Origin of the sequence: Botrimarina sp., assembly GCF_040219535.1 — a bacterium.
In the GTDB taxonomy this organism is placed as follows: domain Bacteria; phylum Planctomycetota; class Planctomycetia; order Pirellulales; family Lacipirellulaceae; genus Botrimarina.
In genome coordinates, this window is record NZ_JAVJSH010000029.1 from 1 (window position 1) to 56,267 (window position 56,267).

The 56,267-nt window shown below is 67.8% G+C and carries 53 protein-coding genes, 3 tRNA genes and 1 other RNA gene (1 of these 57 running past the window's edge); 34 read left to right on the forward strand and 23 right to left on the reverse strand.

Annotation, left to right across the window (positions count from 1 at the left end):
- From RIC11_RS16170 to RIC11_RS16190, 5 genes are all read left to right on the forward strand, one after another.
- On the forward strand, window positions 1-205 hold a 205-nt coding region (locus RIC11_RS16170), incomplete at its 5' end, for a PEP-CTERM sorting domain-containing protein (RefSeq protein WP_350213147.1).
- Between the two features lie 103 nt (window positions 206-308).
- Window positions 309-1,409 (forward strand): DUF1559 family PulG-like putative transporter, encoded by a 1,101-nt coding sequence (locus tag RIC11_RS16175; RefSeq protein WP_350213149.1) that lies wholly within the window; start codon window positions 309-311, stop codon window positions 1,407-1,409.
- A gap of 64 nt (window positions 1,410-1,473) precedes the next feature.
- Entirely contained in the window at window positions 1,474-1,932 is a 459-nt protein-coding gene (locus tag RIC11_RS16180; RefSeq protein ID WP_350213151.1) for a hypothetical protein, read from the forward strand.
- On the forward strand, window positions 1,929-3,899 hold the full coding sequence (locus RIC11_RS16185; protein WP_350213153.1) for a hypothetical protein: 1,971 nt from the start codon (window positions 1,929-1,931) through the stop codon (window positions 3,897-3,899). The genes RIC11_RS16180 and RIC11_RS16185 overlap by 4 nt, the downstream gene beginning before the upstream one ends.
- 408 nt (window positions 3,900-4,307) lie before the next feature.
- A complete protein-coding gene (locus tag RIC11_RS16190; protein ID WP_350213155.1) occupies window positions 4,308-5,108 on the forward strand; it encodes a transglutaminase domain-containing protein in 801 nt (266 codons plus the stop codon).
- A 75-nt stretch (window positions 5,109-5,183) separates the two neighbouring features.
- Here RIC11_RS16190 and RIC11_RS16195 read toward each other — a convergent pair whose 3' ends face one another.
- Window positions 5,184-5,669, reverse strand: coding sequence for a CBS domain-containing protein (locus RIC11_RS16195; RefSeq protein WP_350213157.1), 486 nt, complete (start codon window positions 5,667-5,669; stop codon window positions 5,184-5,186).
- A 2-nt stretch (window positions 5,670-5,671) separates the two neighbouring features.
- Entirely contained in the window at window positions 5,672-6,139 is a 468-nt protein-coding gene (locus RIC11_RS16200) for a CBS domain-containing protein (protein WP_350213159.1), read from the reverse strand.
- 629 nt (window positions 6,140-6,768) lie between these two features.
- Between RIC11_RS16200 and RIC11_RS16205 the strand changes: the two genes are divergently transcribed.
- The 3 genes from RIC11_RS16205 to RIC11_RS16215 all read left to right on the forward strand — a co-directional run bounded on the left by RIC11_RS16205 (window position 6,769) and on the right by RIC11_RS16215 (window position 8,347).
- Entirely contained in the window at window positions 6,769-7,296 is a 528-nt protein-coding gene (locus tag RIC11_RS16205) for a type 1 glutamine amidotransferase domain-containing protein (protein ID WP_350213160.1), read from the forward strand.
- A 43-nt stretch (window positions 7,297-7,339) separates the two neighbouring features.
- On the forward strand, window positions 7,340-7,894 hold the full coding sequence (locus RIC11_RS16210; protein WP_350213162.1) for a DUF309 domain-containing protein: 555 nt from the start codon (window positions 7,340-7,342) through the stop codon (window positions 7,892-7,894).
- A 264-nt stretch (window positions 7,895-8,158) separates the two neighbouring features.
- Window positions 8,159-8,347, forward strand: coding sequence for a Lacal_2735 family protein (locus RIC11_RS16215; RefSeq protein ID WP_350213164.1), 189 nt, complete (start codon window positions 8,159-8,161; stop codon window positions 8,345-8,347).
- A gap of 369 nt (window positions 8,348-8,716) precedes the next feature.
- Here the strand turns inward: RIC11_RS16215 and RIC11_RS16220 are convergent.
- From RIC11_RS16220 to trpB, 3 genes are all read right to left on the reverse strand, one after another.
- A tRNA-Gly gene (locus RIC11_RS16220) sits at window positions 8,717-8,788 on the reverse strand.
- Between the two features lie 56 nt (window positions 8,789-8,844).
- Window positions 8,845-9,063, reverse strand: a complete 219-nt coding sequence (locus RIC11_RS16225; protein WP_350213166.1) for a hypothetical protein — start codon at window positions 9,061-9,063, stop codon at window positions 8,845-8,847.
- Entirely contained in the window at window positions 9,063-10,295 is a 1,233-nt protein-coding gene (gene trpB / locus RIC11_RS16230) for a tryptophan synthase subunit beta (RefSeq protein ID WP_350213168.1), read from the reverse strand. Before trpB ends, RIC11_RS16225 begins: the two co-directional genes overlap by 1 nt.
- 252 nt (window positions 10,296-10,547) lie before the next feature.
- On the opposite strand from trpB, the gene RIC11_RS16235 reads away from it, so the two are divergent.
- From RIC11_RS16235 to RIC11_RS16245, 3 genes are all read left to right on the forward strand, one after another.
- Entirely contained in the window at window positions 10,548-11,357 is an 810-nt protein-coding gene (locus RIC11_RS16235) for a hypothetical protein (RefSeq protein ID WP_350213170.1), read from the forward strand.
- A gap of 93 nt (window positions 11,358-11,450) precedes the next feature.
- A complete protein-coding gene (locus RIC11_RS16240) occupies window positions 11,451-12,284 on the forward strand; it encodes an Fpg/Nei family DNA glycosylase (RefSeq protein ID WP_350213172.1) in 834 nt (277 codons plus the stop codon).
- Between the two features lie 241 nt (window positions 12,285-12,525).
- Entirely contained in the window at window positions 12,526-13,560 is a 1,035-nt protein-coding gene (locus RIC11_RS16245; RefSeq protein WP_350213174.1) for a DUF3500 domain-containing protein, read from the forward strand.
- A gap of 30 nt (window positions 13,561-13,590) precedes the next feature.
- Here RIC11_RS16245 and RIC11_RS16250 read toward each other — a convergent pair whose 3' ends face one another.
- The gene (locus tag RIC11_RS16250) at window positions 13,591-14,244 is read right to left on the reverse strand and encodes an NAD(P)H-hydrate epimerase (RefSeq protein WP_350213176.1); all 654 of its coding nucleotides are present in this window, start codon (window positions 14,242-14,244) and stop codon (window positions 13,591-13,593) included.
- 312 nt (window positions 14,245-14,556) lie between these two features.
- Here RIC11_RS16250 and RIC11_RS16255 point away from each other — a divergent pair, with 312 nt between their 5' ends.
- From RIC11_RS16255 to RIC11_RS16265, 3 genes are all read left to right on the forward strand, one after another.
- The gene (locus RIC11_RS16255) at window positions 14,557-15,834 is read left to right on the forward strand and encodes a Gfo/Idh/MocA family protein (RefSeq protein WP_350213178.1); all 1,278 of its coding nucleotides are present in this window, start codon (window positions 14,557-14,559) and stop codon (window positions 15,832-15,834) included.
- A 302-nt stretch (window positions 15,835-16,136) separates the two neighbouring features.
- Entirely contained in the window at window positions 16,137-17,810 is a 1,674-nt protein-coding gene (locus RIC11_RS16260) for a metallophosphoesterase family protein (protein WP_350213180.1), read from the forward strand.
- A 29-nt stretch (window positions 17,811-17,839) separates the two neighbouring features.
- The gene (locus RIC11_RS16265; protein WP_350213182.1) at window positions 17,840-19,366 is read left to right on the forward strand and encodes a sulfatase family protein; all 1,527 of its coding nucleotides are present in this window, start codon (window positions 17,840-17,842) and stop codon (window positions 19,364-19,366) included.
- Here RIC11_RS16265 and RIC11_RS16270 read toward each other — a convergent pair.
- From RIC11_RS16270 to RIC11_RS16290, 5 genes are all read right to left on the reverse strand, one after another.
- Window positions 19,363-20,445 (reverse strand): PIN/TRAM domain-containing protein, encoded by a 1,083-nt coding sequence (locus RIC11_RS16270; RefSeq protein ID WP_350213184.1) that lies wholly within the window; start codon window positions 20,443-20,445, stop codon window positions 19,363-19,365. The genes RIC11_RS16265 and RIC11_RS16270 overlap by 4 nt on opposite strands.
- Window positions 20,446-20,643: 198 nt before the next feature.
- Complete coding sequence (gene dgt, locus RIC11_RS16275) at window positions 20,644-21,801, reverse strand: dGTP triphosphohydrolase (RefSeq protein ID WP_350213186.1); 1,158 nt, start codon at window positions 21,799-21,801, stop codon at window positions 20,644-20,646.
- A gap of 109 nt (window positions 21,802-21,910) precedes the next feature.
- Window positions 21,911-22,477: an HIT family protein gene (locus tag RIC11_RS16280; protein WP_350213188.1), complete on the reverse strand. Its 567-nt coding sequence runs from the start codon at window positions 22,475-22,477 to the stop codon at window positions 21,911-21,913.
- Entirely contained in the window at window positions 22,474-23,034 is a 561-nt protein-coding gene (locus RIC11_RS16285) for a hypothetical protein (RefSeq protein ID WP_350213190.1), read from the reverse strand. Before RIC11_RS16285 ends, RIC11_RS16280 begins: the two co-directional genes overlap by 4 nt.
- A gap of 61 nt (window positions 23,035-23,095) precedes the next feature.
- On the reverse strand, window positions 23,096-23,518 hold the full coding sequence (locus RIC11_RS16290) for a GYF domain-containing protein (RefSeq protein ID WP_350213192.1): 423 nt from the start codon (window positions 23,516-23,518) through the stop codon (window positions 23,096-23,098).
- A 473-nt stretch (window positions 23,519-23,991) separates the two neighbouring features.
- On the opposite strand from RIC11_RS16290, the gene RIC11_RS16295 reads away from it, so the two are divergent.
- Both RIC11_RS16295 and RIC11_RS16300 read left to right on the forward strand, forming a co-directional pair.
- Window positions 23,992-24,639 carry an ATP-dependent Clp protease proteolytic subunit gene (locus RIC11_RS16295; RefSeq protein WP_350213194.1) on the forward strand — a complete coding sequence of 216 codons (648 nt, stop codon included), beginning with the start codon at window positions 23,992-23,994 and terminating at the stop codon, window positions 24,637-24,639.
- A gap of 34 nt (window positions 24,640-24,673) precedes the next feature.
- A complete protein-coding gene (locus RIC11_RS16300) occupies window positions 24,674-25,927 on the forward strand; it encodes a hypothetical protein (RefSeq protein ID WP_350213195.1) in 1,254 nt (417 codons plus the stop codon).
- On the opposite strand, the gene RIC11_RS16305 is transcribed toward RIC11_RS16300, so the two are convergent.
- The gene (locus RIC11_RS16305) at window positions 25,917-26,579 is read right to left on the reverse strand and encodes a hypothetical protein (protein WP_350213197.1); all 663 of its coding nucleotides are present in this window, start codon (window positions 26,577-26,579) and stop codon (window positions 25,917-25,919) included. The genes RIC11_RS16300 and RIC11_RS16305 overlap by 11 nt on opposite strands.
- Before the next feature lie 514 nt (window positions 26,580-27,093).
- On the opposite strand from RIC11_RS16305, the gene RIC11_RS16310 reads away from it, so the two are divergent.
- Window positions 27,094-27,912: an inositol monophosphatase family protein gene (locus RIC11_RS16310; protein ID WP_350213199.1), complete on the forward strand. Its 819-nt coding sequence runs from the start codon at window positions 27,094-27,096 to the stop codon at window positions 27,910-27,912.
- On the opposite strand, the gene RIC11_RS16315 is transcribed toward RIC11_RS16310, so the two are convergent.
- The gene (locus RIC11_RS16315) at window positions 27,904-28,479 is read right to left on the reverse strand and encodes a helix-turn-helix domain-containing protein (RefSeq protein WP_350213201.1); all 576 of its coding nucleotides are present in this window, start codon (window positions 28,477-28,479) and stop codon (window positions 27,904-27,906) included. The two genes, RIC11_RS16310 and RIC11_RS16315, sit on opposite strands and share 9 nt — an antisense overlap.
- A 673-nt stretch (window positions 28,480-29,152) precedes the next feature.
- Window positions 29,153-29,491, reverse strand: coding sequence for a hypothetical protein (locus RIC11_RS16320; RefSeq protein WP_350213203.1), 339 nt, complete (start codon window positions 29,489-29,491; stop codon window positions 29,153-29,155).
- 528 nt (window positions 29,492-30,019) lie between these two features.
- Here RIC11_RS16320 and RIC11_RS16325 point away from each other — a divergent pair.
- The 6 genes from RIC11_RS16325 to RIC11_RS16350 all read left to right on the forward strand — a co-directional run bounded on the left by RIC11_RS16325 (window position 30,020) and on the right by RIC11_RS16350 (window position 35,850).
- Window positions 30,020-30,304, forward strand: coding sequence for a hypothetical protein (locus tag RIC11_RS16325; protein WP_350213204.1), 285 nt, complete (start codon window positions 30,020-30,022; stop codon window positions 30,302-30,304).
- A gap of 173 nt (window positions 30,305-30,477) precedes the next feature.
- Window positions 30,478-31,164, forward strand: a complete 687-nt coding sequence (locus tag RIC11_RS16330) for an ABC transporter ATP-binding protein (RefSeq protein WP_350213206.1) — start codon at window positions 30,478-30,480, stop codon at window positions 31,162-31,164.
- A gap of 65 nt (window positions 31,165-31,229) precedes the next feature.
- Window positions 31,230-32,630, forward strand: coding sequence for an ABC transporter permease (locus RIC11_RS16335; RefSeq protein ID WP_350213208.1), 1,401 nt, complete (start codon window positions 31,230-31,232; stop codon window positions 32,628-32,630).
- 139 nt (window positions 32,631-32,769) lie between these two features.
- The gene (locus RIC11_RS16340) at window positions 32,770-34,506 is read left to right on the forward strand and encodes a hypothetical protein (RefSeq protein ID WP_350213210.1); all 1,737 of its coding nucleotides are present in this window, start codon (window positions 32,770-32,772) and stop codon (window positions 34,504-34,506) included.
- Window positions 34,507-34,552: 46 nt separating this feature from the next.
- Complete coding sequence (locus RIC11_RS16345; RefSeq protein WP_350213212.1) at window positions 34,553-35,281, forward strand: hypothetical protein; 729 nt, start codon at window positions 34,553-34,555, stop codon at window positions 35,279-35,281.
- A complete protein-coding gene (locus tag RIC11_RS16350) occupies window positions 35,278-35,850 on the forward strand; it encodes a DUF3299 domain-containing protein (protein WP_350213214.1) in 573 nt (190 codons plus the stop codon). The genes RIC11_RS16345 and RIC11_RS16350 overlap by 4 nt, the downstream gene beginning before the upstream one ends.
- Here the strand turns inward: RIC11_RS16350 and RIC11_RS16355 are convergent.
- Complete coding sequence (locus RIC11_RS16355; protein WP_350213216.1) at window positions 35,844-37,589, reverse strand: hypothetical protein; 1,746 nt, start codon at window positions 37,587-37,589, stop codon at window positions 35,844-35,846. The two genes, RIC11_RS16350 and RIC11_RS16355, sit on opposite strands and share 7 nt — an antisense overlap.
- A 209-nt stretch (window positions 37,590-37,798) precedes the next feature.
- Between RIC11_RS16355 and RIC11_RS16360 the strand changes: the two genes are divergently transcribed.
- From RIC11_RS16360 to RIC11_RS16380, 5 genes are all read left to right on the forward strand, one after another.
- Complete coding sequence (locus RIC11_RS16360) at window positions 37,799-38,281, forward strand: SRPBCC family protein (protein ID WP_350213218.1); 483 nt, start codon at window positions 37,799-37,801, stop codon at window positions 38,279-38,281.
- Window positions 38,278-39,540: a BaiN/RdsA family NAD(P)/FAD-dependent oxidoreductase gene (locus RIC11_RS16365; protein WP_350213590.1), complete on the forward strand. Its 1,263-nt coding sequence runs from the start codon at window positions 38,278-38,280 to the stop codon at window positions 39,538-39,540. The genes RIC11_RS16360 and RIC11_RS16365 overlap by 4 nt, the downstream gene beginning before the upstream one ends.
- Before the next feature lie 33 nt (window positions 39,541-39,573).
- Window positions 39,574-40,758, forward strand: a complete 1,185-nt coding sequence (locus tag RIC11_RS16370; protein WP_350213220.1) for a cysteine desulfurase family protein — start codon at window positions 39,574-39,576, stop codon at window positions 40,756-40,758.
- 98 nt (window positions 40,759-40,856) lie between these two features.
- Window positions 40,857-41,564, forward strand: a complete 708-nt coding sequence (locus RIC11_RS16375; RefSeq protein ID WP_350213222.1) for a 3-keto-disaccharide hydrolase — start codon at window positions 40,857-40,859, stop codon at window positions 41,562-41,564.
- The gene (locus tag RIC11_RS16380; RefSeq protein WP_350213224.1) at window positions 41,561-42,046 is read left to right on the forward strand and encodes a methylated-DNA--[protein]-cysteine S-methyltransferase; all 486 of its coding nucleotides are present in this window, start codon (window positions 41,561-41,563) and stop codon (window positions 42,044-42,046) included. Before RIC11_RS16375 ends, RIC11_RS16380 begins: the two co-directional genes overlap by 4 nt.
- Window positions 42,047-42,057: 11 nt before the next feature.
- Here RIC11_RS16380 and RIC11_RS16385 read toward each other — a convergent pair whose 3' ends face one another.
- Complete coding sequence (locus RIC11_RS16385) at window positions 42,058-42,768, reverse strand: 16S rRNA (uracil(1498)-N(3))-methyltransferase (RefSeq protein ID WP_350213226.1); 711 nt, start codon at window positions 42,766-42,768, stop codon at window positions 42,058-42,060.
- An 83-nt stretch (window positions 42,769-42,851) separates the two neighbouring features.
- Between RIC11_RS16385 and RIC11_RS16390 the strand changes: the two genes are divergently transcribed.
- From RIC11_RS16390 to RIC11_RS16415, 6 genes are all read left to right on the forward strand, one after another.
- Complete coding sequence (locus tag RIC11_RS16390) at window positions 42,852-43,757, forward strand: ExeA family protein (RefSeq protein ID WP_350213228.1); 906 nt, start codon at window positions 42,852-42,854, stop codon at window positions 43,755-43,757.
- A gap of 210 nt (window positions 43,758-43,967) precedes the next feature.
- Window positions 43,968-44,064, forward strand: an RNA gene (gene ffs, locus RIC11_RS16395) — signal recognition particle sRNA small type.
- A gap of 98 nt (window positions 44,065-44,162) precedes the next feature.
- The gene (dnaX, locus tag RIC11_RS16400) at window positions 44,163-45,797 is read left to right on the forward strand and encodes a DNA polymerase III subunit gamma/tau (RefSeq protein ID WP_350213230.1); all 1,635 of its coding nucleotides are present in this window, start codon (window positions 44,163-44,165) and stop codon (window positions 45,795-45,797) included.
- Window positions 45,798-45,878: 81 nt separating this feature from the next.
- Entirely contained in the window at window positions 45,879-46,244 is a 366-nt protein-coding gene (locus tag RIC11_RS16405; RefSeq protein ID WP_350213232.1) for a YbaB/EbfC family nucleoid-associated protein, read from the forward strand.
- A 214-nt stretch (window positions 46,245-46,458) separates the two neighbouring features.
- Window positions 46,459-47,970: an RNA polymerase factor sigma-54 gene (gene rpoN / locus RIC11_RS16410; protein WP_350213234.1), complete on the forward strand. Its 1,512-nt coding sequence runs from the start codon at window positions 46,459-46,461 to the stop codon at window positions 47,968-47,970.
- Between the two features lie 167 nt (window positions 47,971-48,137).
- Window positions 48,138-48,211: transfer RNA gene (locus RIC11_RS16415), tRNA-Pro, on the forward strand.
- A 224-nt stretch (window positions 48,212-48,435) separates the two neighbouring features.
- On the opposite strand, the gene RIC11_RS16420 is transcribed toward RIC11_RS16415, so the two are convergent.
- The 7 genes from RIC11_RS16420 to glpK all read right to left on the reverse strand — a co-directional run.
- Window positions 48,436-48,509: transfer RNA gene (locus RIC11_RS16420), tRNA-Arg, on the reverse strand.
- A gap of 106 nt (window positions 48,510-48,615) precedes the next feature.
- The gene (locus RIC11_RS16425; protein WP_350213236.1) at window positions 48,616-50,106 is read right to left on the reverse strand and encodes a transglutaminase-like domain-containing protein; all 1,491 of its coding nucleotides are present in this window, start codon (window positions 50,104-50,106) and stop codon (window positions 48,616-48,618) included.
- A gap of 249 nt (window positions 50,107-50,355) precedes the next feature.
- A complete protein-coding gene (locus tag RIC11_RS16430) occupies window positions 50,356-51,150 on the reverse strand; it encodes a hypothetical protein (protein WP_350213238.1) in 795 nt (264 codons plus the stop codon).
- Window positions 51,151-51,224: 74 nt separating this feature from the next.
- Window positions 51,225-52,316, reverse strand: a complete 1,092-nt coding sequence (locus RIC11_RS16435; protein WP_350213240.1) for a PEP-CTERM sorting domain-containing protein — start codon at window positions 52,314-52,316, stop codon at window positions 51,225-51,227.
- Between the two features lie 391 nt (window positions 52,317-52,707).
- On the reverse strand, window positions 52,708-54,069 hold the full coding sequence (locus RIC11_RS16440; RefSeq protein ID WP_350213242.1) for a hypothetical protein: 1,362 nt from the start codon (window positions 54,067-54,069) through the stop codon (window positions 52,708-52,710).
- 83 nt (window positions 54,070-54,152) lie between these two features.
- Window positions 54,153-55,751: a glycerol-3-phosphate dehydrogenase/oxidase gene (locus RIC11_RS16445; protein ID WP_350213244.1), complete on the reverse strand. Its 1,599-nt coding sequence runs from the start codon at window positions 55,749-55,751 to the stop codon at window positions 54,153-54,155.
- Window positions 55,751-56,267, reverse strand: partial view of a glycerol kinase GlpK gene (gene glpK, locus RIC11_RS16450; protein ID WP_350213246.1) — the end only. It continues 986 nt past the right edge of the window; only the last 517 of its 1,503 coding nucleotides appear in the window; its start codon lies beyond the right edge, outside the window; the stop codon is at window positions 55,751-55,753. The genes RIC11_RS16445 and glpK overlap by 1 nt, the downstream gene beginning before the upstream one ends.

Below are 56,267 nucleotides of genomic sequence, written 5' to 3' on the forward strand. Positions count from 1 at the left end.
CGGCGACGGCACGGTCGACGCGGCCGATTACACGGTGTGGCGCGACGGCCTCGGCACGACGTTCACCCAGGCCGATTACGACGTGTGGGCCGACAACTACGGCGCCTCGGCGTCGGGCGCCGCGTCGGTCCCAGAACCGGCAGCGCTCGGACTCGTGCTCTTGGCGTGCGGGTTGGTCGCCGGCCGACCGGCCCGGCGCCAATAACCGCCCCAGCGCCTAAAGAGCCGCTGGCGAACATGTAACGAGCGAGGAGCTTGTCACACGCTGCGAGTCGGCGGCCTTACCTTGTCTAAGGAGTTGTCACGTAATGCGACACCAGCCCCGCGGTTTCACGCTCGTCGAGCTGCTGGTCGTGATCGCGATCATCGGCATCCTTGTCGCGCTGCTGCTGCCGGCCGTCCAAGCGGCCCGCGAAGCGGCCCGCCGCGCGCAGTGCACGAGCAACCTGAAGAACGTGGCGCTCGCGGCGCTCAACCTCGAGTCGGCCCGCCGGCACCTGCCGCGAGGGAGGAACGGTTGCGATGGCGACCGGGAGTGCCGGCAGCGGCTCGCTCGCAACGGCCAAACGGAACGAAGCCCCGCGAGCGGGATGCTCTTGATCCTCCCCTACCTGGAGGAACAACCCCTCTTCGACCAGTTCACAGAGATGGTCGAGTGGAAGACCGACCCGTACCCCAACGATCAGGGATTCAACTTCGACGCGTGGATCGCGCAGCCCGGCCGCGAGAACTTGATGGAGCAGATCCCCGGGGTCTACCGGTGCTCGTCCGACTCTTCTCCGATCGTCGTTCCCGTTGACACGCCCGCCGCAAGCGCCAGTGCTGGCACCGGCGGTCAAGCCTGGTCACTCGCTAGCTACGCCCTCGTGGGCGGGAGTATCGGGGTGAGCCAGTTCAATCCGATGAAGTACCACAACGATGGCCTGTTCTACTACGGCGACGGCATCGAGATCCGCCGCGTATCCGACGGCATGTCAAAGACGCTCATGGTCGGCGAGAAACGAGGCCAGTACAGCGGCGCCGACGTCGATTTCTTGATTGCTAACGGACTCGAAAACCAGTTGAACCGGAATAACCACTGGCAAGTCGGGCTCGGCGGGCGCTGGGCGCTGGTGAACGCGGAAAGGACCGTCAATCACAACCTGTTAGCCGGGTTCAGCCCTCAGCTCGCCTCGGGGATCATCGATTTCATCAACAGCGAGCACCCCGGCGGAGCGATGGCCGCGTTCGGTGACGGCCGCGTCGAGTTGCTCAGCGAGAACATCGACCTCCAAGTTCATTGGGCGCTCGGCACGCGGCAAGGTCCGCAGGGGTGCCCGGGCGATCCGATTCCAGGTCCTAGCTACATCTACGGCCAATCGCCGGGTTGCGGGCTCGCTACCGACGAGAACCACGATTACCAAAACTAGGACCGGTACACACGACGTCTGGATTGCGGCGGCATTCGTTTGGAGGTCAACCTCGGTGTTGCGCTTGCGAATCTTGCTACTCTTAGTGGTCGTTGCTCCGCTCTTGGCGGGCTGTAGCGATGGCCGCCCGAAGCGCTACAAGGTGTCGGGCAAGGTGGTCATCGATGGCCAGCCGATGAAGGCGGGTCTCGTGCAAGTCCTGCCCGAAGGCAACCGGCCCGCCGCGGGCGCGGTCGCGGAGGATGGCACGTTTACGCTGGGATCCTACGAACTCAACGACGGCGTGGTGCCCGGCACCCACAAGGTGGCTGTCAACGGCGCCGAGCCGATGGGGCCCACGAAGACCAAGTGGTACGCCCCGCCGCAGTACCGATTCGCGAACTCCTCCGGCCTGACGATGACGGTCGAAGAGGACCGCGACGACGTGGTGATCGAGATCGACACCGGCGGCCCGAAGCCCTTCCAGCCGTTTATCGAGATCAAGGGCCGGGGCGGCGACGCCAGCAGCGACACGATCTTTTGAACGCCCTCGGCGAGCGACGCTTTGCCCGGCGGCGCCTTGGTCGGGCGTTCGCGGCGATCGCTGTTGCCGCCACGCTAGCCTGCGATCTGGCGGACGCCGCGTCGGCGAACGGCGATCGGCCGTCCCGGCTGTGGGTCACCGACGACGCGTGGCAAGCCAGGCGCCAAGCGGTCCTCGACTCGCCGCTCGCGGAGATGGTCGCCGACGCGCGGCGCGTGGTCGCCCAGACAGCCGACCTCCGCCCCGAGCCCACGCTCGCCCGCCTGCCCGAGAGCCGCGACGACACACTCTATCGGTTGCAGGCGCTCGTGGTGTGCGCGGCATTCGATCAGGACGAGCGCGCCGCTCGCGAGGCGCTCGCGTGGGTCGAGGGGCTCGCCGACGACCGGCGGGGTTCCGACCTGGGTCGGTCTCGATCGGCGCACCACGCGGCAATCGCTTACGCGTTCTGCGCCGAGCACTGGTCGGGCGAAGAGCGGCGGCGGTGCGGGGCGAAGCTTTATGGGTTGGCCGAGTCGCTGGCGCGGATCGGCCGCGGCAACCCCGACAACCCGTTCAACAACTGGTGGGGCGTCACGCATTCGGCGCGCGGGCTGGCGATGCTCGCGGCGGGGCAAACCCACCCGGACGCGTTGGCCGAGGCCCGGCTCGAAGCCGAGCGCGTGGCCTCCTACCTGACCAACTACGGCGACCAAGGGCACTACTACGAAGGCACCGGCTACGGGCTTTACAGCTTCTCGTTCTGGGGGCCGCTGCTGCTCGCGTGGGAGGAATCGCTCGGGGTCGACCTGGCCCGCCACTCGCCCGGCGCGCGACGCATCGGCGCCTGCCTGCACGTGCTGACAGCCCCTCCCTCGGACGACGGCGCCGCGCCCGCGCGGCGGGTCTTCTGGAACGACGACGGCGACGGCTTCCCCAGCCCGGCCATCGCTTGCCTGCTGCCGGCCGTGGCGCCCGAGCCACAGCGGCCGTGGCTGTTGGCGGCGAACCAGCGGGTCCTCGGCCCCTCCAATGCCTGGGGCGTCGAACGCGGCGGGCACGGCCACGCGATGTGGCCCCTGCTCTACGCCCCCGTTGAACCGCTCGATAACTCGTACGGCGAAGGGGCGCCGCTCACGCTGTACGACGCCCGCACGGGATTGGCCGTGTTCCGCAACCGGTGGCGCGACGCCGACGACACGATCGTCGCCGCCTACGCGAAGTCCTATCACGGCGGCGGACACAACCATTCCGACGCCGGCAGCCTGCGCGTGCTCGGCCTCGGCGAGAGCTGGCTGCACGCGGGCGGCCAAGCGAAGCCCGACGCGTGCTACCAGAACGTGCCGCTGCGCAACGGGGTGCAGACGCCGGCCGAGGGGCCGAGAGACCGGACCGGCAAGGTGAGCTATTACACCGCCGGCCCGCGTGGGGGGAGCGTCTCGATCGACCTGGGCGACGTGTACGGCGTGCCGCGATGCCGGCGCCACGTGTCCGTGCGGTTCGACCCGACGCCCGGCGCCGCCGCGGTCGTGGCCGTGTGGGACGAGATCATCGACCCGGACGACGCGGCCGAGTGGGCGTGGCCGCTCTGCTACGCGGACGACCTCTCGTTCAGCCACAATCCCGAGGAGGGGTTCTCGCTGCGATCTCCCGATGGCGACAAGCTCACGGCCCACATCGGCGCTCCGACGCGGCATGCGATCCACGACCTCGTGGGCCAGACATCGGAGCGAACTTTCTCAGAGGGGTCCAGGCAGACTTACCCGGCCCGCCGCTACGTTCGGGTCGACGCCGAGCGCGCCGGCGAGCGTTTTTTCGTCGTGATGCTGATCGGCGAGGACCGGCCCGCCGTGCGCTTCGAGGGCGAGGCCGACGACACGCGGGCCTTCATCGGCGAGCGGTGGGTCGTCCGCTTAGACCGCTCGAAATGGTATCAGGGACCGCTGCGCGTGCTCGCCGCGCCCGAACAAGCGGCCAGCTACCGCTAGGAGGTGACCGCCGCCGAGCCGGCGCCGACGAGCCGAGCGGAGGTCGTTTCGGAGAGATCGCCCCGCGCAGATTCGACGTCGCGGGCGAAGCCGGCGTTCTTTTTGAGCCAGCGGTGGGGCGTTCGCCCGCCCACGCCTTCGGTACGCGCCGCCTTTCTGACCGAGGCGCCCGACGCCGACGCGAGGGTCGCCGCGTCGCGCCCTATCGCGTTGCCGGAGCCCGCCATTGCAAGCCTAACCGGGAGAGTGGCTTGCAGAGGTGGGCGTTATACCGCTTACTTGGTTCTCCGGTTGCTTGGCCAGCCGCGGTACTTCAGCGGACGGACCGAGACCGGCGACCCGGCGTCCTGGCGAATTTCGGCTTCGGCCCGAGGGCGCGGCTGCCCAACCTGCTTCGAGCGATTCCTCATGTGGCTCCGGGCCTCTTGCACACTCGACTTCAGCATCCCGGTTGCGACGCCGTTTCTACTGATGCTGCGGCCCCGCAGCGGCGCGCAGCAGTGGGTTGCCCGTGAGCAGTACGTGCTCATTCCCAGCGTCCCGGCGGTCGAGTTTACCGACTTATTCGGCAACCTCTGCCAACGGCTAGTGGCGCCCGCCGGCCCGTTCTCGGTGCACACTTCCGCCGACATCGACGCCGCCGAGTCCGCCGACACCGCGCCGGGCGCCTGGTTCGTTGCTGTTGAGAACCTCCCCGAGGTCGTCCTCCCGTTTCTGCTCCCCAGCCGCTACTGCGAGTCGGACCGCTTCGCCCGGCTGGCGGCGTCGATCACGGCCGGGTACGCGCCCGGTTATGACCAGTGCGTCGCGATCGTCGCCTACGTCCGGCGGACCCTCGTTTACTCGCCGGGCAGCGGGCAGCAGATCATTAGCGCTGCTGAGGCGAACCAGCGGAGCGAGGCGGTCTGCCGCGATATGGCCCATTTGGGAATCGCGTTGTGCCGCGCGTTGTCGATCCCCGCTCGGTTAGTTGTTGGCTACCTCGAAGGCCTGCAGCCGATGGACTTTCACGCTTGGTTCGAGGCGTTCGTGGCGGGGCGGTGGTACACGTTCGACCCGACCCAACGCGACCTGCTGGGGGGCCGGGTCGCGATCGCTTACGGCCGCGACGCGGCCGACGTAGCGATCTACACGCAGTTTGGCGACCCCGTCGAGCCGCCAATCATGCGGGTTAGCGTCTCGCGACTCGACGGGGCGCCCTCGTGGTGACTCCGGCGGCGGAGGTCGCGCCGGATTGACCGCTCCCGCTGTGCTTCGAGACGCCAAGCCGCATGTGGTCGCCCGTCAGGTCGTCTCGTAGACGCTCTGTAAGAAGCCGGTCACGCGGTGGGGGCTGACGACGCCGACCACGCTGCCGTCGAGCGTCAGCACCGGCACGTGGCGGTGGCCGCTCACCGCGATCACAGCGAGCGCCGCGCCGGTCGAATCGGTCTCGTAGACGAACACCGGATCGGGCGTCATCACGGTGCTGATCGGCTGGTCCTTCACGCTGTCGTACTCGAGCGCCACCCGGTCGAGCACGTCGCGATCGGTAAACACGCCGAGGAGCTTGTCGCCGTCGGCCACGAGCAGGCAAGCCACGTGCAGCCTCGAAAGCAGCTCCACCGCGGCGGAGATCGGCGTGTCGGGCGAAACGCTCGCGAACGGCTGCGCCTGGATCGCGGTCACGGGCTCCTCGGACAACGCCTGCTCCAACGCGTCGGCGTAGGTCTCGCTGTAATCGCTCAGCGGGTCCTCGAAGTCGGGCTTCTTGTCTTCGGGCTGACCCATGCTCAGGCGCCTTCTCTTTGGCTCGGGGGAGGGCTGCCGACGCGTTGCACCATCACCTGCTGCGGGAAGTGGTCCGCGATGAACTCCATCAGGCCCTTCTGCCCCGTGAGGCCCACGACCTTGCCATCGTCGTCGACCACGCACACGAACCGAGTGTTCGAACGCTGCATCGCCTCGAGCACCCGCGCCACGGGGTCGGTCGGCCGCACGCAGTGGCACTGCTCCGCCATCCGGGCGCGCAGCTTGTCCCGCAGGCCGGAAGGGTCGCTGGCCACCAGGCGGCTGAGCATGTTCTCGGTGAACAGGCCGACCGGGCGCCGTTCATCGTCCACGACGATCACGCAACCGAGCTTCCGATCTCGCATCCGAGAGACGGCTTCGCTGATCGCTTCGTCGGGCAGGCACAGCACCGGGTCGCGCAGCGCAAGCCGCGACACAGGCTCGTTGGACAGGCTGTCTTTGAGTCGCATCGGCGACGCCTTGGGGATTGCCTGGCAGGCGGCGGTATCTCTCCGGATAGCTGCCTTCTATTGGACGCCGGCAGCCCGAAGCTCGCAAGATGCAGGCACTTGTCGGCAGCCGCTCAGGTTACGGCGTCCGTCGAGTTGCGGGCTTTTGTGGCCACCTCGCGCGATGTGCGGTTGTCCCGACCACGGGGGGGACGCCTCCCCGGCGATGGCGTGCTAGCAGGGCCAGGCGATGCGTTACGCACGTCGGTCCAAACCGATCGAGGTCGCAGACTTATGCGCGCTGAGCAGTGTCGGTCCTCGGCATTTGAGCCAGCGCGGCGGCCGCCGGGACCCCCCACGGTAGGGAGGCTCGGCGGTCAACGCGTCGGACACGTCGGCGGGTAACCGCTACGGTTTGTTCGTGGTGTTGGTAGGCCATCATCATCTGTGCCGGCGTGACGCTCGAGCGAGACCGACCAGCGCCGAGGTAGTCCGGGCCGACGGGGTCGGCTTGTGGGCGTCGTGCCGTTTACTCAAGCTGGGGCGTCGTCGGTTCGATGGCGACCGGCGTAAGATTGCCGCGTGCCGCTTCTGGCCACGGCCGAGAAAGCGTGAGGGTCCCGCCATTTTTTTGAAAACGGGGGAAGCCAATGAGCACACCGCTCCACGGCAAGAGAGTCCTGGTGCTCGCCGGCGACATCTACGAGGACCTCGAACTCTGGTATCCGAAGCTCCGCCTCATCGAAGCGGGCGCGGAGGTCGTCGTGGCCGGTCCGGAAGCCGGCGCTACCTATCAGGGCAAGAACGGCTACCCGTGCGTTTCCGATGCGGCGATCGCCGACGTTGCGGCCGCGGCATTCGACGGCCTTGTCGTGCCGGGCGGTTTCATGCCAGACAAGCTGCGGCGGGACACTCGCGTTCTGCAGCTCGTCCGCGACTTCAACGCCGCCGGGAAGTTAATCGCGGCGGTGTGTCACGGCGGTTGGATCCCGATTTCGGCGGGTGTCTATGACGGGGTCCGCGTTACCGGCTCACCCGGCATTAAGGACGACTTGGTGAACGCTGGCGCTCGATGGGAGGACGCGCCGGTGGTTGTCGATCGTCACTTCGTTTCCAGCCGCAAGCCCGACGACTTGCCCGACTTCTGTCGCGGGATCCTCGAAGTGCTCTCGGCCTGACGGCGGAGAGCGGCGGTGCCGGCTGTAGGCTCAGGGGTTCGAAATGGACGAGGCCTTCCGTCCGGGTCAAGCGGTAGAAGCTCGGCCGCGGCTCACCGAAGCGTGTTTCCCGAGTTATTCCTACGTGCCCGGCTTGCGCGCGCACCCGGTGACCGACGCAGCCGCACACACCGTCGGCGCCGTCCCAGGCGTCCCGCCTCCGTTGTGTCCGAAGCGTTGGTCGGAGAACAGAACGTATCTCTACGCGATCGACCTCTTTAACCACGGGTACTACTGGGAGGCGCACGAGGCCTGGGAATCGCTGTGGCACGCCGCCGGACGGCGAGGCCGAACGGCCGATTGGCTGAAAGGGCTGATCAAGCTCACCGCCACGGCGGTCAAGCTTCGGGAGGGGAACGCGGTCGGGGTCCGCCGTCACGCGCGTCGGGCGAGTGAGCTCCTGAGAAGCGTGTGCCCCAACGGCGGCCGATTCGCCGGGCTCGAATCCGCGCCCATCGTGGATTTCCTGGAGCGGCTGTCCGTGACCTCCGCGCCGCTTGTCGCCGATCCAGACAAGTTGCTGCCAGTGGTTCTGATGCCGGCGCTAGAGACGGGCTAACGAGCGACCTAGGGAGCCCCGTAATCACAGCACGACGCGCTAGCCCTGATGGGTAAGCCACCGCAACCGTTGGTTCCGCTGCCCGAACGCTGCCTATCGACTCCTGGTGTCCTGGCGTGGATTGGCCGCCGCAGTGGGCGGCGCTCTCACGTGTGCCGCGGCGGCAAGGGTAGTCCACTCGACGTCACGCACGATTTGCGGTGGTCAGACCGAGGGAGGCCGCTACCGTACAACAGATCGTGTCAGCTCCCGGAGTAGAAGCTCGTGTTCGGATTCTTTGGTAACAAGAAGGCGAAACTGGAACACCGGTACAACCGGCTGATGGAAGAAGCCTACAGGTTGTCCCACACCGACCGAAAAGCCAGCGACCAAAAGCACGCGGAAGCAGCCCAGGTGATGGAGCAAATCGAAGCGCTGGAGCGAGACAAAACGCAGGGAAAGTCGCCCGCCTGAATCGTATTCGTAACGGTCCAAGACCCGCCACGGGCGTGCCGTGTAGCAGGCGGTTCGGGCGATTGTGGACGCCAGCCTCGAAAGCGCGGGGAAGATTGTCGCCCTGGCCCGCTATTGTTGAGCAATGCGATTGCCCAGGCCCGGGTAATGATCGAATCCGGCGATCGTCACGATGGCCTGCCACTAGCCCGGTAATTTTGGGGTGCCCGGTGCTTGCGGCACTTCGGCAGCGACTTGGTAAGCGACGGCACCTTGGCGGCTTCTGCAGGCCGCAAAATGGTACGTACCGTTTTGGCTCCCGAAGAAACGCCGCACTGCCGTCCGCCGGCAGGTAACGCAAGTCGCGATTCGGCAAGGATTTCCGTCGAAAGCGGGCGAAGGGGATCGAACCCTCGACATCCAGCTTGGGAAGCTAGCGCTCTACCACTGAGCTACGCCCGCATCGCTTCAAGATTAGCTCCCGCGTGGCTCGGAAAGCAAGCGGCACGCCGGGGGAATTAGGCGGCTCGGCGGGCGGCTAGCAGGCGATACCCGATCACGGTCGCGACGGCCACGAGGATGGCCAGCAGTGGCCACTCGGGCGCGGCGAGGCGCGTTAGTGTCGCGGCGACCATGGCCGTCACCGCGGCCCGCGCGGCCGGCAGTCTCCAGATCGCTACGCCTGTTAGCGTGACGACGACGATTAGCAGAACGAGCAGTTCCCCCGCGCTGACCATCAGCCGTAGCTCACGCCTTTCAGGCGCGCGATCTCCATGGCGTCTTTGTCGCCGCGGCCGCTGAGGCAGACGACGATCGCCTGGTCCTTCGGACGTTCAGCGGCGAGTTCCATCGCCATCGCGACCGCGTGGGCCGTCTCGAGGGCGGGCATGATGCCCTCGCTCGACGCGCACGCGTCGAAGGCTTCCATGGCGGTGGTGTCGCGGCAGCTGGTGTAGCGGACGCGGCCGGCGTCTTTCCAATAGCTGTGCTCGGGGCCGACGCCGGGGTAGTCGAGGCCGGCGGACATGCTGTGCACGTCGCAGGTTTGGCCGTCGTCGTCCTGCATGACGTAGCTGAAGCTCCCGTGCAGCACGCCCGGCTGGCCGTAGGTGAGCGGGCTCGCGTGGTCGCCCGGCTTGTCGGAGCGTCCGCCCGCTTCGACACCGATCAGCTCGACCTCGGCGTGTTCGACGAACGGGTAGAACATGCCAGCCGCGTTGGAGCCGCCCCCCACGCAGGCGACGACCGCATCGGGCAGTCGGCCCATCCGGTCTCGGCACTGCACAATCGTTTCCGAGCCTATGACCGACTGGTAGTCACGCACGATCCGCGGGAACGGGTGCGGGCCGACGACCGAGCCGAGGATGTAGTGGGTCGTGTCGACCGAGGCCATCCAGTCGCGCATCGCCTCGTTGATCGCGTCGCGGAGGGTGCGCGAGCCGCTGGTGACCGGACGCACCTCGGCGCCGAGCAGCTTCATCGCGAACACGTTGGGCGACTGCCGGCGGATATCCTCCTCGCCCATGTAGACGACGCACGGCAAGCCGAAGTGCGCGCACGCGGTGGCCGTGGCCACGCCGTGCTGGCCGGCGCCCGTTTCGGCGATGACACGCGTCTTGCCCATGCGTTGGGTCAATAGGCACTGGCCGAGCGTGTTGTTGATCTTGTGCGCGCCGGTGTGGTTGGTGTCCTCGCGCTTGAACCAGATCTGCGCGCCGCCGCACCGCTCGCTGAGCCGGCGGGCGTGGTACAGCGGGGAGGGCCGGCCGACGAAGTCGCGCCAGAGCTCGGCCAGCTCGTTCTGGAACGCCTGGTCGGTGCGGGACTTCTCGTACTCGACGGCGAGCTCCTCGAGCGCGCGGACGAGGGTCTCGGGCACGTAGCGGCCGCCGAACTGCCCGAACCGGCCCGCGGCGTCGGGCAGGGCGGGGCTGGCAGCGGGGGTCGGCTCTTGGGCGGTGGTGCTCATCCGGACGATTGTCCTCTGGCGGGGCGGTTAGGATCAAGCGTGCAGGGGGCTAACCGCGGGGGCGCCGGGGGCGCCACGAGGATTCACCGTGGAGGACGCGGAGGGGGGATGGACCCGAGTGAACCAGACCGGCCCGTGTCTTTGCCAGCTCAGGTGTCGCGCATCGCGTCGGCGGTTTGGGCCAAGGCTTACCCTCGACGCGCCGTGTGGGCGCCAGCGGTGGGCTTAGCGGTTTACCTCGCTCTCCCTTACTTGGCGACGCGCGTCGCTGAAGCTTCGGCGCTGGGGTTCGGTCGACTGTCAATCTCGCAGTTCTTGTGGGGCGTTCAAACGACGGCCTTTGTCCTTGCTGGGCTTGGGGTCGCGCTGTGCACCGGCAGGGCCTACAAACGCTGGGCGGTGGGCGCGGCGATCGTAATGGCCTTCATGGCGGCGCAAATCTTCGCCACAAGAGCCAACGCGGCGTACTGGCTCGCTGGTGTTGCCGGGGTGCTCTGGCTCTGGGCGAGTTGGCTGGTCGTGGGCTTTGTGTTGAGGAGCTTTGGCTACGGACTCTTCGCTCGCCAGCCATCGCGACTGGATCGCCTACGGTCCCACGCGGCCGATCTCTTGCTGCTGACGGCCGCGATTGCCGGGGCGCTCGGAGCGAGCAATGCGCTCTACGTATCGCTCGAGTCTGATCCGGCGGCGCAGGTGATCGAAGTTGATCCGACCTCCGAACTCTTCATTTTGGTACTTCTTGCGACGCTAGAAACCGTGCCGCTCTTGCCAGTTCTTCTGGCAGCCTTCCGCCGCGGCGAGCCTAGCCCAAAACTGCTTGTGGTCTCGGCGTTTCTGTCGTTCGTTCTCCTCTGCATCGCTGACGCCGCGCGCCTTTTGCTCGTTGGGGCACTCTATAATAGCGCCCAACTTCGCACCCTCGTGTGGTCGCACGCGCCGATTGCGAACGCCGCCTATCACCTGGGGCAGGTCCTCGGGCTAATAGGCATGGCTTCGTCGCTTAGCTGGGCCGGCTATCGTGTTCGAAGAGCATCTGACGGACCACCCGCTCGGGCTCACTGAACGGCGGTTTCGTTGACTGAACGTTGAGTCGCGGACCGCAGAGGCCGCAGCCCCCTCTGCGTCCTCCGCGCCTCCGCGGTTACCCTCACTCCCATGCCCGAGCTCCCCGAAGTCGAGACGATGCGCCGCGGCGTGGCCGGTGCGGCCGGCGCGCAAGTGATCGACGTCGCCAAGCTGCCTTGCCCTCGGAAGCCGATTGGCCTGGCGCCGCGGATCGACGGACTCCGGCGCCGCGCGGTGGGGCGCGACGTGGCGGCCGTCGAGCGGGTCGGCAAGCGGGTCTCGCTCCGGCTTTGTTCGGGCGACCGGCTCGTCTTCGAGCCGAGGATGACCGGCCTGGTCGGCGCCGGCGACTCGCCCGACCCGCTGTACCTGCGTGTGCAGATCGAGTTGGTGGGCGCGTTGCCGCGGGTTTGGTTCTGGGACCGGCGCGGGTTGGGAAAGGTTCGGCTCTATTCGGCCGACGAATACGCCGACGCGTTCTCCGATGAGAAATTCGGGCCCGACGGGCTGGTCGTGTCGGCCCAAGAGCTCCGCGCGCGGCTCGGCGCGAGCCGCCGAGCGATCAAGGTCGCGCTGCTCGACCAGCGGGCCGTCGCCGGGATCGGCAATATCTACGCTGCGGAGATCCTCCACACGGCCGGTGTGCACCCGGCCGCGCGGTGCGACCGGCTCTCACGCAAGCAGTGGGAGCGGATCGCCGACGGCGCGCGATCGGTTCTGGAAGAGGCGATCCGCTACGAGGGCTCGTCGCTAGGCGACGGCACCTACCGCAACAAGCTCAACCAGGACGGCGGCTACCAGCTCCACCACCGCGTGTACGGCCGCGCCGGCCAGCCGTGCCCGCGTTGCGACGTGGCCGTGGAGCGGATCGTGCAGGCGCAGCGATCGACCTTCTACTGCCCGGGATGCCAGCGGCGGCGCTGAGAAGCCTGCCGCAGAAGAGAACCGCCACGTCGCCACGGGCGCCACGGCCGCCAAGACCTTGGCTCGCGCCGCGGGATGCCTCTGTGGCCCGTGCCTTGAGGGCCCAATGCTAGCGCGGTCCTGATTGAAGCGAAACCTCGCGGCCGGCGGCGGACCGGAGATCTCCCCGACCGCCCCGCGCGGCGCGGTTTTGGTATAAAACCGGCGTCGTCCTCTTCTCGCCGTTCTAGGGAGCCCCGCTATGTCGCTGTCGGCCAATCGTCGTAAGTTTCTTGCCGCTTCGGCGGCCGGCGCGGGGCTCGCGCTGCTGCCCGGCAGCGGGAAGGTTTGGGCGACGCCCGCCGCTGGTTCATCGGCCTCGCGGCCCGAATCGCTCGTGAAGCTGCTCTACGAGTCGCTCACGCCGGGTCAGCGCGAGAAGATCTGCTTCGCGTGGGACCACACCGACGACCGCACGGGGGGCGCGCCGCTGCGGCGGCACGTGTCGGCGAACTGGGACATCACCGACGAGTATGTCGTGGATGACTTTTACTCGGGCGAGCAGAAGGAGTTGATCCGGGCGATCTACGAAGGCACGTACAACCCCGAATGGGTCGAGCGGGTCGACCGCCAGCTCGACGACGACGCGGGGGGCTACGGCGAGCAGAACTCGATCGCGATCTTCGGCGAACCCGGGACGGGCAAGTTCGAGTTTGTCATGACCGGCCGCCACATGACGGTCCGATGCGACGGCAACACCACGCCGCACTTCGCTTTTGGCGGGCCGATCTTCTACGGCCACGCGGCCGAGGCGTTCGACGAGGAGGCCCACCACCCGGGCAACGTTTATTGGCCGCAGGCGGTCGCCGCCAACGAGCTCTATCAGATGCTCGACGGCGAGCAGCAGCAAGCGGCCCTCGTGCGAGACGGCATGCCGGGCGAGCGGCGGATCAACTTCGGCGCGCTCCAACACAAGCAAGGCATACCGGTCGCGCAGCTCTCGGCCGACCAGCAAGAGCACCTCCGCGGCGTGCTCTCGAAGCTCGTCGAACCGTACCGCCAAACCGATCGCGACGAGGCCTTCGAGTGCTTGGTGGGCCAGCAAGCCGACGGCAAGACCGGGCTCGCCGCGTGCCACCTGGCGTACTACCAGGAGGGCGACATCGGCGGCGATGGCGTGTGGGACAACTGGCGTGTCGAGGGGCCTTCGTTCGTGTGGCACTACCGCGGAGCGCCGCACGTGCACGTGTGGGTCAACGTGGCGGACGACCCGGCGGCCCAGATCACGACCGGCTGAGTCACCGACACGCATCGCGCAGCGGGTGCGTCACGCCGAGTCGCGAGGCACGCCGATGTCGACCACGTGGACTTCGCCAACGAACGGCCGGGCCGACTCCGCGGAGAATCCCTTTTTCTCGGCGACCATCGTAACCGTGTGGTCGGCGCGGAAGGTCGGCGCGAAGGGCTTGCCGGTGTCGCAGTCGAGGCCGCTCGGCAGATCGATCGCCAAGCGCCGCGCGGGTTGATCGTTCGCCCAGTCGATCAGGGTGTCGTAAGGTGGCCGGGGATCACCGCTTGCGCCAGTCCCGAGCAGTGCGTCGACGATCCATACCGCGCCGTCGGCCATCGCGTCGAGTTCTTCGAGGAACAGGAGGTCGTGCACGCCGGTGAGGTCGAGCAGTGTCGCGCCGCAGGGGGTCAGCGCGTGGAACATGGCCTCCGGGTCACCGCTGAGGTCGCCGGGCGATGCGGCCAGGGCGACTTTTACCCGGTGGCCCCTCACGCGGAGGTGACGCGCCACCGCGAAGCCATCTCCGCCGTTGTTGCCTTTGCCGGCCAGCACCACGACCGGCCCCCCCACGCCCAGGCGTTCGAGCACGTCGACGCATCCGCGCCCGGCGTTCTCCATCAGGAGCAGGCTGGGCAGTCCGAACCGCTGAACGGCCTTGCCGTCGAACTCGCGTAGCTGGTCACGGGTCATGGGCGATGAGAGCGTCGCGTTCGATGAGGGGAGCGGATCGAGCCCCGACGCGGGGCCGGCGTCGGGCCTGGCTGCGCCCAAAGGCGGCGGGTAAGGATATCTAAACCGAGGCCGGCTACTGGGTCGAGCGCAACCGCTTTGCGTGTTATTCTGCCTACTTAGGCACTCTTCTACAAAAGGGACGCGCTCGTCTGGCTGCTGGAATGTTTGTCCAGAACCGACCGATTCCAACAACGCGGCGGGCTCAACCGGACCGACGCCCGGGGCGACCCGATTTATCTCTTATCTCCGCAACGCACCGCAGGACCCGACATGTCGAGTAATCGCCGAAACCTGTTGCAGCCGCGTCGTGAGTTTTTGAAACAAGCGGCGGCCGCTGGCGTGGTCGCCGGGGCCGGCCTGTCGAGGGCTTGGTCCGCTAGCCCCAACGAGCGGATCGGCGTGGCTTGTGTCGGCTTGGGGGGGATGGGTTCCGGTCACCTGCGTTGGCTCTCTGCGCAGCCATGGGCGAGGGTCGCGGGGCTGGCGGATGTCGATGCGGGTCACTTGGAGGGGGGGCGGCTTATCGCTCCCGATGCTGCGGCCGAGAAGGACTTCCGCGAGATCGTCGGCCGCGACGATGTCGACGTGGTGTTCGTCGCCACGCCCGATCACTGGCACGCTCTCGCAACCGTCGCAGCGGCGGAGCACGGGAAGCACATCTACTGCGAGAAGCCGCTGGCCAACTCGGTCGGCGAAGGGCGCGCCATCGTTGATGCGGTGAACAAGGCGGGCGTCGTCTTGCAGACCGGTTCCCACGAGCGGTCGAACCCGGGGGCGTCGGTTGCGAAGCGTCTGTACGAGGAGGGTCGGCTGGGCGAGGTGCGCGAAGTCGAGATCCACCTGCCTAATTCGGACGACCACTTGCAGCAGGTGGAGAACTTCACCAGCCCGCCCCCCGACACGGACCCGCCGTCGGAACTCGATTGGGACTTCTGGCTCGGACACACGCCCAAGGCCGCGTACAACGAGAAGCGGTGCCACTTTTGGTGGCGCTTCCACAGCAACTACGGCGGCGGCGAGATCACCGACCGCGGCGCCCACGTGATCGATCTGGCGCACATGATCCTCGGGCTGGACGATTCGGGACCGATCCGCGTTTCCGCCAGCGGCAGCCCCCCCAAGGGAGACTTCTTTGACGCGTTCATCACATTCGACTTCGAAATGGAGTACCCGGGCGGTCTGCGGATGGTCGGCGGGAACACCGGCCCGCGTGGGCTGAAGCTGAAGGGGACCGACGGCGAGCTCTTCATCGCGGTGCACGGCTGCGAGCTGACGGCGACCCCCCAGTCGATCCTCGACGGCGTCGAGTTGCCGCAAGTCGACGCCTACGACGTCCACCGCAACGATTTCTTCCAGGCCGTTCGCACCGGAGGCCGGCCGGTGGCTCACGCCGAGGCGGGGCACCGCACCGCCACGGCCTGCCACCTCAACAACGTCGCGATGCGCGTGGGCCGCGCCTTCGACTGGGACCCGTCGACCGAGAGGTCGGGCGACCCCGAGGTGAACGATCGGTTGATGCCCACCATGCGCGAGCCCTGGACGCTGTAGGCCGACGCGCCGGGGTTTCTGGCAGTGCTGCGCCTACGCCCTCCCACAAAATGGGTCCTTCCGGTCTCTCCGTGGGCAACCTCGGACAAGTGGGGATTCGGACCTCAACGCGGACAACAACAACGGGTGGGGCGGCCCCCTGTTGTCGAGTCCGAGCCGAGGGAATTACACCCACGGAAAACCTGGATGGACGACATGATGGCGATCGAGTGCTGCGGCGGACGCGGCCGTGTCGGATGGCGGCCGTTTTCATCGAGTCGTTTGAATCTGCAATAAACAGATCGTTCGAGGAGCCAAGGTCGATGCCCATAGCGGCTGGTTGGTTTGCTGCGAGGGCAGCGGCCCTTTGTTGCGTCGGCGCGGCGTGCTTCGGGCAAGACGATCGCGGCGAGCCGTCGGTCGTCGCGCCGTTCACGCGGCTCGACACGATTTGCGTTAACGACTGGTGGAACCGGCCCAGGTCGGAAATCATCGACGTGCGCCCGCCCCGCGACGAGGTTGTCGCGTTCGGCCTCTACACCGTCTCCGAGGGGACGCTCAAGCTCAGCGCCCAGCTCTTTCCGCTCTACCCGAACGAAACCCGCACCGTGCGGCTCGAGGTCGACCACGGCCGGGGGTGGGAAGAGATCGGCACGGCAGAGGTGAACGATCTGGGTTGGTCGGCCCTTTTCCGCATCGATGGGTGGGACGACTCACAGAGCGTGCCCTACCGGATCCGGCACGGCGAGTCGGCGATGTTCGAGGGCGTTGTCCGAAAGAACCCGAAAGCTTCGGACACGTTCAGCGTCGCTGTGCTGTCGTGCAACTCGCGGAAGGACCGGGGCCGCCGGCCCGAGTACGTGCGCAACCTCCGCGCGCACAACCCCGACCTGCTCTTCTTCGCCGGCGACCAGTCCTACGACCACCGCGAGCACACGGCCGCTTGGCTGTCGTTCGGCCTCCAGTTCCGCGACGTGCTACGGGACCGGCCGTGCGTGACGATCCCCGACGACCACGACATCGGCCAGCCGAACCTGTGGGGCGAGGGGGGCAAGCTGTCGCGCCGCGGCGACGGGGCCGATGGGGGCTACATGTTTCACCCCGAGTACGTGAGGATGGTCGAGCGCTGTCAGACCGCGCACCTGCCGGACCCGGTGGATCCCGAGCCGATAAGCCGCGGCCTCGGCGTCTATTTCACGCGGCTGCTATGGGGCGGAGTTGACTTCGCCATCGTGGAAGACCGGAAGTTCAAGTCGGGGCCAGCGGGCAAGCTCCCGGAATACGGGCCCCGGCCCGACCACGTCGCCACGCCCGACTACGACCCTCGGGCGCTCGACGCGCCGGGGCTCACGCTTCTGGGTGAGCGGCAGCTCGAGTTCCTGCGTGGATGGGCCCAGGACCATCGGAGCGGCGGTCCGAAGGTCTTGCTCTCGCAGACCGTCTTTTGCGGCGGTCCTCACCTGCACGGTTCGAACGACAACCGCCTGTACGCCGACATGGACTCCAATGGCTGGCCCCAGACCGGTCGCGACAAAGCGGTGGGCCTGTTGGTCGACGCGGGCGCGGTGCACCTGGCCGGCGACCAGCACATCGCGATGCTCCTAGAGTACGGCTTGCCCGACCGCGGGGGCGCGGCCTGGGCGATGGCCTCGCCGGCGATCGTCAACACGATCTACGGCCGCTGGTGGGCGCCGCTGGAGGAGTCGCGCCGGGGCCAGCCCATCGAGGGCGCCGAGTTAGCAGAAACTGGGTCGTTCGTCGACGGCTTTGGCAACCCGATCACGATGCACGCGTACGCCAACCCCGAGTCGCAGGACCGCGGGGCGGGGTACGGGCTGGTCCGGTTCAACAAGGCGGATGGCGCCGCGACCTTCGAGTGTTGGCCGCGAACCGCCGACGTCACCTCGCCCGACGCGGAGCAGTTCGCCGGATGGCCCAAGACCGTGCCCCTCGACGAGACGGCCTCGAAGACTCGGCCCGGCTCGACCCCGCACTGAAGCACGCCCCTATCGCAGGAGTCCAGTCCGTGTTCCGCCTCACCATCGCGTATGTCACTGCCGCCGCCACAGCATGCGCTTGTTTGGCGGCCGATCGTCCGAACATCGTGCTGATTTACGCGGACGACGTCGGCTACGGCGACGTGTCGTGCTACGGCCAGCAGACGCTCCCCACGCCGAACATCGACCGCCTGGCGGCCGAAGGCCTGCGCTTCACCGACGCGCATGCGTCGGCGGCAACTTGCACGCCGTCGCGGTATGCGATGCTGACCGGCCAGTACGCGTTCCGCCGACAAGACACCGGCATCCGCTCGGGCGCGTCGAACCTGATCATCGACCCGGCGACGGCCACGCTGCCGGGCCGGCTCCGCTCGGTCGGCTACGACACCGCCGTCGTGGGCAAGTGGCACTTGGGGCTGGGCGACGGGCCGATCGATTGGAACGGCTCGATCCACCCCGGACCCGAGGCGGTCGGCTTCGGCTACCACTTCCTGATCCCCGCCACGGGCGACCGGACCCCTTGCGTGTATGTCGAGCAAGGGCGCGTCGTGGGCCTGGACCCGGACGACCCGATCCAGGTTAGCTACGACCACCCGGTAGGCGACGACCCTACCGGTCGGGAGCGGCCGGATTTGCTGAAGCAGCAAACCACCCACGGGCACGACCAGACGGTCGTCAATGGGATATCCAGGATCGGCTACATGTCGGGGGGCCACAGCGCGCGGTGGGTCGACGAGGACATGGCCGACGTGATCACGTCCAAGGCGATCGAGTTCATCGAGCGCCGCCGCGATGCCCCGTTTTTCCTGTTCTTTTCGACGCACGACGTCCACGTGCCACGCGTGCCGCACGCGCGATTCGTCGGCGCCACGGGCCTCGGCCCGCGCGGCGACGCGATGGCGCAGCTCGACTGGTGTGTCGGCGAGGTGTTGCGCCGGCTCGACGAGCTCGGCTTGGCGGACAGCACGCTGGTCGTGTTCACGTCGGACAACGGTCCGGTCCTCGACGACGGCTACGCCGACCGAGCCAACGAGCAGCTTGGCCGGCACACGCCGGCCGGGCCCTTCCGCGGCGGCAAGTATTCCAAGTTCGAGGGGGGGACGCGCGTGCCGCTGTTGGTCCGGTGGCCGGGCCACGCGCCGGCCGGCGAGGTCTCGCCGGCGCTGTTCGGGCAAGTCGACCTCGCCGCGACGCTGGCGACGCTCGTCGGCGCGGACATCCCGGAGGGCGCGTTCACCGACAGCCGCAACGAGCTCGATGCGTTCCTCGGGGAGGACCGATCGGGCCGACCCTTCCTGGTGCACGAGGCGAACGGCCTCGCCCTACGCAAGGGCGACTGGAAGTACGTCTCGCCCGGTCCAACCCGCGAGCGGCTGGGTCCCTGGACGACGGCGAACATCGGCGACCGGGGCGCGCTCTTCCACTTGGGCGAGGACCCGTCGGAGGCGACCGATCTCTCGCAGCGCTATCCGGAGGTGGCCGCAGAACTCCGCCAGCTGTTGGCGGCGATCGTCGATGCCCCGGGACCCGAAACGAGCAGAGCTTCGCAGCGTTAGGTCGAGTCCGCCAGCTCGGCGTCGGCCGCGGCGTCTTTGCTGACCGCGGCCTCCGGCATCGAACGCTCGAAACGGGCGAAAACCATCCGCCCGGCGTTGGTCTGCAGCACGCTCGTGACCGTCGCGCCGACCTGCTCGCCCAGGTGCCCGCGACCGTTCTCGATGACGACCATGGTGCCGTCGTCCAAGTACCCGACGCCCTGGTGCGACTCCTCGCCGGGCTTGCTCACGCGTACGGTGACTTCCTCGCCCGGCAAGAACACCGGCTTGAGGGCGTTCGCTAGCTCGTTCAGGTTCAGCACGCCGACATCCTGGACCTTCGCGACCTTGTTCAACGCGAAGTCGTTGGTGACCACTTTGCCCTCGAGGTGCTTCGCGAGGAGCACCAGCTTCTGGTCAACCGGTTGGTTTCGGAACTCCGGCAACTCCCGGTCGAACACAACCAGGTCGATGTTCTTGTCGCTGCGGAGGCGGTTCAGGACGTCGAGGCCGCGGCGGCCGCGCATGCGGCGTTCGCGGTCGCTGTGGTCGGCGATGTGCTGCAGCTCGGCGATAACGAACTGCGGCATGACGAGTTGGTTCTCGATGACGCCTGTCTCGAGCACGTCGGCTATCCGGCCGTCGATGATCGCGCTCGTGTCAAGGACCAAGGGCTTCAGCCCCTTCGCCTTGCGCTGGAACTCGACGTACGGGATGATGAAGCGGAAGTCGTCCCGCGTCTGGAGCAGCACGCTCACGCAAGAATAACAAACGATCGACGCGAGTGCCAGCTGGAGGATCTCGACGAACTCCCTGAGCTCCTCGGAGGTCGGCAGGATCGGCGCGAGGGCCAGCTGGAACACATAGGTCAAGAAGAGCCCGATCAGCAGGCCGAAGTAAACGGCCGTGATCACGTCCAGCCGCTTGTTGCGGATCTGCGTGTCGGCGTAGATCACCGCGCCGGCGCACCCCATCACTCCGAAGAAGCTCATCCAACCCAGCAGCGGCGACTCGCTCAGCGGGATGTCCGAGGACGCGAGTTGGTAGCCGATACGCGACGCGATCATCAGGAAGACGAGCCTGAGGATCAGTAGCGGCATGGGGGATCGGGCGGCGCGGCGCCGCGGTGGAAGGAGGGCTCTTCGGCCGGCTGGCGGCCCGGCCGCTTCGGGCGGGCATGCAGGTAGTTTAACGGCCCGCGCTCGCCGGAACAGCGCAAGCAGACGCCGGGCCGACGCGGCGAGGGGCCGCTCGCCGCTCTATTTGTCCCAGCCCGCACGAGCCGCACCGCCCCGGGGTCACCCGGGCGGGCGACGCAGCACGGCGCGATCGGTCAGGCTCGCCAGGCAGTCGGCCACGGCCCGCTCGGGCGACTCCTCGTCGGCGATCTTGCGAAACAAGGGGGGAAGGGAGTCGGGGCGGGCCAGCCAGTAGTCGAACCACTCCGCCAAGGCGGCCGAGGCTTGGCGGCGGTGCGCGAGCACCTGAGGATGGCGGTACACGCGGGCGAAGAGCAGCGCCTCGAGCTCCTCGACCTGCTCGCTGACCTGCGGCGACAGACGCGCGATCGGGCCGGCGGCCCTCACGGCGGCGGTCGAGTCGAGCCCGCGGTCATGGACCTCGCGCGAGACCATCTCGTAAAGGTCGCTCACCTGCCGGTCGATCAGGTCGTGGACGGTCGCGCGGCGGAGGTCCGCCTCGTCCAGAGCCGCGTAGCGCCGCTGCATCCTGGCGACCGACTCGCGCCAAAAGCTCGCCTCCTCGAGATCGGCCAACGACAGCAGGCCGAGCTCGAGCGCGTCGTCCGCGTCGTGCGAGTCGTAGGCGATCGAGTCCGCCGCGTCGACGACCTGAGTCTCGAGGAGCGGCGAGGCAGGCCGCACGCGCGGGGGTTCGCCTTTCGCCGCGCCGGCGCGGGGCTTCAGGGCTCGGGCCGCTTGGCCTTCCAGAACCTCGGCCGAGAGGTTCAACCCCGGCCGGTCGGGGTACCTCCGCTCGAGCCGTGTGAAAATCCGCACCGCTTGATGGTTGTGGTTGAACCCGCCGGCGCCGGCCAGCCGTTGATCCAGCACCTCCTCACCAGCGTGCCCGAATGGAGGGTGGCCGACGTCGTGCGCCAGCGCGAGCGCCTCGACGAGGTCTTCGTTCAAACGCAGTGCTCTCGCTAGCGTGCGGGCGATCGACGCGACCTCGAGCGTGTGAGTTAGCCGGGAGCGGTAGTAGTCCCCCCATGAGCCGAAAGTTCGAGCCGTGTCGAGCGTGTCGAAGTCGCGCGAGAAGACCTGCGTCTTGTGGCTCAGCCGGCGGAAGGCCGAAGAATGCGTGATCCGGTCGCGGTCGCGTTGGTACGGCGAGCGGTAGGCGTGGTCCGGCTCGGGGGTTGCTCGACCGGCCGAATCGACCGCGTGCATCGCGTACGGCGCCAGCAGGACGCCTTCGCGCTCGACGTGATTCATCAATCGATCGACCAAGTTCCTCACCACACGCTCGCGTCCGCCTGCGTCCGCTCACGCGTCCGAACGCGTTATGAAATCCCCGACGACCGCGGACCGATCAGAGCACGGGTCAGTGTTCCGCGATCGCATTGCGGAGCAGTTCCCAAGCGGCTTCGAGCGATTGTGGGATGACTCGCACGCCCGCGAGCGTCGGCATGAAGTTGTGGTCGCCGGGCCAACGGGGCACGCAGTGCCAATGAAGGTGGCCCGGCACGCCGGCGCCGGCGATCGACCCGAGGTTCAAGCCGACGTTAAACCCACGCGCGCCGATCTGCTCGCGTAGCGCTGAGGTCAGGCGGCTCAGTCCACGCATCGCCGCCAGGTGCTCCTCATCGGACAGGTCGGCCAGTTCCGCGACGTGTCGCAGGGGGCTCACAAGCAAATGGCAGTTGCTGTACGGGTAGCGGTTGAGCAGCGTCACGACGTGGCCGTCGCGCTCGAGCACCAGCGACCGCCGATCGGCCTCGGCCTCTGCCGGTTCGCCCGCCGCCCGGCAAAGGAAGCATCCGCGCTCCGCGCCGGGGCGCCACGCTCTTGGCTCGGGCGGGGGCTCGGGCTGCTCGGCCCCCTTGATGTAGCCCAGCCGCCACGGCGCCCACAGGCGCTCGGTCGCGGCGGGGTCGGCTCGATCGGTCACGGTTTCTTCTCGAGCGAGGAGATCATCTGCTTGAAGCCGTGGGCGGCGGGGCCGACCACCTGTTCCGGACCAACCATCTTGAAGAAGTAGTTGCCGGCGCCGCCCGTTTCGACGATTGCGCCAAGCATCCGCCAGCCCTCGCGGGGCGTCTTCGGCCCGAAGGGTCCGCCCGCGCTCTGCAGGTACACTCCGGAGATGTCGACAACGGTCGCTTTCATCCCGTCGACTTCTAGCTGCTCGGTGTCTGCTTGGGAGCGATCGGCGCCCCCTTCGGTCCCTTGGAACTGCCCGATCCAGCGGGCGATGTTTTGCTCGACGCTGCCGCCAGCGGTCATCACGGTCAGGCGGGCTGCTTCGGCGTCGGCGCCCTGCGGGGCGGGGATCGAGAACTCTTTCTCAATCATCTGCATCTTGGGCTCGACCACCTGCCACGCACCTGGCGCCGCGGCGACAAACCTCCCGCCGGCGAGCTCGACCCGTTGCTTGGCGGCGTCGTCAGCGGCGGCGTGCTGCTGGGCGTGCGCGGTGGCTGCTGCCGCCGCGACGAGAAGGAGCATCCCGCAGACGGGGCGGAGATTTGAAAGTCGGCTCATGAGGGAACGGCTCTCGAGTTGATGGCTAGGGAGCGACGACCGGTGCGCCGGCGGGCGGGCCGGACCGCGCCAGCCAGACCAGCATAGCGGCAAGACCGACGCAAGCGACTGCTAGGATGACGACGGTCCACCGCCGACGCCGTGCCTGAAGCTCGCGACGCTTTGCGTATCCGCCGAGCCGCTGGTCCAGCCTGGGGGGCGGCGCCCCGGCAGACTCCGGCTCGGACACCGCACCCGCCGAGGCCGCCTGCCCGCGCTGCGGCGGCGGGTCGCCCGCCTCGAAGCCGACCGGCAGCGGCGCAGGCAGCTCCGCGATGGCCTCCTGCGCGGTTCGCCATTGCTCCCAACCGGTTCTCCAGACGAGCGCGTCGGGCGGCACCCGGCCGGCGACAATCCACTGGGCGAAAATGACCGGCACGGTCGGCCCATGCTGCTCGCCGCCGGGCATGGCCAGCCGCCATTCGACGGCCTCTGGGTCGTCGAGGGGCGGGAAGAGTTCGGGAGGAAGCGGCGGCGTCGGGCCGGAAAGGGACGGCTGCGCCGCCGGGACGGCTGCCTCGATCCCGCACGCGGGGCAAACTACTCTTGAGCCAGCCAAACGGCGGGCGACGCGCAGCGGGTGTCCATTCGGACAGAGGCACTGAATAGGCATGGACACCCTCCGCGATCGACAAGGGTTCGACTCGCCCGAAGGCGGTCTGTGAGCCAGGCGACAGCGTCGCTGGCGCCGGTTACGCAGGATCTGACGCCCTGGGAGGGATTGGTCTCGCCTTTCTTGTTCCGCAAAAACTAGAGTGTTCCGCACTTCTTCCCTAGACTGCAAGCTACCGCAATTCGAGCCGGCTACCCGCAACCCGGGCGGCCCGACCACCCATTCGGGCTGGTCGCCGCATTCCTCCCAGCGTCAGCGACCCCACGCCGATGAGAACCGTTCCCTACGACGAAGGCCCGGACGACGAGGGCCCAGAAGGAGACGCCCCGCTCGAGATCGCTATGGTCGGGGACCTGACCGATAGCGAGGGCGACCTGACCGATCGGCTGCTCGGCGTGGCGCCGGGCGAAGAGTGCACGATCTATTTCGATTCGCCTGGCGGCAGCCCGTACTGCGCGATGTCGCTGATGTCGCTGATCAAACTCCGGCGCCTGCGGGCGACCGGGATCGTGACCGGCGAATGCTCTTCCGCGACGCTGTGGCCGTTTGCCGCTTGCGAGCGGAGGATCGTCACGCCCTACAGCGTCCTTCTGTTCCACCCGATGCGGTGGCAGAGCGAAGAGAACGTGGGCCTCGCGGAGGCGGCCGAGTGGGCGCGACACTTCGGCGATCTCGAGAAGCAGATGGACGAGCTGCTCGCCCAGATGTTCGGTGTCGACCCGAAGCTGATGGACGAGTGGATCAACCCCGGCAAGTACGTGAGCGGCCGCGAGATCGCAGCCGCCGGCATCGCTGAGCTGGTTGAGTTCAATGACCTAGCGAAGCTCTGCCCCACCACCGACCGGACGGGCGGGGGCGAGGGGGCGTCGGGGGCGCGGCAGAAGAGCCGGCGACCCGCCGCGCGCCGCAACAACTGAGCCGATCGGCTCGGGGAGCAGGAGGCTCCGACAAATGGCCCTTCGCCAGCTTGCGACCGCGCACTGCTGTGTCTGGGTCGTCGCTCTAGCAATAGGTTGCGGCGACTCGAAGCTTGAAGTGCAGTTCGCGAAGCTGCAGCACCCGAGCGGGGCTCGCGCGTCGGCGAATCCTCGGCTGGTCGAGCTCCTCGACAGTATCGGCGAGCAGGGGGGGCTTCCGGCGCAGCTCGATTCGCCTCTCGGCTCCGAATGGCAGAATGTCGCCGCGGGTCTCGCCGACGCCTACTCCGCCAAGACCCACGCGGCCTTAGCGCCCGTGCTCCAGCGGGTGCTGGCGCCGGAGTCCAATGCGGCTGAGCGGCGGCAGTTGCTCCACCGCCACGCCGCATTGCTGGACGAGACGCGCCGCGTGGTCGATCGGCCCGACTGCCAGTGGGATGTCGGCCACCGGTGGGGCTTCTTCGCCCGCATGAGATACTTGGACGACGCCCGATTGGCGAGCCGGTTGCTGTTGGCGGCAGCGCTCGCGGCGACGGCGCCGGACGAAGCGCCGGCTGCGCTGGAGCACGTTCAGCGTTCGCTCCGATTGGCGGACAGCCTGTCGACAGTCGGGCGTATCGAAGCTCGCGTGCTCGCCGCCTCGATCCGGGAGGAGACGCTCTCCGCGTTCCGGCGCTTGGCTCTAGAAGGGCTCTGGGATGGGGGAGCGGCGGAGGTGGTCTACGGCCGGCTCCGCGACAGTTTGGCCGACTGGCCATCCGACACGCGGATGCTCATCGGCGAACGAGCCACGGTCGTGCACGCTTACGAGGCGATCCGCATCGGTTGGCTCGACCGGCTCGTGTCGCCCGAGGAACGCGATCGGCTCGAGAAGGAGAACCAACTCGTCGAGCTGAATTCGGCGAGCGACGAAAGGATCGACGCCGACGAAGTCGTTTACCTGGAAGTGCTGAGCGGCCTGATCGATGCGGCCGACACGCCGTATCACGCGCGTACGGACGCGGTTTCCGAAGCTTTCCGGGTGGCGGACCAGGCGGAGCCGCTCTTCGCCCAGCGCTTGTTCTTGACCGACCTCGAAGAAGCGACGCGGATCGCTGCCGCAGACCGCGCACGGTGCGAAGTCTGGACGATCGCTCTGTCTGCCGCGGCGGGCTTGCGGACGCCACCGTTCCGGGTGTGCCCGCTCAACGGCGAGCCTTACCAGATCGAGATCAAACAGGGCTACGTCAGAGTGTCGGCCGGCGCCGGTGGGCCAGGGGATCTCACGTTGCCGAAGTTCACGCTGTAAGCGGCGGCGGTGTCGCGTCGAACGCGGCGAGGGCGGCCGCGAGGCGGTGGTCATTGGCCTTGTCGGTCGCGACGAACGCGGCCACGCGGCAGCGCCGTATCACGCCTTTTTCTAGGAACGGTGGCGACAGCCCCACGATGCAAGCGTCGCCAACCACGCGCACCGTCGCGTCGACCGCGTCGGAAGGGTGCGGGGCAATCGCGACGGTCTTGTCGCTGTCACGCACGATAACCCATAACCCGCCTGCGAGGCACTCCGGCACATCCTCGGCCGGACTCGAGAGCACGAGCTCGGGGCGGGCGTCGAGCAGGTCGGTCTGCAGCGAGAGTGTGAGGGTGATGCGATGCCAACCCGAGTCGAGGTATCCCGACCACTGGAGTGTGGTTCTGAAGGGATAGTCGGTGGAGGCCGGGTAAACGGCTACCAAGTCCTCCTCGCGCGCGAACACCTCAATGGATGGGGAGAAGCTTCCCATCGGCGGCGACGCGCCCAAAACCCCAGCGGCGACCAGGTCACCGCCACGAGTCACCAGTCGTAAGCCGGCTTCGGGACGTGACGGATCGATGCGAGCGGACAGAGAGCCGAGCGCGAGCTCCGCGTAGCCTGGGGCCGTCGTCCACCGCGCTGGAAGGGGGGCTGTCGGGTCCTGCATTCCTTCGTTGTGCTGGCTAGCGGATCGACGCCCCGGCGGCAGGTCCCGCGGGTCGTCGTGGCCCCTCGATCCGGTTCGAGCCGGCGCCGGAGGCGCAATGGTCGGGCGAGCGGGGACCGGCTGGCGGCCGGGGAGTGTCCCCTCCGAACGCCGCTTTGCGGCGTGGAGAGCAAATAAAAAACCCCGCCGCACACCCGAGGGTGCAACGACGGGGCCGGAACAGAGAAGAGGCCTTCGCTTCGGGACCGGGATAAAAGGGATTAGGCAATCGCCTCCCGCAGATGAGCGGGAAACTCCATTGGCTCGGCCTCTCCGAACCACCCGGGATAATAACAGAATGCCCGGCCGTGTCCACACTTTTGCGGCCCTCGGGGAGAAAATCTCGCAGCTTGGCTTTCCGTGCGGGATTACGGCGGTTCAGAGGGTTGACTATCCGGCAATTCCCCTACAGTTTCCGCTCAGCCGCTCCCCCCGCTCCGCCAAGCGGGCCTGCTCCCCTGCTTGAGTTTCGCCCATGGCCTCAGAAGCCCTCGAAGATTGGACGCCAGACAGCCTGAGAGAGATCGCCGTGGAGGCGGCCCGCCTCGGAGGGCAGACGTTGCTAGCTTGGCGAGAGCGCTTCACCGCGAAAGAGAAGGGGCCCGCCGACCTGGTCACCGACGCCGATTTCGCGTCGCAAGAAGCCGTACGCAAGTTGCTAGCCGATCGGAGGCCGGACGATCACTTCGTCGGGGAAGAGAAGATCGGCGTCGACCAGACCCGGCCGGGTCCTGGTGAAATCGGTTGGATCGTCGACCCGCTCGACGGCACGGTGAACTACGTCCACGGCTTCCCGGCGTTCGCCACAAGCGTCGGGGCTGTCATCGACGGGCAGCCAGTGGCCGGCGCCATTTACGACCCTCTCCGGGAGGAAATCTTCTCGGCGAGCCGCGGCGGCGGCGCTTGGGTCAACGACACGCCACTGCAGGTCAGCGGCGCCGCGTCGCTCGGAAAGTCGTTAGTCGCGGTCAGCCTGCCGCCGCAGGTGACCGGCGATTCGCCGGACATCGCCGCGTTCGTCGACGTGCTCGAACGGGCCCGCGCGGTGCGCCGGACCGGGTCCGCCGCTCTCAACCTGGCCTATGTGGCCGCCGGCCGCCTCGACGCCCATTGGGCGCATGTCATCTACCCGTGGGACGCGGCGGCGGGGGTGTTGATCGCTGCCGAAGCGGGGGCCACGGTGAGCAATTGTGCGGGGGGGCCCTTCGATGTCTGGAGAGCGGACTACCTGGTCGCCTCGACGGCCGAACTGCACCGTGAGCTGTTGGAGATGATGAGCAGCCGTTCAACGTAGCCCGTCGCGGGCGAACGTGCGCGGCAGCGTGTTCTCGACAACGCGGCCCATCTCGTCTTGGGTGCGTCGCTGCCCCACCGAATGCCAAGCTCCCACGTCCGCCATCTCGGGCGCGACGTCGACCACCTGTTGCTCGAGCATTTGCGCCATCCGAGTAGCCGCCGGCGAAGCGTTGAGCTCGACTAGGGCCTTGATCGTTTTCATTAGCCGGAGCCACTTGGCTCTCTTCATCACCGGCTCCGAGAGCGGCGCGTTGTCATCGACGAGCAGGTTGCTGAGGGGAACCTCGAGCGCCCGCTCCCACCGCGCCAGGTCGCTCAGCTTGAGATCGCTGTCGGGGCGCTCCTCGGCGCGCACCTGCTGCATCGGCACGCCCATCCTTCGGGCGGCGCTGCGTACGGACACGCCCTGCTGCCGGCGGACCTCGGCGATGCGGTGCCGTCGGTTCGGCAGCGACTCGGTTGGCGTCGCCGTGCCGCGTCGCAATGCGGACGCCTTCTCGTTCGAGTCCGCCGAGCGGCCCACGCTGAAGACGGCGCCAGAAACGTAATTCTCTGCCAAGCTCATGGTTGGCCTCCTCTCTCGTTCCGCGAGATAGAAAAGATTCTGCGAAGCCATGCGGCGTCGCGGCGAGTGGCGTGCTACCCGGGGCTCACCGACCAGCACACCACCCTCTTGCGTCGAATAGTAGGAGCGGCGGCACACGCCTACAAGGAACGTAAACGCCTGTGCGGAAACGGTTTATGGCAAGCAAAGGGTGGGCGATGCAGAATGAGACGATTCCGGCCCAATGGACCCCCACTGCCACGCGAAGTGTGCGTTTTCGCGGCGCCCGACCGTTGCGAAACGCGGCGGCGGAAGATTTTTCGATATTTTTTTGCGCAGACGATCCATCCGTTTCCTTGACGCATCCGCCGGCGAATCGCCGCGGCGGGTCTCGGGCACAAACCCGGAGGGTGGATCAATAAGGTGGCCGTTGCTGACTTGACGGCTCACTCTCCACGGCTCGGGACCGGAGAGTGGCCCACGACGACTCCTTCGCGGGCGTCCGAAAGAAGAGTCGAAAAAGCGACTGCCGAGACGCGTTGTGGCGGTCGGCGACTCATCAATCGCCTCTCGCCGTTGCGAGTGACGCAGCGGCGTCGTAGCGTTCTGCGCAAAGTAGAAATAGAAAAGCCGCGGCCTGAATTGGCCGCGGCTCAGATCCGACTCGGTCGGCTCTCCTTGCTGTTCGCTATGTCTACTCGAGCTTTCCGAGGGCGCGCAACAAGTCTTGGGCTTTGTCCACTCCGCCGACTTTGTCCGCAAAGTCACGCGCTTCGATCAACGAAGAGATGCTAACCGTGTCGGCGCCGCTACGCGGCTTCGGGCCGGGCTTGCCTTTGCTCTTCTTCCGCTTCTTGCCACCCTTCTTGCCGCGCAGAGCGGCTTTCACATTGCTCACAAGAGCCGGGGCCACGTCGATCCCCTTCTTCTTGAGCTCCTTAACTACCTCTGTGGGCCCCGCGTCGGGTTTATCGGCGAGGTACTCCCGGATGGCAGCGCTCTTGTTCGGCCCGCTGGCGCGTTTCTTAGCCACTGTTCATTTCTCCTTGGGTCACGTGTTGCCGACAGGTTTAACTCGGCAGGGTTGCTTGCAGTAGCCCTACTTGACACAAACTCGTCGCGATCTGCCACCCCTGCCTAGGCGAACTGCCTTTACAACGGGCGTTGACTTCGCGCGCACTCCAGGCGAGAGGATTGTTCAGGTCGTACGGCCCTCTCATGGCGGCCGCGGCCGTGAGTTGTGACGGCCACCCGCACCCGGTTGCGTGCGTGGGAGCGCGCCGTCGCGGTCGCTGTAACGCCGAGTAAATCGGCTCCAAGTACAGCATCGGAAGCAAATTGATTGCTGCGGCTTCGAGAGCCCCTACTGCGCGTCGCCGTTCTTGCGTCAGCCGCCCACGTTGCGGAGTAGTAGGCCGTCCCGGAAATCGCACGCGACGGGCCTCTACTTGGTGAAACGGCACGCGGAGCTTACCATCAGCAGCCGAACGCAACCGCCGGTTGTGAAGGGGGCGTCGGTATTCGAAAGGCCGCGCCCGAGGCCCGTCGGGGATGAGCACCTATGGCTTGGCTTTTCGAGCGAACCGTTGAGGCGGCGGCATGGGCGGCGCTTGTGGCGGGATGGGTGTCGCTGGGCTTTGCCGTCTACTGGTTCTACTGCTTTGTGGCTACTCTTGGCGCCGAGCCGAGCTTGGCGATCGGCGGGGGTGAAATTGGCGGCCCGGACTACGGGTTGCTGCGGGACGCGGGCGAAGCGGCCGGGGCGTTCGTCGGCTTTTCGCTCGCCCTCGGTGGCTTGGCTTGCGTCGATCGCATGTTGTTCGACGCGGACGAGCCGCAAAGCTAGTGCGGGTCAGCCTTTGCACTCCAGTTCACGCCTAAGGCCCGCCTGCCGCGTCGACGCTTCGAACAAGCCGCCGAGCCGCGTCGTATTGAATGGATTCGGCGGCCCGGAGTCGGACCCACCCCCGAGGCGTTGATCCAAACGCCTGAGCTTCACCGCGTACCTGCCCCGTAGACATGCTGTTGCTGGAAGACGTCCGCAAGAGTTATCCCCAGCCGGGCGCCACGCCGCTGGCGATCCTGGACGTGCCTCGACTGGAAGTGATGGCCGGAGAGCAGGTCGTGATCCGGGGCCGGAGTGGGTGCGGCAAGACCACCTTGCTGAACGCGATCGGTGGTCTCACCGCGGTCGATTCGGGCTCGGTCCAGGTCCGAGGGCGGGACCTCACAAAGCTGGCCGAGGCAGCCCGTGATCGGTTCCGCGCCAGACACATTGGCTACGTGTTCCAGACCTTCAATCTGTTGGCGGGTTTCACCGCGCTGGAGAACGTGCTCCTAGGGATGACCTTCACCGGCCAATCTGCCGATCCGGAGCGGGCTCGGTCGCTGTTGGACCGGGTGGGGCTGTCCCACCGTGAGCACCACCGCCCGATGGCGATGTCGGTCGGCGAGCAACAGCGCACCGCGGTGGCCCGAGCGCTCGCGAACAAGCCGGTGTTGCTGTTGGCCGACGAGCCGACGGCGAATGTCGATCCGGCTCACCAGCAACAAATAATCGATCTGCTCCGCGGCGCCTGCCGCGACGAGGGGGTCGCGATGTTGCTGGTGACGCACTCCAACGAGGTCGCCGCGCAATTCGATCGCGTCGAGCAACTCGAAGAGATCAACCGCGTCGTGGCGGGCGCGCCGACGGCCGCGGTTTAGCCGCCGGACTGTTGGAAGAAGCGGTGCTAGAAACCCCAGCGCGAACCTCAACCTCTTAACCACTGATGTCTCTCTGGCGGATCGCCTGGAAGAACATGCGGCAGCGGGGCGTCGCGTCGACGCTCACCGCCCTCTCGATGGCGCTCGGCGTGGCGGCGATGATCGGGGTGATCGTCATCCACTCCGTCGCAGTGCGACAGTTCTCCAGCGACGCCCAGGGCTACCACCTGATCGTCGGCGGCAAGGGGGGCGACACACAGCTCGTGCTGAGCACGGTGTTCCACCTCGGCCAGGCCCGATACACGATCCCGTACAGCTTCTACCGCGAGTTCACCGACGGCCGGCACGCGTCGCTGGTCCAGACGGCGGTTCCCTACTGCCTGGGTGACAGCTTCGACACGTCGCGGGGCGAGGAAGACTCCGGCGGCGACCTCTTCCGTGTCGTAGCGACCACACCAGACCTGTTCGACACCCTCAGCTACGGCGCCGACTCCGAGGGCAACCCGCTGTCGTACGGGTTCCGCGAAGGCCGCAACTTTAAGGCGGATCGCCCTTTCGAGGCGGTTCTCGGCTCGGTGGTCGCGGCGAAGTCCGGGGTGCGGGTCGGCGACACGATCAACCCCACCCACGGCATCGGAGGCACGGGCGACCGTCACGACGATTTCAAAGTGGTCGGCGTCCTCGAGCCGACGGGCACCGCCAACGACCGCGCCGTGTTCGTGAACATCGAAGGCTTCTACCTGCTCGACGGCCACGCCCTTTCGCCGGAAAGCGACGGCGCCAAGTCAACCGAACCCGCGAACCGAGGCCCGGTGGGCCAGCCGCAGATAGCCGACCCCCGCGGCGTGCTCCCGCCGCCGGTGTTGTACGACAACGAAGGGAATGAGATACAGCCGCTCCCCGAAGCGCAGCGCGAGGTCTCGTCGATCCTCGTGCTCTGCAACAGCGTGATCGGCCCTCAGGTCCTCGCGACGACGATCAACAAGGACCCCGACCGGTCCTTCCAGGCCGTGGCGCCGGCGCGCATCGTGGAAGGGCTGATGCAAAACACGGTCAAGCCGATCCAGGTGGTCTTGTTGGTCCTCACCGTACTGATCGTCATCGTCGCCTCGATCAGCATCCTCGTGAGCATCTACAACTCGATGAGCGAGCGCTCCCACGACATCGCCGTGATGCGCGCGCTCGGCGCGAGCCGGACGGCCGTGATGCTCGTCGTGTTGGGCGAGTCGGTGCTGCTGTCGCTGGCCGGCGGCGTGGCGGGCATCGCTCTGGGACACGCCTTGGTCGCGGCCGCGGCGCCGTACGTCGAGGACCAGACCGGCATCCGGCTGGCGTTCTGGGAGTTCGATCCCTGGGAGCTGGCGGTGATCCCGTCGCTCGTGGTGTTGGCGGCGCTGGCCGGCCTCCTGCCGGCGATCTCCGCGTACCGCACCGACGTCGCCAAGTCGCTCTCGGGCGCGAGGTGAGACTCGGGCCCCGGCCGGTGGCGAAGCGGCACGGCGCCCGCCGGCTTTGCCAGCAGATCGGCCGTTGCCAGCCTCCGCCGGGCAGCGACAATAGGGCGAGACCCTTCCGCTCCAACATCTCTCGACTCCAAGCCGAGCTATGCCCTACCGGACGATGACGCTGGCCGCCTTGCTGGCCGCCGCCGGCGCGGGACGAGCTAACGCCTGCCCGTTCTGCGCCGCCGAGAGCCGCACGCTCAGCGAAGAGATCGCCGACAGCTCGGTGGTCTTGCTCGGAAAGCTGGCCGCCGCGGCCGAAGCGGGAGACCGCCTGCGTGACTCCGGCGTGCCGGCGGGTCTGGTCGACCCCGAAACCGGGAGCGCCACTTTCGACGTCGTGAAGGTGCTCGTAGGGAAGCCGTTCATGGAGGGAGTCGAGCAGATCCAAGCGATTTACTTCGGCGAGCCGGACCTAGAGCGGAAGTACTTTATCAGCGGGGTGGGCTCTCCTCCGGATTGGGCGGTCCCGCTGCCGCTGTCGGACGTCGCCGCCGAGTACGTCCCGAAGCTGCTCGAGCTGCCCCCCGCCGGGGCCGAGCGACTCGCCTTCTTTCAGCAGTACCTGCAGCACGAGGACGCGCTGCTCGCCCAGGACGCCTACGACGAGTTCGCCCGCGCGCCGTACCAAGACGTCGTCGATCTCGGGCCCCAGATGGATCGCCGTCAGCTGATGGCGTGGGTCGAAGACCCGCTCACCAGCCCGAGCCGTCGCCGCCTCTTTCTGACGATGCTCGGCGTCTGCGGGGAACCAAAGGACCTCGAGCAATTGCGTGAGATGCTCGCGTCTGACAGCCGGCGATTGGCATCGCTGGCGGAAGGGGGCGCGGCCGCGGCGATCTCTGTGAACCCCTGGATGCCAGTCGCCTTTCAGCCGGAGGCGATCCGGATCGCGGAGCGACAGCGGAAGCTCGGGCTCGACGCCCTGATCGCCTGCTACTTGACACTCGCCGGCAAGCACGGCGACCCGGTCGAGGCGCTCGACCTGGTCGACCGGCGGTTCCTCGCCGACCCTAAGGCGGACTACTCGAACGTGTACGCCGCCCTGCAGGCCTTGCGGTTTCTTGCCGAAGAGCAGACCGAACTCGTGCCCCTCCCGCGGATCCTGCAGTCGGCTCGCTTGCTGCTGAGCAATCCCCAATTCGCCGACCAGGTGATCCCCGACTTGGCGCGTTGGGAGGACTGGACGCTCGTCGATCGACTCGAGCAGATGTACCGCGAGTCCTTCGAAGACCGCGAGGACGCCCCGGTCAAGTACGTGAGAGAGCCGATCATCACCTACCTCGACGTGGCGGCGGGGCAGTCGGGCGAGGTCGGTGAGTCCGCCGAGGCCGCGCTTGCGAAGATCGAGGAACTCGACCCCAAGACAGTCGAACGCGCCCGCAGCCTTCAGGCGTTTGGCATGCTTGGGGCAGCGCGAGCGCGGCAGGTCGACGCGGCGGAGGAATTCGTTGCGGCGCAGAAGTCGCGAGCTGAGAGCCCGGGCGGCGGCGAGCGGACAACTGTGGCGTCGGCCGGCCCCGACGAGATGCCGCCAAACCCGATCGAGACGCCGCTCCCCCGCGCTGCCGGAGGGGACCGCCGCGACGTCAATCCCCAGGTGAGCCAAGCCGAAGCATCAGACCCGAGGGCCGTCGCTGCCGAGCCGGAAGCGGGCCCGGCGGCGCCCGCGAGCGGAACGCCCGAGAGCGACCCATCGAGAGCTGCAGCGAAAACACCGGCGGGGCCACCCGCTGTGGCGGGACGCCCGAGCCAAACGGTGCTCGTTGGCGTACCCTTGCTGGGGGCGGCCGCGTTGGTCGGCCTGTTCTGGTTGATACTCCGCGGCGGCGTCGCGTGACGCCCGTTCCGATCCTGCCCTGTAACGCATCGCGAAGCGCAAAGCCATGTCGATCTCCGCCCTGAAACCCGCCGAGGCCACCCCGCCCGCCGAGGTCGACGACTCGCTGGAGTATCGTTCGGTCCACTCGTTCGCGGTCGTCGGGCTGCTGGTCGGTGTGATATCCGCCGTGGCTCTCTTCACAGCGGGCCGGAGCCTGGAAGCGACGCTGTTGATGGCGCCGATCCCGATCGCGGGCCTGATCGTTTCGGTGCTCGCGCTGCGGTCCATCGCCGCCGCCCCGGAGACCTACACGGGCCGCCCTCTGGCGATGGTGGGCGCGGCGTTGTCGGCTTTCTTCCTCGTCTCGAGCGTGGGCTATTCGAGTTATGTCTACGCGACCGAGGTGCCCGACGGGTACGAGCGGCTCAGCTTTGTCGAGATGAAGCCGAGCGAACGCGACCAAGCCGCGGGCCGCTTAGCGCCGGCAGAAGTCGACGAGCTGATCGACGACGGCGACCCGGTCTTCATCAAGGGTTACATCCGGCCCGACTCCTCGTCCGTGAAGAAGAACATGCGGAGCTTCCTGCTCGTTCGCGACAGCAACGAGTGCTGCTTCGGCGACCTCTCGAAGGTCAAGTACTTCGACCAGATCCAGGTTGACCTCGTCGGCAAGACGACCGACTTCCACGGCGGGCTCTTCCGGGTCGGCGGCAAGCTTAGCCGGGGCCCCGGTGAGCCAACGCTCGGCACGCCGATCACCTACCACCTGAAAGCGGACTACGTCGAGCCGTGAACGGCGGCGCTCGCTACTGTCGACCGCTGCTCGCCGGGTTCGCCGCTGCGCTCGTGGCGGCGCTCGGATGCGACGATCGCCCGTCGCCGCCGGTGGCCAGCGTCGAGCCCGGCGCCGGCGGTCGCGTCAAAACGTCGGCCGATGCGGAGCCAGCGCCGGCGAAGCCCCCCGCCAGCGAACCGCGGGACGCTGCGGAACTGCTCGACAAGAACTTTGACGACATCAAGTTCGAGATGGAACTCGGCGCCCCTTTTGATCGGAGCTTGTTGACCGACGCGGTGCGCGATCTCGACGGGCGTCGGATCCGGATCCGAGGCTACATCCTTCCTACCGCGACCAAGAGCGGCATCAAGCAATTCGTCCTCGTGCGAGACAACCAAGAGTGCTGCTTCGGCCCCGGCGCGGCGTTGTTCGACTGCATCCTTGTGACAATGGCCCCGGGCGAGACCGCTCGGTTCTCCGTTCGGCCCGTGGCCGTGGAGGGCCGCTTCACAATCGACGAGTTCCTCGGCCCCGGCGGCTACCCGCTGGCGATCTATCGCATGGACGGTGAACGCGTCGACTACTGACACGCCATGCCTCGGCGTGGCCTGCGGGTCACGGCGGCAGCGGAGAACGCAACCAGGCCCGCCAACGCGGTCGGCTCGGGCACGGCCTGCGACGCAGACGCGGTCGCGCCGTAGTTGGCCGACCAGACGTCGTAGTCCGACTGGTCGAACACCGTGCCGAGCCCGTCGCGCCAGACCGTGTAATCGGCGGCGTTGACGACCCCGTCGCTGTTGTAGTCGCCCGGCAGGCCGCTCGTGTCGATGCTCACTTCGAGCAACAGCGAAGTGCCGGTGTTGACGAGGCCGAGCTCGCGGCCGCCGTCGAGCGTCGGCAGCAGCGGGGGGATGAACGACCCGGTGATCGCGCCGGCCTCCAAGAGGGTGAAGGTCTCGCCGAGATCGGGCGAGAAATCTTCCGGCAGGTCGAGCTGCAGTTCTCCCGCTAGGGCGGCCGTGCCGCTCACACTCAGCGGCGCCCCGCCGAGGTCCTCGTCGGTGAAGGCAAGCGACAAGGTGCTCGCCGCGGCGAAGGTCGCGTCGCCGAGGAAGAGGACGTTGCCGCCGGCCAGTACGTCGATCGAGCCGCCGTTGTCGGTGAAGTCGTCGTGGAAAGTGAGCACCGCGTCCCGCGCGACGATCACCGAGCCGGTCGCTTGGTTGGCGACCTCGCCGTGGATCGAGCTGGCGCCCTCGGTGGCGGCGATCACGCCGGCGTTGGAGGCCCCCTCGACGAAGCGCACCGTGCCAGACCGGACCTCGATCCGCCCGGGCTCCAGCGCGGCGGTCCCCGCCGAGTTTGTGAACGTCTCGAGCGTTTCTAGTTCGCTGCCGAGTACGCGGATGCTCCCTTGGTTCGAGACGGCGTCGTCGAACGTCAGGCGGCGACCCGCTTCGTTGGCGTCGACGCGGCCCGTGCTGGCGATCGCTACGGTCCCTGAGCCCACGCCCCGCACCAGACCGTACCCTTCGATCACGCCGGCGACGCCAATGCCGTTGACGAGCAGCACGCCGTCGGCCAATTCGAGCCGCCCCTCCAGCCCGATCGACGCGGTGGCGCCCGAGCTGTTGTCGGCGTCGACCACGGCGCCATTGCTGATCGAGAGCGTGCCGGCGCCCAGGCCCCCGATCGTCAGGTCGTCGGCCGAGCGGAGCCGGGTCTGAAACCCGTCGACGGTCAGGTAACCGACGCCGCCGCTCGCGGCGCCGATCGTGATGCCGGCGCTGGTTGTGTCGCGGGTGCGGACCACGGCGCCGCCAGAGATGTCCATCCAGGCGAGGCCCTCGTTGCCAATCACCAGGTCCTGGCCGATCGACACGAAAGTAAGCGGGCCGTCGACAATCGCGCGACCGACGGAAGTCGGCTCGTAGCCTACGATCATGTCGCCGGAATCATCGAGGAGATCGAGGGTCGCCCCGTCGTCCACTAGGAGATATCCGTCCCCCTCCCGACCCACCTGGAACGCCGGGTCGAGCGTTGAGCCAGCTCCCTCGACCTCGAGCAAGGAGCCAAAGCCAGACACGACGAGCCGGCCGAGGAATCCTTCGTCGCTGCCTACCCAGACCTCGTCGAATTGCAGCGTCGAGCCGCCTTCGATGAACACGCTGCCCCGGGGGTCGACGTCCTCAGGGTCGGTCCCGACGCCGATCTCGAGGGTGTCCTCCACGTCGCCATCGCCAGGCCCCGTGGGCGAGACCGACCCGACAAACTGGATCTGGCCGAGCAACGGCGATGCTGCCAACGCCGTTGCTGCGGCGATCATGGGGGCAAGCCTGCGGATTCCGGCCATCGGTCGCGTCTCCTCGAGTGGTTACCGCCTAGCGGCCTCGCTGCGAGCCCGCCCTGAGACCCTATTTCAATCGGCAGTGCCCGTGCGGGCAAGCGGAACGCGCATCCGGCCCAGATGGCCAGTCTTTCCACGCGGCGCCACGCCGGCTTCGGAAAGCCGGGTATCCTTCTGTAATGTCGCCTTTGAAGATCGCCGAGCGGATCGCCGCACCGCCGGAGCGTGTCTTCGCCCTAGCGACTGACTCGGAGCACGCGGCAGATCGAATCCGCGGGATCGACTCCATCCAAATCCTCACTCTAGGCGATGTTGGTCTCGGCACGCGCTGGCGTGAAACCCGCATGCTGATGGGGAACCATGCGACCGTGGAATTGACGGTTGGCGACTTCCGGCCGGGCCGGTCGTACACGACCAAGGCCCGCGCCTGCGGATGCGAGTGCAAGGGCTTTCTTACCTGCGAGCCCGTTAACGGCGGGACACGGCGGCCGATGACGTTCGACGCGCAGCCCACCTCGATCGGCGCGCGGGTCGTGACGACGCTGTTTGCGCCCCTCGATTGGCTGATGCAGCGACAGGCACAGCGACGCCTGGCCGAAGACCTCGCCGACTTGTGCCGGGCGGCCGCGGGCGCCGAGCGCCATCGCCGTCCCGAGGAGGCGCTGCCCTGACCGACAGTTCCCCTCTCTACGACGCGCTCGTCCTCGGCGCCGGGGCCGCCGGCTTGCTCTGCGCGGCGCGGGCTGCCGAGCGGGGCAAACGCGTCCTCGTGCTGGAGAAGAACAATAAGGCGGCCGTAAAGGTTCTGATGTCGGGCGGGACCCGCTGCAACCTCACCCACGACGCCTCGCCCGGCGACATTGCCGACGCCTACGCTCGGCTGGCCGGCGGCGCCGAGGGCAAGGCCAAGGCCCGCTGGCTCCGCCCCGCCCTGGCGCGCCTGACGCCCGACGCGCTGATCGCCTTGTTCGCGGCCGAAGGACTCGCCACGAAGATCGAGTCCACAGGGAAAGTGTTTCCGGAGTCCGACCGCGCCCTCGACGTTCAGCGTGCCCTGCTCCGCATGGTCGCTAGCAGCGGCGCCGAGGTGGCGCTCGGCGAGGCGGCGCTGTCCGTAGAGCGATCAGCCGGCGGCTTCGTCGTCGCCACGAGCCGGCGAACGCTCCGGGCGCGCAACGTGGTGGTCGCGGTCGGCGGCCGCTCTTGGCCCGGCTGTGGCACGACCGGCGACGGCTACGCTTGGGCGAAGGCGCTAGGCCATCGCGTTGTCCCGCCGAGGCCGGCGCTCGTGCCGCTCACTTCTACCGAGAGATGGGCGCTCGATCTACAAGGCGTCACGCTATCCGATGTGCGGCTGAGATTGATCGAGGGTGAGCGCGGCGACGTTCGCATCGATCGCCGGGGCTCCCTGCTCTTCACGCACTTCGGGCTGTCGGGCCCGGTGGCGATGGACTGTAGCCGATTCGTGACCCAGCGACCGGACGCCATTCAGTGGCGAGCCGTGCTCGACCTAGCCCCGTCCGTCGGCGAGGAACAACTCCAGGAGAGACTAGCCGAACGCGGCGGCCAGACGGTGTTGTCGCTGCTCGGTGAGGTGGTTCCCCGGCGCGTCGCCGAGGCCACGCTCGGCCAAGCGGGTGTCCCGCTAGAACGCCGCTTGGCCGAACTCTCACGAGCCCAACGGCGTGCGACGGTCGACGCCGTCAAACGGCCGACGCTCCGCCTGGCCGGATCGCTCGGCTTCAAGAAAGCCGAGGTGACCGCCGGCGGCGTCGACCTGGACGAGGTGGACCCCAGAACCTGCCAGAGCCGCCTCGTGCCGGGCCTGTACTTTATCGGCGAGGTGCTCGACCTGGACGGGCCGATCGGGGGCTACAACTTTCAGGCGGCATTCAGCACAGCCGCCCTGGCGGGCGACTCGGTCGCTTGAGTACCGGCGCCGACGGCGTCGTATACTCGCGGGATGCCTGCCCGAACGATCTACCTCGACCACAACGCCACGAGCCCCCTGTCGCCCGCCGCGGCCGAGGCGATGCAAGCGGCTTGGCGCGAGGCCTTCGCCAACCCATCGAGCCAGCACGCGGCCGGTCGGGTCGCACGGCGAACGCTCGAAGAGGCCCGCGCTCAGATCGTTCGGTTGCTCGGCGGGGACCCGTCCGGGCGGTCGCCGGACCGTCTCGTCTTCACGTCTGGCGGCACCGAAGCGAACACGCTCGCCCTGCGCGGCCTGATGACCGCCTCGGGTAAGGAGCGGCTGATCATCTCGGCGATGGAGCACCCTAGCATCCAAGCGACCGCCGACGCCCTCGCCGACGAGGGGTATCGCGTCGACCGCATCGGTCTCACGAACGCAGGGGTTGTGCGGCTGGACCAGCTCGAAGGGCTCCTCGCCGAGGCCAGCCGCGAGGTGGGGCTGGTTTCTGTCATCGCGGCGAGCAACGAGACCGGGGTCCTCCAGCCGATTGGAGCAATCGCCCAGCTCTGCGCATCGGCCGGCGTGTGGCTCCATACCGACGCGACACAGCTCGCCGGCAAGCACCCCCTCGAGTTCCGCTACCGGAATCTCACGGCCGCGACCATCGCTGCCCACAAGTTCAACGGCCCGCTCGGCGTCGGTGCATTATTGCTCGCTCCCGCTGCGACGCCCGCGCCGGTGCTCCGGGGCGGATTCCAACAAGCCGGGCTGCGTGCGGGCACCGAGTCGGCTGCTATGGCGGTCGGCATGGCCGTCGCGTTGCAGGAGTGGGCCGACAAGCGGACCGAGCGTGTCCGGCGGCTCCAAGACTTGCGGGACGAGTTGGAGCAGGGCCTCGCCGCGTCGTGGCTCGGAGGGGCCGTCGTGTTGGGTTCAGACTCCCCGCGGCTGGAGCACACGACCTGCGTCGCCTTGCCCGGCGCGGATCGGCAGGCCCTGGTCATGGCGTACGATCTGGCCGGCGTGGCGTGCAGCACCGGCTCGGCGTGCGCGAGCGGCTCCACCGAGCGTTCGCCGACGCTGCTCGCGATGGGCCTCGACGAAACCCTCGTCGATTCGGCGGTCCGCTTCAGCCTCGGGGCGACGACCACCGCCGCCGAGATCGACGACGCCGTGCGGCGTATTGTCGCCGTGAACCGCCGCCTCCGGGCGGGGACGGCCGTGTGTGGCTGACTTTCGCTCCGGGGGGGGCGCCGGCGCCGGCGGGGCGGGTTGTTTACTATGGTGGTTCTTACCAACACGCTTCTCATTCCCCGATCGCTCCTCTCGATATGTTCCGCACCCTCTGTGTCCTGCTTACCTTCGCTTCGCCTTCGTTCGCCAGCGATGATTTTCGGCCGTTGTTCGATGGCGAGTCGCTCGACGGGTGGACCCAACGCGGCGGCGAGGCTCACTACACGGTCGCTCCCGAAGCCCCCGGCGGAGCTCAGATCGTTGGGACGAGCGTCGCAAACACGCCCAACTCTTTCCTCTGCACGGATCGCGACTACGCCGACTTCGTCCTTGAGTTTGAGGTGAAGGTCGACCCGACTCTGAACTCCGGCGTTCAGTTCCGCAGCGAGTGCTACGACAAGCCGACCACGAAAGAGGTAAAGGGCTCTAACGGAGAGGTCAGCGAGCGTAAGTTCCCCGCGGGCCGCGTCCACGGCTACCAGGCCGAGATCGATCCCTCGGATCGCTCATGGTCCGCCGGCGTGTACGACGAGGGCCGCCGCGGTTGGCTCTTCACCCTCGACGGCGACGAGCACGCCGACGCCCGCGCCGCGTTCGACCGCCGCGGCTGGAACCACTACCGCATCGAAGCGGTCGGTCCTCAAATCACGACCCACATCAACGGCGTCAAGGCCGCCGACTTCACCGATAGCCAGACCGCCGAGGGCTTCATCGCGTTGCAGGTTCACAGCATCGGATCGAAGTCCCAGGAGGGCGCGCAAGTCCGCTGGCGCAACATCCGGATCAAGGAAGTCCAAGCGGAGTGACCCCGAACTTGCGCTGCGTCGTCGAGATCGATACGCCGGTCGGGCCGATGACGGCGATCGCCGACGAATCGGCCTTGCTAGGGCTCGATTTCGGGCGGTCGCAGCCCACCACGTGGGGAAACAGGGTCACCGAGCAGACCGCGGCCGAGTTGGCGGAGTACTTCGCGGGAGAGCGACAGCGGTTCGGCGTGCCGCTCGAACTACTCGGGACGCCGTTTCAGCGGCTAGTTTGGAGCGCGCTGCTGCAGATCCCCTATGGGCAGACGCGTAGCTACCGGCAGCTGGCAGTGGCTATCGGCGCTCCGACGGCGGCCCGAGCGGTTGGGAACGCCAACGGCCGGAACCCGATCGCCATCCTCACGCCCTGCCACCGCGTTGTACGCGCCGGCGGCGAGCTCGGGGGCTACGGCGGCGGTGTCCAGCGCAAGCGACACCTCCTCGAGATCGAGGCGCAGGCTCTGGGCTTGAAGCTGTTCGCCTAGATGGACGAGCCTCAGGGACAGCCAAACCGGGCCGCCGCCGCGATCGCGGCGGTTTCGACTCTCAGGATCGCTCTGCCAAGCGACACCGCGCCCCACCCGGCCGCTTCAGCTGCCGCAACTTCGTCCTCGGTGAATCCCCCCTCGGGCCCGATCGCCACCGCGACCGGACCCTCGACCGAAGTCGCGGGCGCTTGCCGGTCGCGGTGCGGGTGGGCGATTAGCCGACGGTCTGCATCGCACCGTTCAAGGAATGCTTGCAGCGGTGTCGGCTCGTCGATCTGCATTAAGCGGTTGCGTCCGCATTGCTTGCTCGCTTCGATGACGGTCCTGCGCAGCTTCTCGACGCCCGACGCCTTGGGCTGGGCGACGCTCCGCTCGGTCACGAGCGGCGTCAGACACGCCACCCCCAGCTCGGTCAGCTTTTCGACGAGGACCTTCTGGCGGTCCCCTTTGGGCATCGCCACGCCGAGCGTCACCCTGACTGGCGCCTCGCGGTCGATCGATTCGGCCGCGGTGACGACTAGCTCGATTTCGCTCCGCGCGACCGACCGCACCACGGCCGTGTACTCCCAGCCGGTACCATCAAACAGCGTGACGGCGTCCCCCGCGCCGAGACGCATCACGCGCGTCGCGTGGCGGGCCTCGTCCCCCTGCAAGCGGCACACGCAGGGCTCGCCGCTGCGGTACACAACGGGCTCAGGACAGAAAAAGCGTTGGGACACAGCAGGCCACTACGGCTGGGTGCTAGCAGAGGGCGAGGCGCTTGTCGGCTGAGCGTGAAGCCGGGCCGGCGGCGATGCCGATTATGCCGTTGGGTCCGCGCGTCTGCACGGCCCTCACCCAAGACTCACGACGCCCGGGGGGCGACATGTACCTGCAGCATTGGGGCCTGGACCGTTCTCCCTTCGCGACGATCGCTTTCGGCGAAGGCCGGTCGGCCGACGGGCGAGAGGCCTACCCCACGCACGCGCTGGCCGAAGCAACGGCGCGCGCCGACTACCTCGTCAGCCAGCGACGCCGCGTCGGGGTCCTGCTCGGGGGGCACGGCTGGGGAAAGACCAGCACCGCGGCCGCTGTCGCCGCCGAGCAACGCCGCAACGGCAGCCAGGTCGTGCTGCTCGACGCGGTGGGAGTGACCGCGCGGGAACTCCTTTTCCGGGTCGCCGAGGGGTTCGACACGCAGCCCGATCCGGGCGACTGCCAGATGCGGCTGTGGCGGCGGATCGAAGACCGTCTCGCAGAGAATCGCTGGCAAGACCGCGCCACCGTCCTGATCGTCGACGACGCCGAGCAGCTCGGGCCCGACTCGCAGCAGCAACTGGTGCGGCTGGCGCGGCTCGAGAGCGACCCGGCGTCACGCTGGACGCTGCTGCTGACGACCTCGCCGGAGTCGCTCGAGCGGCTCTCGCCGCCGTTGCTGCACCTGATCGACCTGAGGATCGACCTCGCTCCCTGGGACGCATCGGACACCGTCGGCTATATCCAGACCTCTCTGGTCGATGCGGGCCGCTTCGAGCCGATCTTCTCGGAGGCCGCTCTCAGCCTGTTGCACGAGCTCACACGGGGTGTCCCCCGGCACGTCGCGCGGCTGGCGGATTTCGCCCTGCTGGCGGGCGCCGCCAAGCACGCCGACGGCGTCGACGAGGCGACGATCGAGCAGGCGTTCGCCGAGATGAAGTGGACCCCCGGCGGCATGGCCTTGGCAGGGTGAAGTGGCGCGACGGGCAAGCACGCCTGTGAGGGCGAGCGTGTGGCGTGGGGGCAAAGGCGGACAGGGAAGACGGCCAACGGCGGGACGATGTAAACCACGCTTGGACTCAATGAGTTTCCGTCGTCCCCCTTCGAACCCCCGAATGCCCGCCGTCGCCCGTTTGACGCTGACCCCCGCCTCGGCCCATACTTTCTCGTGCGCCGATCGCGAGCGAGGGGTCCCTGCGACGGGGGCCTTGCGAACCTGGTCAGGGTGGAAACGCAGCAGCCATAAGCTTGCGTCTCTGGGTGTGGGGGCCCCTCGCTCGCCGTCGGCCATTATTCTTGGGCCGCCGCCGCGAGCGATGAACGAAGCGCCGCCGCCGCCCCTTGGCTTGCGCCGACGGCTCATTACGATCGGCTTGGTATGTCGGATTCCCCCCAACCCTCCGACGTGACCAAGCCCGACGGGGGCGACTACGTCGTCGTGGCGCGGCGCTACCGGCCGCAGACCTTCGGCGAGCTGATCGGGCAGCAGCACGTCGCGGCGGCCCTCAAGCAGGCCATCGCGGCCGGCCGAGTTGGCCACGCTTACCTGTTCACCGGCGCCCGAGGCGTCGGCAAGACGTCGGCCGCCAGGATCCTCGCCAAGGCCCTGAACTGCGAGCAAGGCCCCACTCCCACGCCCTGCAACGCCTGCGACGCGTGCCAGCGGATCGCCACCGGCGACGACGTCGATGTCTTGGAGATCGACGGCGCGAGCAATCGTGGCATCGACGAGATCCGCCAGCTCCGCCAAAACGCCGGCGTGAGGCCCAGCCGCGCGCGGTTGAAGGTCTACATCATCGACGAAGTCCACATGCTCACAAAGGAGGCCTTCAACGCCCTCCTGAAGACGCTCGAAGAGCCGCCCGAGCACGTGAAGTTCATCTTCGCGACGACCGAGCCGCAGAAGATCCCGATCACGATCCTCTCGCGCTGCCAGCGGTTCGACTTCGCGGGCGTCGACTCGCAGAACATCGCCACGCGGCTCCGGCAGATCGCCGAGGCCGAAGGCGTCGGCATCGACGACGAAGCGCTCCAGATCCTTTCGATCCGGGCGGCCGGCTCGATGCGCGACAGCCAGTCGTTGCTCGAGCAACTCCTGGCCGTGTCCGACGGGCAGATCACGGCCGAAGCGGTCAACGCGTTGCTGGGCGTTGCTCCCGCGGCGCGGGTCGCGGAGCTCGCCGAGCGGCTGGCGGACCACGACGCCGCCTCGGGCCTGGGCGCGCTCGACGCGGCGGTCCGCGGTGGGGCCGACCCGGGCCAGGTGCTGGACCAGCTCATGGGCTACTACCGCGACGCCCTCGCGGCCACGGTCGGCTGCCCCCCCGAACAGATGCGCCACGCGCTGCCGACTCAGTACGAAACGGCCAAGGCGCTGGGCGAGCGCCTCGGCGTTGCGACGCTGCTGGCTGCGATGCAGGTGCTCGACCAGACCGCCGCGCGGATGCGCGTGAGTGTTCACGAGCGGACGCTTGCCGACATGGCGATCGTGCGTCTAGCGTCGTTGGAGGACCTCGATGAGCTTGCTCAAGCTGTAGCCGACCTGAGGTCCGGCGCCGCGGCGGCCCCGCCCGCCTCGAACCGTCCTCCCGCGCCAAAAAAAAACACTGAACCGAGTCAGCTAGAGCCGCTTGCCAAGCCAGCGACCGCCGATGGCCGGCCGGCGCAACCGGCGGCGAGCGTCGCCGCCGCAACGGGCGCAGCGATTGCTTCTAGGCAGAGCGTGGCCGGGCCGGCGCCGCACATCGAGCTGGCTTCCCCCCCGGCGCCCCCGCCGGAGGCGGAGCCCAACAGCCTAGTGGCCCAATTCGCGGCGAGTCTCGAGCGGTCGGCCACACAGCCCAGCGTCGGCGATCAACTCGCCGCGCCCCGCCGCCCCAGTCGCAGACAGCAGCAGGCCGAGATCGCTCAGCAGCCGTTCGTCGCTAAAGCGATGGAGCTGTTCGCCGTTGAGCCCGATAAGCTCCGCTACACTCCGCCGAAAGACCCTCCGGGCGCGGCGTCCGCGCGTTGAAGATTCGCTCCCGCCGACGCGAGCGGCGTATGCTTTACGTCGCCCTCATTCCGCTTCCCCCCGACTCGACTCCCGCTCCGCATGTTCAAAGGCCTCGGAAATCTCGCCAACCTCGGACAGATCGCCCAGCAAGCTCAGCAGATGAGCGCGAGGGTCCAGGAGGTACAAGAGCGGCTGAAGCACGAGAAAGTGACCGGCGCGGCGGGCGGCGGCATGGTCGAGGTCGACATGAGCGGTGCTCAGCAGGTCCTCGCCGTGCGGATTGACCCGGGCCTCGTGGAGCGGGGCGAGCGAGAGATGCTCGAAGACTTTGTTGCCGGCGCCGTCAACGACGCCGCGCAAAAGGCCAAGGAGCTCCACGCGGAAGCGATGCAGGAGCTTACCGGCGGCATGAATTTGCCGGGGATGGACCAGATGCTTTCGAAGTTCACGGGCGAACAGCAGTGACCCACGCGGGCGGGGGGGCGCCTTCCCGCTGGATTCTGCGAGCTAAGCTTTTCCTGCCCGAAATGGTTGGCCAAGCCGCCCGGTAGTCGGGTATGGTACAGCAGTTGCTGGGCCGCGGCGGCGGGACGCCAGCCCCTGTCCGCCCGCCGTGGTCTTGTGCACGGACCCTCTCAGGCGGCTTACCGGCTCGAAGCCAGGATTGACGACTATGCGGATGTCCTTTGGACAATCGATGCAGATGGCGCAGAAGCAAGTGCTTGCGCCCCGCATGATCCAATCGATGGAGATCCTCCAGCTCCCGATCCTCGCCCTGCAGGAGCGGATCGAGCAGGAGCTGCAAGACAATCCGTGTCTGGAGCAGGTCGAGCCGGAGGCCGACGAGTCCCAGTCGCCGGACACGGCGGAGTCGGCCGACGACAGCGAGCAGGAACTGGTCGTCGACGAATCGTCCAACAACGAGGACGACTTCGAGCGGCTGGTCAACATGGCGGAGAACCTGCCGGACGACTACGAGGAGCGGAGCCGCCCGTCGCAGGGCCAGATCGAGGCCGACGCCGATCGCGCCTTCGACCAGATGGCCAACATGACGGCCCGGCCCGAGACGCTCTGCGACTACTTGCAGCACCAGCTGAGCTGGTTCGGACTCGAGCCCGACCTGCGCAGGATGGCCGAGCGGATTATCTACAGCCTCGACACGAACGGTTATCTCAAGTCGCCGCTCGAGGAGCTGCTTCCTCCTGTGCCGCCGGAGCTCAACGGCTCGGCCGAGGCCTTCCGTGAGCAGCAGCTCGAACTGGCCCAGCGCGCGCTGACGGTCGTTCAGCACCTCGACCCGCCGGGCGTCGGGGCGCGGTCGCTGAGGGAGTGTTTGCTGCTTCAACTCCAGGCGGGGCACCCGTTCGAGCCCGAGATGCGGGTCCTGATCGAGAACCACCTCGAAGACCTCCAGAACAACCGCCTGCCGCAGATCTCGAAGAAGACCGGCATGTCCCTGGAAGACATCAACGAGATCTGGGACGAGATCCGCCAGCTGAAGCCGAAGCCAGGCGCCGAGTTCGCCGAGTCGGCCGCGCCGAGCGTAAGGCCCGACGTGTTCCTGGAGAAGGACGATTCGGACAAGTACGTAGTCCGGCTGGAGGACGGCGAGCTCCCCTCGCTGTACGTGTCGCCCTACTACCGGAAGCTGCTCAAGCAAGCCGCCGACGCCGACGAGGACACCCGCGAGTACATCAAGCGGAAGATCAACTCCGCGCAGTGGCTGATCGAGGCAATCGAGCAACGCCGCAACACGCTGAGCCGCGTCGCGCAAGCGATCGTCGATCACCAGACGCGTTTCCTCGACGAGGGCCCCGAGGCGATCGAGCCCCTCAAGATGCAGCAGATCGCCGATCGGGTCGGCGTGCACGTGACGACCGTCAGCCGGGCGGTCGACGACAAGTGGATCCAGACCGCCCGCGGGATTTTCCCGCTGAAGCGGTTCTTCGTCGGCGGCACGACCAACGCCGAGGGCGACGACGTCGCCTGGGACGTTGTGCGGATCAAGCTGCAAGAGATCGTCGACAAGGAGGACAAGTCGAAGCCCCTCTCCGACGACGCGCTCGTGAAGGAACTGGCCAAGCACGGCGTGAAGGTCGCCCGCCGGACCGTCACGAAGTACCGCAAAGCGATGGACATCCCCAGCAGCCGCCAGCGGAGGGACTGGGCCGCCGGCGCGACAGCGAGCTAGCGGCGGGCGCCCTCGCACTCGGCGTGACGACCCCGAGCGGCGCCCGCTTCCCGCCGATCCCCTTTTCGATTAACGTATCCACCTGCTGCGAGGGGACCCCCTCCGCCCGCTCCCCACGGGCATCTTCAGAGGGTCAGCCCCACCAGGACCGCAGCGATCCATTCCGTCGGGCCGTGGCGCAGCCTGGTAGCGCGTTTGACTGGGGGTCAAAAGGTCGCAGGTTCGAATCCTGTCGGCCCGACTTTCGAGACTCGAGCCTCTTCAAGAGCGGGCGGCCGTCCCGGCAAACCTCCACCGCCCGCCGCGTCGGACCCGTGTTCGGCTTCCTCCGTCACAGAGCGAGGGCCGGCAAGACATAGGCCGGCGACGCGGCACGCGAATCCTTGCCTGTATCGAAGGAAGTCGACAAAGCCCGTCGCTTCAGCCGATTAACGCGGCTCCTCGCACGCCATACGAAACGGCCAGCGCGCCCGGGAGGACTCGAACCTCCGACCTGCGGATTAGAAGTCCGCTGCTCTATCCAGCTGAGCTACGAGCGCGACGCATCGAGCCGCCACAGTCTACGCCAGCCGGGGCGACCCGTCAGCGGAGCCTTGACGAGGGGCGCTACCGCTAAGGGCGCCGCGTGCCGCCGGGCGTCGCTCTTCAGGGGAGCAAACCGGGGGGCGCTCCTACTCTTGGGCGGACGCGGATCGCTCTTCGGGGAGCCTCGACCCGCAGGTCGTATGTCCAATCGTCGAAGTAGAGATTGGCCCCGCCGATCTCGACCTCGCCGCGCTGGAAGTCGTTGGGCTCGCTGCGGAAGCTCGTCTTCTCCGGCACCAGCGGGCGGGCGTAGTCGAGGTTGACGATCAGCCGGTAGGGGTCCATCCGCCCGCAGAAGAAGTCGCGCACGCGGGGGTCTTTGCTCTCGAGGACGCCGTACGATGCGTCCGCCGGCAACCAGCCCCAAGGCTCCACGTAGAACTCGGACCAGTCGTGCATGCCCTCCTCGCCCGGCTTCGTCCCGAACCCCGACTGCCACCGTGCCGGCACGCCGGCTGCCCGGCAGAGGGTGATGAATGTCATGCCTTGCACGCCGCAGTCACCGCAGCGGGTCGCGATGCCCTTGGCGGAAAGGCTGGGGATGATCGAGTACTCCATCTCCCCGACCCAAGGCAGGTTGGCCGACACCCAGTGGAAGATGAGTCGCGCCTTCTCAAGCGGGTTCGTTTCGTCGCCAACGATTTCCTTAACCAGCCGACGCACCTCCGGCGTGAAGACGATGTGTGGCTCTCGCTCGGCCGTGAAGCGGCGATACTCGTCGCTGCCGGTGTCGTAGGGGCCGACGCGACCGGCGTTCAGGTTCGGGCAGTAGGCCTTGGTCACGAACTCGAACTCGAGCCGAAACGAGGGCGCCTCGCCGTTGTCGAGCACCAACTCGTAATACACCGTGCGGTGCGGCGACCCATTGGGAGCGATGACCGTGGGCTCCGGGCGGCTGCCAAGCAAGCGGACTTCCCCCTGCTGCCGGTACGCTTGAGGGAACGGCAACCACGCCCTGACCACCGCGCCCGGTCTTAGTGATTGGCAGCTTGGCTTCACGCTCAACGTGTAAGTGACACGGTGCCGCACCGGCATGACGAGCGGCTGGCCCTCGTCGCCCGCCGCCTGCAACACACGCTCCGCCAAGCCGACCAAGTCGAACTTCTTTTCTGGCGGCTTACCCGCGGCGGCTCGATGGGCGTCGCGGCGGCGCTTTGCTTCCGTGTTCAGCCGGAAGAGATTCGACGCGGCTCGCCGGAAGTAGCGTGGCTGTCCGTCGATCGTGCGGTGCTGCAGGTCGCCCGAGGCGGTCCACGCCCGGATATCGTCGGCCATCGCGTCCGGCAACGAATCGCGGATGTCTTCGAGCACCTGCGTCGCTGTGAGCGGAAAGTCGCGGCGTGTGCGGCGGAGTACTTCCAGGCGGCGGGCCGGCCCGCCGACAACCGGCGCGTCGGGGTCCGTGATCCGAGAGCGCAGCAGGGCCTCCGCCTGCGCGTACTGGCCATTCTTGATGAGCGAGTCGACGACGGAGTCGTCGTCGCCCGCCGCCGGCGTTCCGAGCAAGACCACGAGGCTCAGCCCCACTAGGTACCGAACGATTGCTGTCATAGCAGAAGCCCTTGCCGCCGGCGCGGCGCCATAGAGGAGACGCCATCGTAGCCCGATTCTTTCGTGACCGAAAACAGGCGAAGCTATTCGCCGCATTGCTTCGTGATCTCCTGTCGGTTTTCACCCGGCCGGAGTGGCGGGCGTTGGACTGCCCCAATCGCGCGGCGTGAAACAAAAAGAGGCGGAGAGCTGATCTCTCCGCCTCTGTTCGATGACGCTACCTAGTGAAGCCTGATTTCGTGGCGCCCGCTACCTCCGGCGCGCGGCGGTCGCCGTCAGGCCAATCAGGCTCAGCATCGCGGCAGCCGGTTCGGGGATGGCGATCAGATCGACCTCCCACACCAGCGGCGACTGGTTCGCGGCCGGCGCGAGGTCGTCGACGCCCGTGAACGGGTTCACGCCGTCGAAGGGGTCACGCGCGGCGTTGACCGTGTTGTTGCTCGAAGCGTAGAAGTCGATCTGGACCGCGTCGACGCCCAATCCCAACGGCCCCGACGTGTCGAAGATCCGTTGAAGCGTGCTCACGGTCCCCGCAGCGGGGCTGGTGTCGGTAGGATCCGACTGGAAGTAGCCGCCGCTGGGGCCCACCGGCACGAACGAGGCGCCGCCGTCGGTTGAGAGCGAGACAACAAAAGTCGAGAACTGCCGCGCGTCGCCGGATGAGTTGCCGGTGAACACGCGGATCTCGTCCAGGCGGCTGTCGTCGAGGGAGTAGACGGCGGTTTGGATGATGCGGCCATCGACGACCGGCTCGTTGTCCGCCAGCAAACCGGTGAGCCCGCTCCCCAGCAAGCCGAGGCCGTCCGTGTAGGCGGGGAACTGATCCCCGGCGGGGGTCATCGGCGGGTCGGTCCGGAAGCCGTTCATCGTGCCGATGCCGCTCGCGGACGAGGGCAGCTCGCCGGCGATGAGATCGCTGTCGCTCGGGGTAAAGGGCAGGTCGAGTAGGTCGGACGACGCGCCGTGGTAAGTTTCCGAGGTCACGGCCGCGTTGGCCACGCCGGCAGCGCAAGCCAGGGTGATCGCAAGAGAACGCCAGATCATTAGTACGCTCCAATCAAGAGGTGAAGAGGCAAGGGAGTGTTGAGCAAGTGAGCAGTGGCAACGCCCGGCGCGGGCTACTGCCGCCGCCGGGCCGCGGCGCCGACTGCCGCGGCAGCCAGCAGCGAGGCGAGCGTCGTCGGTTCCGGCGTGGCGGCCGCGGGAGCCGCTCCAAGGCCGTAGTTGAGGCGCCAAGCCTCGTAATCCGGCCCGTTGATGGTTCCGTCGCCGTTTCCGTCGGCGCCCTCGCCGGGGATGACCGAGTCCCCGTTCGTGTCACGCCAAACGGTGTAGTCGGCCGCGTTCACCAAGCCATCGGCGTTGTAATCGCCTTGGATGCCGGCCGCGGGCGAAAGCACATCGATCTCCCAGATCAACGGAGACTGGAACGCCGGGCTCAGCCCGTCGTCGACCCCGGTGTACGGGTTCACGCCGTCGAAGGGGTCGTGCAGCCGGCCCGTCGTGTCGCTGACGGCGAAGAACGTGAACTCGATATTGGTCACCCCGCTGAGCAGCGTCGCCTGGGAATCATCGACGATCGTCATCAGGGACGCGCGTTGCGGCGGCGAAAGGGGGCTTTGCTCGTTCACGGTTCCCGACGGGTCGGACTGAAAGTAGCCGAGGTCCGTGAAGTTCAAGCCGTCGTCCGTTGAAGCACGAATCAGCACGGTCGAAAAGATCCGCCCGTCGGCGTCCAATCGGTTGCCCGAAAGAATGTTGATCCGCCCGATGTCCCGCGGCGAATCGAGGATGTACTCGACAACCTTGACCGGCGCCCCCGGCTCGGGCTGGGGCGGGTCGCCCCCGCCGATGAAATTCTCATTGAGCAAGCCGTTCAAGCCCGATTGAAACGCGCCGACACCGTCCGTGAAGGTTGTCAATCCTTCGGGCCGGCTTGGGTCGCTCGAGGCCGGATTGGCGGGGTGCCAGCCCAGGTCGCCGACGCCTTCGAAGACGCCCGGATCAAGAAAAGTCTCCGGCTCTTCGTCGATCCCGGCGATGATGTCGGAGTCGGAGAGCAACGTGTCGAACGCCTCGAAGGATGCGTTGTGAATCGCCGCTGAACGCACCGCGGCCGACGCGACCCCCGGCCAAGCCAACTGCGAGGCGAGGCCCACGGCCGCGCCGAGGGCGAATGGAACAACAGATCGCACTTTGTCGAGCATCATAGGTGGAGTCGCTGGGTCGAAGGCGTGACTCGCTGATTCGGTCGGCGGCGGCTGTTTGGAGCGGCGTGCACGTGGCCGAACCACCAAATCGCCGCACAATCGGGCGAGGAGTCGTTGGGCTGTTCCCTAATCCGGCGACGCGCGAGAGCGCCACGCCGGCCGGCGTCGCGGTCGATCCGACTCGGTCTGAAGAGCAAGCGTCGCCCGCGTAATATGCGGCTGCGCGACGGCTTTCGCCAGTCTATTCGCCCCAAATCGCGCCATTTCTACGCTTTGCGCAGGCCGCTCACGAGGATGCGACGGCCCGACAACGCTACCCGTGTCGGAGCCGGCGCGTGCTGCGTCGATGAGCCCGTTGGCAGGCCTCGAACGGCGGTCGGAACGACGCGCGCTAGCGCCGCCGTCTCCCCAGCGTCGCACACGCCGCCACGCCGCACAGGCCGGCCACGGCGATGCTGGAGGGCTCCGGCGCACGAGCTGCTGCTGCGGTCTTCCCAGAGACCCCCAGCGCCGAGTCGCCTACCGAGTCGCGCCAGCGGGTGTAGTCGGCCGCGTCGACGGCGCCGTCCCCGTTGGCGTCGGCCTGTTGCTCCTGGCCGCCGTATTGCTGGCGCCAGAGCGAGTAGTCGGCTTGGTCGGCGTCGCCATCGCGATCGAAGTCGCCCAGCGGTCGGACGCCGACGATCCCCGCCGGGAGGTCTGCCGTCGAAACGAGCGCCGTCCAAAGGTCGCCGTCGGAGCCCTCCGGTGCGCCCGCGTTGCGCCACCACTCGAGCGATTGCCCCTCCCACCCGCCGTAGTCTTTGTCGTAAACGAACCAGGCGGCGCCGCGGATGTTGTGCGAGCCGAGCCGCTGGTTCCACTCGTGGATCCCGCCCAGCGCGAGGCGGATGAACTCGGCCGTCACCGCTTCGTTCCTGTCCAGCCGCCCCGACGTGCTGGTGTCGCGCGCCCATTCGGTTACGTAGACCGGCGCAGCTTGGTGCTGGTGGCTGTCGATCAACGCGAGCTGGCTCGCGTACGACGCGCGGAAGCCTTCCGCCGCGGCCGCGGCGCCCAGGTAGGGCGATCCGTACGCGTGGATCGCGAAGCCGTCGATCTCGCCGCCGGGGATCGTTTGGACCGCGGAAATCGCCTCGTCGAGCCAGTCCTCGCCCGACTTCCAACGCACGCCGTTGATCACACCGCCAGGGCTCACCGGAGCGAACAGCACTTCATCGTCGGGTCGAACCGCCTTGATCGCGTTGCGGACGCGGACATAGGTGGCCGCGTACGCCTCGGGCGTGACCTGCCCGTTTGGCCAGCCGTTGCCCTCGCCGACGATGTTCGGTTCGTTGCCGATCACCCATCGAGAGCTGTAATCGCCCAACACCCCGACGACGTTCTCCACCACGAAAGCGGGCCAAGCGTCCGCGTCCGGGTTGTCCGGCGCGGGGATCGTTTGCCCCCAGTCGTAGTCGACGCGTGTGATGATCGACGCATTGCGAGCCGACGAGACTTCCGAGTAGAGCGGCCGGAACCAATCCGCCTGCCACCACGGCGCGGAGTGGGTGACGACGCTCTCGACGGACCACCCGCCGTTGGGGCCTTCGCCGACGTTGGGGCGAGAATAGTCCCACCAGTGCACACCATAGAGGCTCTCCCCGCTCCGCGCCGGCGCCGCGATTAGGGCGCCCACCGCCCCCGCGACTGCAAAGCAGAGCCGCACGGCGGCGAGACGCCAGCCAGACCGCGTGTCAGAGAAGGAGGACATAGTGTCAGTGTCGACTACCGCGACGCCTCGATCAACTAACGCCGTCGCCGGCGGGCCTTGGCAAGGAGTTCGGGCCCCTGCGTTCACGCGCTGGAGCGTTCACAGCCCGTCACCTTGTACCCCTCGGCAAGCCTTGAAAAGCTCGCGGACTGATCGCGGGCCCAGGTGTCGTCCCGACCAAGTTCCGCCGCCAGCAGCTCGGCAACCCTCGGCGCAGCTCGGCAAGCGGCGTCCGCGTCGAGGAGCAACGCCCGCAGACGGCGGGAGAGCACATCCTCGACGGTGCGCGCCATCTCGCCGCGGATCGCCCACACGGCCTCCCCGACCGTGTAGGGCAGGCCCACGTCGATCGGCTCGGCGTACTCTGGTGTGCCGGCGATCAGGCCTCGGACGGCGGTGGCGTCACAGCCGTAGTGGGAGAGCGGTCCCTCGGGGTCGCCGTCGCTGCGGATCGACAATTTCTCGGTGCGGCACGCAGAACGGGGTAATCCGGCCACGTCCGCGCACCGGTCGACACAGTCTTCCGCCATCTTCCGGTAGGTCGTCCACTTGCCTCCCAACACGGTGACCAGCCCCTCTGGGCCGACGCGGACCGAATGGTCCCGGCCGAGCTTCGACGTCGACGAAGAACCGTCCTTGCGAACCAGGGGCCGCAGGCCCGCGAAGACCGAGCGCACATCGCTGTCGTTGACGGACTCGCACAGCACGCCGCTGATGGTCTCGAGCAAGAAATCGATCTCGTGGCGCCGCGGGACCGGCTCCAGCGGCGTGGCGTCGAGAGCCGTGTCGGTCGTGCCCACCAGAGTCTTACCGTGCCAAGGGATCGCGAACACGACCCGCCCGTCGCGCGTGCGGGGCACGATGATCGCATCGTCGCCGGGAAGAAACTCCCGATCGAGGACGATGTGCACACCCTGGCTAGGTTGGATCCAGTCTTCGCCGCCGCTCTCGGCCAACCGCCGGACGCCATCGCTGTAGGGCCCCGCGGCATTGACGACCACGCTCGCACGGACCGGGTAATCGACGCCCTTTTCGAGGTCCACGACCTCGGCGCCGACGACCCGGTCGCCTTCCTTCATGAGCCGGTCGACCCGCGCGTGGTTCAGACAAACGGCGCCGTGGTCGGCCGCCGTCTGCACGAGGTTGATCAGCAGCCGCGCATCGTCGAACCCGCCGTCGTAGTAGCGCACGCCGCCCCGCAGCGACGGTTGGCGGATGGTAGGCAGCGCCTCGATCGTCGCGCGGCGCGAGAGCCGCGTCGAACGCCCCAGTCCCAGCCGGCCGGCCAGCAGGTCGTAAACGGCCAAGCCCGCTCGGTAGTAGAACGGCTCCCACCAGCGGTACAGGGGCAGCACGATCGGCAGGCGGTACACCAGGTGCGGTGCGTTGCGGAGCAGCAGGCCACGCTCTCGCAACGCGTCGCGCACGAGGCCGACGTCGCCCTGCTCCAAGTACCGGACGCCGCCGTGGACGAGCTTCGTGCTCCGGCTTGAGGTCCCCTTGCCGAAATCGGCCTGCTCGCAAAGCGCGACGCGATAGCCGCGCGACGCCGCGTCGACCGCCACGCCGGCGCCCGTCGCGCCGCCGCCGACCACCAGCAGGTCGAACCGCTCCCCCGACGCGAGCCGCGCCGCATGAACTTCCCGCCGAAAGGGGACCGGGTCGCGGCGCGTCGTTGCCATCAGTCGCCGTCTCCTCCGGCGGCCCACCCAAGCGACCGCTCGACCGCGCGGCTCCAAGCGGCACGCGTCGCGTGGGCCTCGTCGGCGGAGATCGCCGGTTCGAACCGGCGATCGGCGCGCCACCGGCTGGTGACCGCCGAGCGGTCGGGCCACACGCCGACAGCCAAGCCCGCCAAGTACGCCGCGCCCAGCGCGGTGGTCTCGGTGACAGCGGGCCGGACGACCGGCGTTTGGAGTAGGTCGGCCTGCCGCTGCATCAAGAGATCGTCGACGCACGCGCCGCCGTCGACACGCAGCTCGTCGATCGGGGTGGCCGAGTCGGCGCGGAGCGCTTCGATCAAGTCCGCGCTCTGCAGCGCGATGCTGTCCAGGGCCGCCCGCGCCAGGTGGGCGGCCGTGGTCCCGCCGGTGATCCCCACGATCGTGCCCCGCGCGTACGCGTCCCAATGGGGCGCGCCGAGGCCGGCGAACGCGGGCACGAGGTAGACGCCCCCCGAATCGCTCACGCTCCCCGCC

Coding starts and splice junctions, on each gene's coding strand:
- RIC11_RS16175 (WP_350213149.1), top strand. CDS start 309: ATGCGACACCAGCCCCGCGGTTTCACGCTCGTCGAGCTGCTGGTCGTG.
- RIC11_RS16190 (WP_350213155.1), top strand. CDS start 4,308: ATGTGGCTCCGGGCCTCTTGCACACTCGACTTCAGCATCCCGGTTGCG.
- RIC11_RS16195 (WP_350213157.1), bottom strand. CDS start 5,669: ATGGGTCAGCCCGAAGACAAGAAGCCCGACTTCGAGGACCCGCTGAGC.
- RIC11_RS16200 (WP_350213159.1), bottom strand. CDS start 6,139: ATGCGACTCAAAGACAGCCTGTCCAACGAGCCTGTGTCGCGGCTTGCG.
- RIC11_RS16205 (WP_350213160.1), top strand. CDS start 6,769: ATGAGCACACCGCTCCACGGCAAGAGAGTCCTGGTGCTCGCCGGCGAC.
- RIC11_RS16210 (WP_350213162.1), top strand. CDS start 7,340: ATGGACGAGGCCTTCCGTCCGGGTCAAGCGGTAGAAGCTCGGCCGCGG.
- RIC11_RS16225 (WP_350213166.1), bottom strand. CDS start 9,063: ATGGTCAGCGCGGGGGAACTGCTCGTTCTGCTAATCGTCGTCGTCACG.
- trpB (WP_350213168.1), bottom strand. CDS start 10,295: ATGAGCACCACCGCCCAAGAGCCGACCCCCGCTGCCAGCCCCGCCCTG.
- RIC11_RS16240 (WP_350213172.1), top strand. CDS start 11,451: ATGCCCGAGCTCCCCGAAGTCGAGACGATGCGCCGCGGCGTGGCCGGT.
- RIC11_RS16245 (WP_350213174.1), top strand. CDS start 12,526: ATGTCGCTGTCGGCCAATCGTCGTAAGTTTCTTGCCGCTTCGGCGGCC.
- RIC11_RS16250 (WP_350213176.1), bottom strand. CDS start 14,244: ATGACCCGTGACCAGCTACGCGAGTTCGACGGCAAGGCCGTTCAGCGG.
- RIC11_RS16255 (WP_350213178.1), top strand. CDS start 14,557: ATGTCGAGTAATCGCCGAAACCTGTTGCAGCCGCGTCGTGAGTTTTTG.
- RIC11_RS16260 (WP_350213180.1), top strand. CDS start 16,137: ATGCCCATAGCGGCTGGTTGGTTTGCTGCGAGGGCAGCGGCCCTTTGT.
- RIC11_RS16270 (WP_350213184.1), bottom strand. CDS start 20,445: ATGCCGCTACTGATCCTCAGGCTCGTCTTCCTGATGATCGCGTCGCGT.
- dgt (WP_350213186.1), bottom strand. CDS start 21,801: ATGAATCACGTCGAGCGCGAAGGCGTCCTGCTGGCGCCGTACGCGATG.
- RIC11_RS16285 (WP_350213190.1), bottom strand. CDS start 23,034: ATGCTCCTTCTCGTCGCGGCGGCAGCAGCCACCGCGCACGCCCAGCAG.
- RIC11_RS16290 (WP_350213192.1), bottom strand. CDS start 23,518: ATGCCCGGCGGCGAGCAGCATGGGCCGACCGTGCCGGTCATTTTCGCC.
- RIC11_RS16295 (WP_350213194.1), top strand. CDS start 23,992: ATGAGAACCGTTCCCTACGACGAAGGCCCGGACGACGAGGGCCCAGAA.
- RIC11_RS16300 (WP_350213195.1), top strand. CDS start 24,674: ATGGCCCTTCGCCAGCTTGCGACCGCGCACTGCTGTGTCTGGGTCGTC.
- RIC11_RS16305 (WP_350213197.1), bottom strand. CDS start 26,579: ATGCAGGACCCGACAGCCCCCCTTCCAGCGCGGTGGACGACGGCCCCA.
- RIC11_RS16310 (WP_350213199.1), top strand. CDS start 27,094: ATGGCCTCAGAAGCCCTCGAAGATTGGACGCCAGACAGCCTGAGAGAG.
- RIC11_RS16315 (WP_350213201.1), bottom strand. CDS start 28,479: ATGAGCTTGGCAGAGAATTACGTTTCTGGCGCCGTCTTCAGCGTGGGC.
- RIC11_RS16325 (WP_350213204.1), top strand. CDS start 30,020: ATGGCTTGGCTTTTCGAGCGAACCGTTGAGGCGGCGGCATGGGCGGCG.
- RIC11_RS16330 (WP_350213206.1), top strand. CDS start 30,478: ATGCTGTTGCTGGAAGACGTCCGCAAGAGTTATCCCCAGCCGGGCGCC.
- RIC11_RS16335 (WP_350213208.1), top strand. CDS start 31,230: ATGTCTCTCTGGCGGATCGCCTGGAAGAACATGCGGCAGCGGGGCGTC.
- RIC11_RS16340 (WP_350213210.1), top strand. CDS start 32,770: ATGCCCTACCGGACGATGACGCTGGCCGCCTTGCTGGCCGCCGCCGGC.
- RIC11_RS16345 (WP_350213212.1), top strand. CDS start 34,553: ATGTCGATCTCCGCCCTGAAACCCGCCGAGGCCACCCCGCCCGCCGAG.
- RIC11_RS16355 (WP_350213216.1), bottom strand. CDS start 37,589: ATGATCGCCGCAGCAACGGCGTTGGCAGCATCGCCGTTGCTCGGCCAG.
- RIC11_RS16370 (WP_350213220.1), top strand. CDS start 39,574: ATGCCTGCCCGAACGATCTACCTCGACCACAACGCCACGAGCCCCCTG.
- RIC11_RS16375 (WP_350213222.1), top strand. CDS start 40,857: ATGTTCCGCACCCTCTGTGTCCTGCTTACCTTCGCTTCGCCTTCGTTC.
- RIC11_RS16390 (WP_350213228.1), top strand. CDS start 42,852: ATGCCGTTGGGTCCGCGCGTCTGCACGGCCCTCACCCAAGACTCACGA.
- dnaX (WP_350213230.1), top strand. CDS start 44,163: ATGTCGGATTCCCCCCAACCCTCCGACGTGACCAAGCCCGACGGGGGC.
- RIC11_RS16405 (WP_350213232.1), top strand. CDS start 45,879: ATGTTCAAAGGCCTCGGAAATCTCGCCAACCTCGGACAGATCGCCCAG.
- rpoN (WP_350213234.1), top strand. CDS start 46,459: ATGTCCTTTGGACAATCGATGCAGATGGCGCAGAAGCAAGTGCTTGCG.
- RIC11_RS16425 (WP_350213236.1), bottom strand. CDS start 50,106: ATGACAGCAATCGTTCGGTACCTAGTGGGGCTGAGCCTCGTGGTCTTG.
- RIC11_RS16430 (WP_350213238.1), bottom strand. CDS start 51,150: ATGATCTGGCGTTCTCTTGCGATCACCCTGGCTTGCGCTGCCGGCGTG.
- RIC11_RS16435 (WP_350213240.1), bottom strand. CDS start 52,316: ATGATGCTCGACAAAGTGCGATCTGTTGTTCCATTCGCCCTCGGCGCG.
- RIC11_RS16440 (WP_350213242.1), bottom strand. CDS start 54,069: ATGTCCTCCTTCTCTGACACGCGGTCTGGCTGGCGTCTCGCCGCCGTG.
- RIC11_RS16445 (WP_350213244.1), bottom strand. CDS start 55,751: ATGGCAACGACGCGCCGCGACCCGGTCCCCTTTCGGCGGGAAGTTCAT.